Annotated in this window: 42 protein-coding genes and 1 tRNA gene; 24 read left to right on the top strand and 19 right to left on the bottom strand. The window is 64.9% G+C overall.

Going from position 1 to position 50,768, the window contains the following annotated elements:
* Positions 1–53 precede the first annotated feature (53 nt).
* A complete protein-coding gene (locus HMPREF3088_RS03155; RefSeq protein ID WP_070758416.1) occupies positions 54–1,619 on the bottom strand; it encodes an NAD-dependent succinate-semialdehyde dehydrogenase in 1,566 nt (521 codons plus the stop codon).
* A 218-nt stretch (positions 1,620–1,837) separates the two neighbouring features.
* On the opposite strand from HMPREF3088_RS03155, the gene pgi reads away from it, so the two are divergent.
* The 4 genes from pgi (at position 1,838) to HMPREF3088_RS03175 (ending at position 7,668) form a co-directional block, all read left to right on the top strand.
* On the top strand, positions 1,838–3,532 hold the full coding sequence (gene pgi / locus HMPREF3088_RS03160) for a glucose-6-phosphate isomerase (RefSeq protein ID WP_070758417.1): 1,695 nt from the start codon (positions 1,838–1,840) through the stop codon (positions 3,530–3,532).
* A 63-nt stretch (positions 3,533–3,595) separates the two neighbouring features.
* Positions 3,596–4,369, top strand: coding sequence for a glucosamine-6-phosphate deaminase (gene nagB, locus HMPREF3088_RS03165; protein ID WP_070758418.1), 774 nt, complete (start codon positions 3,596–3,598; stop codon positions 4,367–4,369).
* A gap of 257 nt (positions 4,370–4,626) precedes the next feature.
* Positions 4,627–6,177: a Re/Si-specific NAD(P)(+) transhydrogenase subunit alpha gene (locus HMPREF3088_RS03170; RefSeq protein ID WP_070758419.1), complete on the top strand. Its 1,551-nt coding sequence runs from the start codon at positions 4,627–4,629 to the stop codon at positions 6,175–6,177.
* A gap of 3 nt (positions 6,178–6,180) precedes the next feature.
* On the top strand, positions 6,181–7,668 hold the full coding sequence (locus HMPREF3088_RS03175; protein WP_070758420.1) for an NAD(P)(+) transhydrogenase (Re/Si-specific) subunit beta: 1,488 nt from the start codon (positions 6,181–6,183) through the stop codon (positions 7,666–7,668).
* 223 nt (positions 7,669–7,891) lie between these two features.
* On the opposite strand, the gene HMPREF3088_RS10840 is transcribed toward HMPREF3088_RS03175, so the two are convergent.
* The 4 genes from HMPREF3088_RS10840 to HMPREF3088_RS03195 all read right to left on the bottom strand — a co-directional run bounded on the left by HMPREF3088_RS10840 (position 7,892) and on the right by HMPREF3088_RS03195 (position 15,940).
* Complete coding sequence (locus HMPREF3088_RS10840) at positions 7,892–8,515, bottom strand: hypothetical protein (RefSeq protein ID WP_070758421.1); 624 nt, start codon at positions 8,513–8,515, stop codon at positions 7,892–7,894.
* Positions 8,515–9,408, bottom strand: coding sequence for a hypothetical protein (locus tag HMPREF3088_RS10845; protein WP_070758422.1), 894 nt, complete (start codon positions 9,406–9,408; stop codon positions 8,515–8,517). The genes HMPREF3088_RS10840 and HMPREF3088_RS10845 overlap by 1 nt, the downstream gene beginning before the upstream one ends.
* Before the next feature lie 417 nt (positions 9,409–9,825).
* A complete protein-coding gene (locus HMPREF3088_RS03190; protein ID WP_070758423.1) occupies positions 9,826–10,704 on the bottom strand; it encodes a DNA-formamidopyrimidine glycosylase family protein in 879 nt (292 codons plus the stop codon).
* Between the two features lie 127 nt (positions 10,705–10,831).
* On the bottom strand, positions 10,832–15,940 hold the full coding sequence (locus HMPREF3088_RS03195) for a DEAD/DEAH box helicase (protein ID WP_070758424.1): 5,109 nt from the start codon (positions 15,938–15,940) through the stop codon (positions 10,832–10,834).
* Between the two features lie 35 nt (positions 15,941–15,975).
* Between HMPREF3088_RS03195 and HMPREF3088_RS03200 the strand changes: the two genes are divergently transcribed.
* From HMPREF3088_RS03200 to HMPREF3088_RS03240, 8 genes are all read left to right on the top strand, one after another.
* On the top strand, positions 15,976–16,764 hold the full coding sequence (locus tag HMPREF3088_RS03200; protein WP_070758425.1) for a 3'(2'),5'-bisphosphate nucleotidase CysQ: 789 nt from the start codon (positions 15,976–15,978) through the stop codon (positions 16,762–16,764).
* A 59-nt stretch (positions 16,765–16,823) separates the two neighbouring features.
* The gene (locus tag HMPREF3088_RS03205; RefSeq protein WP_070758426.1) at positions 16,824–17,645 is read left to right on the top strand and encodes a thymidylate synthase; all 822 of its coding nucleotides are present in this window, start codon (positions 16,824–16,826) and stop codon (positions 17,643–17,645) included.
* The gene (locus HMPREF3088_RS03210) at positions 17,645–18,334 is read left to right on the top strand and encodes a dihydrofolate reductase (protein ID WP_070758427.1); all 690 of its coding nucleotides are present in this window, start codon (positions 17,645–17,647) and stop codon (positions 18,332–18,334) included. The genes HMPREF3088_RS03205 and HMPREF3088_RS03210 overlap by 1 nt, the downstream gene beginning before the upstream one ends.
* 272 nt (positions 18,335–18,606) lie before the next feature.
* Positions 18,607–18,984: a DUF485 domain-containing protein gene (locus tag HMPREF3088_RS03215; protein ID WP_083317310.1), complete on the top strand. Its 378-nt coding sequence runs from the start codon at positions 18,607–18,609 to the stop codon at positions 18,982–18,984.
* Between the two features lie 51 nt (positions 18,985–19,035).
* Positions 19,036–20,643, top strand: a complete 1,608-nt coding sequence (locus HMPREF3088_RS03220) for a solute symporter family protein (RefSeq protein WP_070758428.1) — start codon at positions 19,036–19,038, stop codon at positions 20,641–20,643.
* Between the two features lie 148 nt (positions 20,644–20,791).
* A tRNA-Arg gene (locus HMPREF3088_RS03225) sits at positions 20,792–20,864 on the top strand.
* A gap of 140 nt (positions 20,865–21,004) precedes the next feature.
* On the top strand, positions 21,005–21,865 hold the full coding sequence (locus HMPREF3088_RS03230; RefSeq protein WP_210401480.1) for a siderophore-interacting protein: 861 nt from the start codon (positions 21,005–21,007) through the stop codon (positions 21,863–21,865).
* A gap of 770 nt (positions 21,866–22,635) precedes the next feature.
* The gene (locus tag HMPREF3088_RS03240) at positions 22,636–23,277 is read left to right on the top strand and encodes an LppP/LprE family lipoprotein (RefSeq protein WP_246818020.1); all 642 of its coding nucleotides are present in this window, start codon (positions 22,636–22,638) and stop codon (positions 23,275–23,277) included.
* Here the strand turns inward: HMPREF3088_RS03240 and HMPREF3088_RS03245 are convergent.
* Together HMPREF3088_RS03245 and HMPREF3088_RS03250 are read right to left on the bottom strand one after the other, a co-directional pair.
* Positions 23,274–23,921, bottom strand: a complete 648-nt coding sequence (locus HMPREF3088_RS03245; protein ID WP_070758431.1) for an FMN reductase — start codon at positions 23,919–23,921, stop codon at positions 23,274–23,276. The two genes, HMPREF3088_RS03240 and HMPREF3088_RS03245, sit on opposite strands and share 4 nt — an antisense overlap.
* Positions 23,922–24,020: 99 nt before the next feature.
* On the bottom strand, positions 24,021–25,139 hold the full coding sequence (locus HMPREF3088_RS03250; protein WP_070758432.1) for a CE1758 family FMN-dependent luciferase-like monooxygenase: 1,119 nt from the start codon (positions 25,137–25,139) through the stop codon (positions 24,021–24,023).
* 76 nt (positions 25,140–25,215) lie between these two features.
* Here HMPREF3088_RS03250 and HMPREF3088_RS03255 point away from each other — a divergent pair, with 76 nt between their 5' ends.
* Positions 25,216–26,100, top strand: coding sequence for a class I SAM-dependent methyltransferase (locus HMPREF3088_RS03255; protein WP_070758433.1), 885 nt, complete (start codon positions 25,216–25,218; stop codon positions 26,098–26,100).
* A gap of 139 nt (positions 26,101–26,239) precedes the next feature.
* Here the strand turns inward: HMPREF3088_RS03255 and HMPREF3088_RS03260 are convergent, their stop codons facing one another.
* Positions 26,240–27,130, bottom strand: a complete 891-nt coding sequence (locus tag HMPREF3088_RS03260; protein WP_070758459.1) for an aldo/keto reductase — start codon at positions 27,128–27,130, stop codon at positions 26,240–26,242.
* Positions 27,131–27,344: 214 nt separating this feature from the next.
* On the opposite strand from HMPREF3088_RS03260, the gene HMPREF3088_RS03265 reads away from it, so the two are divergent.
* The 3 genes from HMPREF3088_RS03265 (at position 27,345) to HMPREF3088_RS03275 (ending at position 30,478) form a co-directional block, all read left to right on the top strand.
* Positions 27,345–28,214, top strand: a complete 870-nt coding sequence (locus HMPREF3088_RS03265) for an ABC transporter ATP-binding protein (RefSeq protein WP_246818021.1) — start codon at positions 27,345–27,347, stop codon at positions 28,212–28,214.
* Positions 28,211–29,395, top strand: a complete 1,185-nt coding sequence (locus HMPREF3088_RS03270) for an ABC transporter permease (RefSeq protein ID WP_070758434.1) — start codon at positions 28,211–28,213, stop codon at positions 29,393–29,395. The genes HMPREF3088_RS03265 and HMPREF3088_RS03270 overlap by 4 nt, the downstream gene beginning before the upstream one ends.
* A gap of 159 nt (positions 29,396–29,554) precedes the next feature.
* Positions 29,555–30,478, top strand: coding sequence for a siderophore-interacting protein (locus HMPREF3088_RS03275; protein WP_070758435.1), 924 nt, complete (start codon positions 29,555–29,557; stop codon positions 30,476–30,478).
* Positions 30,479–30,535: 57 nt separating this feature from the next.
* Here the strand turns inward: HMPREF3088_RS03275 and HMPREF3088_RS03280 are convergent, their stop codons facing one another.
* The 6 genes from HMPREF3088_RS03280 to HMPREF3088_RS03305 all read right to left on the bottom strand — a co-directional run bounded on the left by HMPREF3088_RS03280 (position 30,536) and on the right by HMPREF3088_RS03305 (position 36,631).
* Entirely contained in the window at positions 30,536–31,345 is an 810-nt protein-coding gene (locus tag HMPREF3088_RS03280) for an ABC transporter ATP-binding protein (RefSeq protein WP_070758436.1), read from the bottom strand.
* Positions 31,342–32,385, bottom strand: a complete 1,044-nt coding sequence (locus tag HMPREF3088_RS03285; RefSeq protein WP_070758460.1) for a FecCD family ABC transporter permease — start codon at positions 32,383–32,385, stop codon at positions 31,342–31,344. The genes HMPREF3088_RS03280 and HMPREF3088_RS03285 overlap by 4 nt, the downstream gene beginning before the upstream one ends.
* A 5-nt stretch (positions 32,386–32,390) precedes the next feature.
* The gene (locus HMPREF3088_RS03290; protein WP_246818022.1) at positions 32,391–33,368 is read right to left on the bottom strand and encodes a FecCD family ABC transporter permease; all 978 of its coding nucleotides are present in this window, start codon (positions 33,366–33,368) and stop codon (positions 32,391–32,393) included.
* 136 nt (positions 33,369–33,504) lie between these two features.
* Positions 33,505–34,449, bottom strand: a complete 945-nt coding sequence (locus tag HMPREF3088_RS03295; protein ID WP_070758438.1) for an ABC transporter substrate-binding protein — start codon at positions 34,447–34,449, stop codon at positions 33,505–33,507.
* 373 nt (positions 34,450–34,822) lie between these two features.
* Complete coding sequence (locus HMPREF3088_RS03300; protein ID WP_070758439.1) at positions 34,823–35,182, bottom strand: FKBP-type peptidyl-prolyl cis-trans isomerase; 360 nt, start codon at positions 35,180–35,182, stop codon at positions 34,823–34,825.
* Between the two features lie 165 nt (positions 35,183–35,347).
* Positions 35,348–36,631 carry a citrate synthase gene (locus HMPREF3088_RS03305; protein ID WP_083317311.1) on the bottom strand — a complete coding sequence of 428 codons (1,284 nt, stop codon included), beginning with the start codon at positions 36,629–36,631 and terminating at the stop codon, positions 35,348–35,350.
* 379 nt (positions 36,632–37,010) lie between these two features.
* Here HMPREF3088_RS03305 and serC point away from each other — a divergent pair, with 379 nt between their 5' ends.
* The 3 genes from serC (at position 37,011) to HMPREF3088_RS03320 (ending at position 40,540) form a co-directional block, all read left to right on the top strand.
* The gene (gene serC, locus HMPREF3088_RS03310; RefSeq protein WP_012360794.1) at positions 37,011–38,150 is read left to right on the top strand and encodes a phosphoserine transaminase; all 1,140 of its coding nucleotides are present in this window, start codon (positions 37,011–37,013) and stop codon (positions 38,148–38,150) included.
* A gap of 190 nt (positions 38,151–38,340) precedes the next feature.
* The gene (gene sepH / locus HMPREF3088_RS03315; RefSeq protein WP_070758440.1) at positions 38,341–39,543 is read left to right on the top strand and encodes a septation protein SepH; all 1,203 of its coding nucleotides are present in this window, start codon (positions 38,341–38,343) and stop codon (positions 39,541–39,543) included.
* 25 nt (positions 39,544–39,568) lie between these two features.
* Positions 39,569–40,540, top strand: coding sequence for a DUF6928 family protein (locus tag HMPREF3088_RS03320; protein ID WP_070758441.1), 972 nt, complete (start codon positions 39,569–39,571; stop codon positions 40,538–40,540).
* 39 nt (positions 40,541–40,579) lie between these two features.
* Here the strand turns inward: HMPREF3088_RS03320 and HMPREF3088_RS03325 are convergent, their stop codons facing one another.
* The 3 genes from HMPREF3088_RS03325 to HMPREF3088_RS03335 form a co-directional block, all read right to left on the bottom strand.
* Complete coding sequence (locus HMPREF3088_RS03325) at positions 40,580–41,440, bottom strand: TrmH family RNA methyltransferase (protein WP_070758442.1); 861 nt, start codon at positions 41,438–41,440, stop codon at positions 40,580–40,582.
* On the bottom strand, positions 41,440–42,924 hold the full coding sequence (locus tag HMPREF3088_RS03330) for an NCS2 family permease (RefSeq protein ID WP_070758443.1): 1,485 nt from the start codon (positions 42,922–42,924) through the stop codon (positions 41,440–41,442). Before HMPREF3088_RS03330 ends, HMPREF3088_RS03325 begins: the two co-directional genes overlap by 1 nt.
* Before the next feature lie 207 nt (positions 42,925–43,131).
* Complete coding sequence (locus HMPREF3088_RS03335; protein ID WP_012360800.1) at positions 43,132–43,950, bottom strand: DUF3027 domain-containing protein; 819 nt, start codon at positions 43,948–43,950, stop codon at positions 43,132–43,134.
* On the opposite strand from HMPREF3088_RS03335, the gene HMPREF3088_RS03340 reads away from it, so the two are divergent.
* On the top strand, positions 43,934–44,806 hold the full coding sequence (locus HMPREF3088_RS03340) for a glutaminyl-peptide cyclotransferase (protein WP_012360799.1): 873 nt from the start codon (positions 43,934–43,936) through the stop codon (positions 44,804–44,806). The genes HMPREF3088_RS03335 and HMPREF3088_RS03340 overlap by 17 nt on opposite strands.
* A 116-nt stretch (positions 44,807–44,922) precedes the next feature.
* Complete coding sequence (locus HMPREF3088_RS03345; RefSeq protein WP_012360801.1) at positions 44,923–45,573, top strand: DUF2771 domain-containing protein; 651 nt, start codon at positions 44,923–44,925, stop codon at positions 45,571–45,573.
* A 67-nt stretch (positions 45,574–45,640) separates the two neighbouring features.
* On the opposite strand, the gene HMPREF3088_RS03350 is transcribed toward HMPREF3088_RS03345, so the two are convergent.
* Positions 45,641–46,024 (bottom strand): cold-shock protein, encoded by a 384-nt coding sequence (locus HMPREF3088_RS03350; protein WP_015381883.1) that lies wholly within the window; start codon positions 46,022–46,024, stop codon positions 45,641–45,643.
* 552 nt (positions 46,025–46,576) lie between these two features.
* Here HMPREF3088_RS03350 and HMPREF3088_RS03355 point away from each other — a divergent pair.
* On the top strand, positions 46,577–47,221 hold the full coding sequence (locus HMPREF3088_RS03355; protein ID WP_070758444.1) for a resuscitation-promoting factor Rpf1 domain-containing protein: 645 nt from the start codon (positions 46,577–46,579) through the stop codon (positions 47,219–47,221).
* 174 nt (positions 47,222–47,395) lie between these two features.
* Here HMPREF3088_RS03355 and HMPREF3088_RS03360 read toward each other — a convergent pair whose 3' ends face one another.
* On the bottom strand, positions 47,396–47,587 hold the full coding sequence (locus HMPREF3088_RS03360; protein ID WP_012360804.1) for a hypothetical protein: 192 nt from the start codon (positions 47,585–47,587) through the stop codon (positions 47,396–47,398).
* A gap of 137 nt (positions 47,588–47,724) precedes the next feature.
* Between HMPREF3088_RS03360 and HMPREF3088_RS03365 the strand changes: the two genes are divergently transcribed.
* Positions 47,725–50,151, top strand: coding sequence for a helicase-associated domain-containing protein (locus HMPREF3088_RS03365; protein ID WP_012360805.1), 2,427 nt, complete (start codon positions 47,725–47,727; stop codon positions 50,149–50,151).
* A 124-nt stretch (positions 50,152–50,275) separates the two neighbouring features.
* Positions 50,276–50,768 (top strand): helicase-associated domain-containing protein (locus HMPREF3088_RS10660; protein WP_371441291.1); only part of this gene is annotated, 493 nt, incomplete at its 3' end.

The following is a 50,768-nucleotide window of genomic DNA, read 5'->3' on the forward strand; positions in this document are numbered from 1 at the left end:
TCCCCATTATCGGGGACACTCACAAGGTAACGGGAACTCCCCCGGACCGGCCCCTAGTAGGAGACGGTGATGAACTGGGTTTCGAGGTACTCCTCGATGCCCTCGAAGCCGCCCTCGCGGCCGATGCCGGACTGCTTCACCCCACCGAATGGCGCGGCTGGGTCGGAGAGCAGGCCCTTGTTGACGGCCACCATGCCGACCTCCATCTTCTCGGCGAAGGCCATCGTCTCCTGTAGCTTCTCGCCGACCACGTAGCCGGCCAGGCCGAAGTTCGTGGCATTGGCGTTGGCCAGGGCCTCGTCCTCATCGGCGAAGGTCTGGATGGTCATGACGGGTCCGAAGATCTCCTGGTTGGCGATCTCGAAGTCCTGGGTGACCCCGGAGAGGACGGTCGGGGCGTACCAGAAGCCGTTGGTGTCCAGCTCACCGGTGGTCTTGAGCTCCGGGTGCTTCGCCAGGGAGTCCTCGGTCAGCGTGAAGCCGCCGATCTCCACCTTCGCGCCCTGCTCGACGGCCTTTTCGACCATGTCTGCGACCTTGTCGCGCTGCTCCGCGCTGACCATTGGGCCTGCGGTGGCGCCACTATCGGTTCCCGCGCCGAGCACGAATTCGCCGATCCGCTTGGTGACCGCTGCGGTGAACTCCTCGGCGAGCGACTCGTGCACCAGGATGCGGTTGGCGGCGATGCAGACCTGCCCTGCGCCTCGCATCTTCGCGTCGATGGCGGCGTTCACGGCCTTGTCCATGTCCGCGTGCTCGAGGACGACGAGCGGGGCGTTGCCTCCCAGCTCCAGGGAGGTGCGGATGGTGCCCTCGGCGGCATTCGCCGCGAGCGCCTGGCCCACCTCGGTGGAACCGGTGAAGGTGAACTTGCGCAGGCGGTCGTCGTCCAAAATGGCGGAGACATTCGACGCGGTACTGGTCGGCAGCACCTGGAACACCCCATCCGGCAGGCCCGCCTGGCGGGAAAGCTCGGCCAGGTAGAGCGCGGTCAGCGGGGTCATCTGCGCGGGCTTGACGATCATAGTGCAGCCCGCGGCCAGCGCTGGGGCGAGCTTGCGGGTGATCATCGCCAGCGGGAAGTTCCACGGAGTCACAGCCAGAACCGGGCCGACCGGCTTCGGGTGGGTAATGATGCGACTGCCACCGTCCGGGGACACACGGTACTCCCCCGCGATCGCCTCAGCGCGGGAGGCGTACCAGCGGAAGAATCCCCCACCGTAGCCGACTTCGCCCTGGCTGTCCTTCAACGCGCGGCCGAGCTCCAGGGACTGCAGGTAGGCCAGGTCATCAGCATGATCCTGCACCAGCTGATACAGAGAGCGCAGCAGGTCGGCGCGCTCCTGCGGGCTGGTGTTCTCCCATTCGGGCTGCGCCTTCGCGGCGTGGTCCATCGCCTCGCGGGCATCACCTTCCGTTGCGGACGCCACCCGCACGAACTCCTGGCCGGTCGCGGCGTCGGTAACCCCGAGGGTCTCCCCGTCCGCGCCGTGGCGCCACTGGCCGTTGATAAACAGCCCCGTCGGGACGGTGATCTCCCGCGGGCCGGCGGTGACGGTGGTGAAGAACTCTGAATCGGAGGTGTTCTGTGCTGTGTTGTTTTCTGCCGAAGTAGCCATACCCCCACTGTGCCACTGGGCGTCACCGCCGGCCACCGGGCGTCACCGCCGGCCACTGGCAGCAAACCCCGGCCACTGAGCGTTGCCGCCGGCCACCGGTAGCTATGTCACGGGGCACGCTGTGGCACTACCGTGCGACCGCCACCGAGACGACTAGGCTGGGTGAAGATACGTCCAAGACTTCACCGGCGACGCACCTCCCGAGGAGAACTCAAGCAGTGAGCATCCCACCCAACCCACAGCGGGTGACCAGCACCGCACCGTGGCAGGAACTCCAGGACTATAAGGAGAGCTTCGTCGGCACCACGCTCAGGGAAATCTTCGACCAGGAGGCCACCCGCGTCGAGGACATGACCATCCAGGCAGGTCCCCTGCACATCGACCTGTCGAAGAACCTCGCTGACGCGCGCGTCATGGAGCTGCTGGTTCAGCTGGGCGAAGCGATGGGCCTGCCGGAGTACCGCGACGCGATGATGGCCGGGGCCACAGTCAACACCACCGAGAACCGTGCCGCCCTGCACACCGCGCTGCGCGTCCCGGTGGACCAGGACTTCCAGATCGACGGGGTGGACGTCGCCGCGGACGTCCACGAGGTCCTAGGTCGGATGCGGGACTTCTGCCGTGACCTGCGCAGCGGCCGGTGGCTGGGCGTGACTGGGCGGACCATCAAGCAGGTCGTCAACATCGGCATCGGAGGCTCCGACCTGGGCCCCTCCATGGCGGCGGCCGCGCTGCGCCCCTACCGAACCGCGGGCATCGAGCCCTACTTCGTCTCCAACCTGGACCCGGCGGACCTCAGCGCCACACTGGACGCACTCGACCCGGAGTCCTGCCTCTTCGTCATCAGCTCGAAGACCTTCAGCACCCAGGAGACCCTGGTCAATGCGCGCGCAGCGAAGCAATGGCTCCTCACCGAGCTGGAGCGCCGCGGCGTGCCGGCGGGGACGAGCGCGGAGCGGCAGCCCATCATCGAAAAGCACTTCGTCGCCGTGTCCACCAACCGCGAGGCCGTCACGGAGTTCGGCATCGACCCGGCGAACATGTTCGGCTTCTGGGATTGGGTGGGCGGTCGCTACTCGGTGGATTCCGCCATCGGGCTCACGCTCATGGCTGCGATCGGCCCGCAGGACTTCGACGAGTTCCTGGCCGGGCTGCACGACGTGGACGAGCACTTCCGCACCGCGCCGCTGCATGCGAACGCGCCAGCCCTGATGGGTCTGCTGAGCGTGTGGTACCGCGACTTTCTGGACTCCCAGTCCCACGCGGTGATGCCCTATAGCGAGGACCTCCGCGAATTCCCGGACTACCTGCAGCAGCTGACCATGGAGTCGCTGGGCAAGTCCGTACGCCTGGATGGATCCAAGGTCGGAGTCCCCACGGGCCCGGTCTACTGGGGCGCGCCCGGGACGAATGGCCAGCACGCGTTCTTCCAGCTGCTCCACCAAGGCACGCAGCTCATCCCCTCGGACTTTATCGGCTTCTGCAACCCCCACGGCGAGGTCACCGCCCAACCCGAGGGCACGAAGATGCACGACATGCTGATGGCAAACTTCTTCGCCCAGACCAGGGTGCTGGCCTTCGGTCGCACCGCTGAAGAGCTGCGCGCCGCAGGCACCCCCGAGGAGCTGATCCCCCACAAGGAGATGCCGGGCAACCAGCCCAGCACCACCATCCTGGCGGACATGCTGACCCCGCGTTCCCTGGGCGGGCTGATCGCACTCTACGAGCACATCACCTTCGTGCAATCGGTGATCTGGGGCATCAATGCCTTCGACCAGTGGGGCGTAGAGTTCGGAAAACTCCAGGCCAGCGACCTACTCCCGGCAGTGCGGGGCACCGCTGACGTGGCAGCCGGGGACGGCTCCACCGACGCGCTGATTAGCTTTTACCGGCAGCACCGCAACGAGGGTTAGACTCAATAAACACCATCGGCGCAATGACCTGCGCCGACCGATACTGGAAAGAACCGCCTGCTCATGGACGTTGTGATTCGGCAGACCCCGAAAGAAGTCGCGCAACTCGCGGCCACCATCATGGCCCGGTACGTCTCCGAGGGGAAGAACATCGGGCTGGCCACCGGCTCCACCCCGCTGCTGACCTACCGGGAGCTCATCGCCAAGCACCGCGAGGGCCTGAGCTTCGCGAACACCACGGCCTTCCTGCTGGACGAATACGTGGGCCTGCCGGAGGATCACGAGCAGTCCTATCACTACACGATCTATAACGAGTTCACGCAGTACGTGGACTTCGCCGACGGCGCGGTGCACACCCCGGATGGGATGAACCCGCGCACCGATGAGGCAGGCCGAGAGTACGAGGCGGCCATCGAGGCCTCCGGGGGCATCGACATCCAGCTTCTCGGCGTGGGAACCAACGGGCATGTGGGGTTCAACGAGCCCGGCAGCTCCTTCGACTCCCTGACCCGTCTGAAGACGCTGCACCCGCAGACACGGCGGGATAACGCCCGCTTCTTCGGTTCGCTCGAGGAGGTGCCGATCCACGTGATCACGCAGGGCCTGGGCACGATCCGCCGCGCCGGGCACCTGTTGCTGCTGGCCACGGGGGAAAACAAGGCCGATGCGGTGGCTCGCCTGGTGGAGGGGCCGGTGTCCGCGATGATGCCGGCCTCCGTGCTTCAGCTGCACCGCCACGCGACGGTCATCGTTGACGAGGCAGCGGCCTCCCAGCTGCAGGAAACCGAGTTTTACCGTTTCGTGGATGCCAACCGCCCGGAGTGGCAGGCATACTGACCCCACTTTGGGGGTAAAACGGCAATTTTATCAACGGGGGCACCCGGGGCATCGGGTGCCCCCGTTGGCATTTTTTCTCCTTTAATTCTTCAAAGCGCGCGACAAGCACTCCGAAAAAGGGATAAATATAGACCCAATGTTTTTCGGGTCGCTTGTGAGAATCACCACTTACTCGCACTGGACGATCACAACGCCACCTCTACGTTGCGATCAGTGCCCGGAACTTTCATCCCCCAGAAGACTGCACAGGAGACAAAGTGCGTATCGGTATTCCGGTTGAGCCGGGTGAGAACCAGCCGCTGGTGGCAGCCACACCAGACACGGTCGGCAAGCTCATCAAGCTCGGCTATGACGTTGAAGTACAGGCAGGTGCCGGCGAAGACGCCGCCTACCCTGACGCCCTCTACCGCGAGGCCGGCGCGAGCATCGTAGGCGAGGAGGTCTGGGAGGCGGACATCGTCACGACGCTCGACACCCCACCCAAGGCCAAGCGCGACCTCATGCGCTCCGGGGCAACCCTGATCTGTCGCATGGCTCCCGGCCGCAACGAAGAGCTCATCAACGAGCTCGCCAACCGTGGCATCACCGGGCTCGCGATGGACGCTGTGCCGCGTATTTCCCGCGCACAGTCCATGGACGTGCTCTCCTCCATGGCGAACATCGCCGGCTACCGCGCGGTCATCGAGGCCGCCAACGCATTCGGTCGACTGTTCACCGGACAGGTCACCGCCGCAGGTAAGGTGCCGCCGGCAAAGGTCTACGTCATCGGCGCTGGTGTCGCTGGTCTGGCCGCGATCGGTACCGCCAACTCCATGGGCGCGATCGTCAAGGCCACCGACCTGCGCGTCGAGGCTGGCGAGCAGGTCGAGTCCATGGGTGCGGAGTTTGTCGCCATCCAGGAGGAGACTGAGAAGTCCGAGGACGGCTACGCCAAGGAGATGACCCAGGACCAGGCGGAACTCGCTGCGAAGATCTACTCCCAGCAGTCCGCCGAGGCCGACATCGTCATCACCACCGCAAACATCCCGGGCCGCACCTCCCCGGTGCTGCTCACCGAAGAGGATGTCGCCAACATGCGTCCGGGCAGCGTCGTCGTCGACCTGGCGGCAGCCAACGGCGGTAACTGCGCCCTGACGAAGCCGGGCGAGGTTTTCGTCACCGACAACGGCGTGACCATCATCGGCTACACCGACCTGGCAGGTCGCCTGCCGGGCCAGGCCTCCCAGTTGTTCGGCCAGAACATCGTCAACCTGTTCAAGCTGATCACCCCGGAGAAGGACGGCCAGCGCGTGCTGGATCTGGATGACGAGATCATCCGTACCATCACCGTCACCCTCAACGACGGCCAGGAGACCTCCATCCTCTGGCCGCCACCACCGGTGAGCGTGTCCGTCGCCCCGCAGCAGCCCGCGCAGGAAGCGCAGGCCGCCGAGGAGCCGGAGAAGCAAGCCTTCATGGGCGGCCCGTTCGCCAAGATCGGCCTGGCCATCGCCATCCTGCTGGGTGCAGCGATCGTGCTTGTCAGCCCGCTGGGCATGAGCGGCAACTTTGTCGTCCTGACCCTGGCCATCGTGCTGGGCTTCTACGTGATCTCCGCGGTCACCCCAACCCTGCACACCCCGTTGATGTCCGAGACGAATGCGATTTCAGGAATCGTCCTGGTCGGCGCGATCTTGCAGATCAACAACCCGAATATCATCGTTACGGTCCTCGCGTTCCTGGCAATCGTCGTGTCCTCCGTCAACGTGTTCGGTGGCTTTGCCATCACAGACCGCATGCTCGGCATGTTCGTTAAGGAGGATGCATAAACCATGACTGCCACTCTGATCCTTTCGCAGGCAGCGACCGGCGAGAACGCCACGCTGCTGGACTGGCTGGCCCGGATCTCGAACCTGGCCTACATCGTGGCCGCCGTGCTCTTCCTCATGGCACTGGCCGGCCTGTCCAAGCCAGAGACCGCGAAGCGCGGTAACACGCTGGGCATGAGCGGTATGGCTGTCGCCATCGCCGTGGCCATCTTCCAGGCCGTGGTGCACTCCACCACCGACTCCGACGCACTGGACCCGGTCATCACCGTCGTCCTCATCGCCCTGGCTATGAGCCTCGGTGCCACCTACGGCATCAAGCGCGCGCACTCCGTCGAGATGACTGGCCTGCCGCAGCTGATCGCCCTGTTCAACGGCCTGGTCGGCCTGGGCGCGGTCTTCATCGGCTACAACTCCTTCGTCTCCGAGTCCGCCGACTCGATGGGCGCTGCTGCCTACAACTTCCACCTGGGTGAGGTCTTCCTGGGCATCTTCATCGGTGCCGTGACCTTCACCGGCTCGATCCTGGCTGGTCTGAAGCTCTCCGGCAAGGTCAAGGGCGCTCCGCTGCTGCTGCCGGCCCGTAACCTGCTGAACGTCGCCATCCTGGTGGTCAGCCTCGTGCTCATGGTCGTGTTCATCGTCGCTGGCGAGGGCACCACCGCCTGGATCGCGGTTGGCATCATGACCGCCCTGGCGCTGTTCATGGGCTGGCACCTGGTCGCCGCGATCGGCGGTGGCGACATGCCGGTCGTCGTGTCCATCATGAACTCCTACTCCGGCTGGGCAGCTGCCTTCACCGGTCTGATGCTGCAGAACCCGCTGCTGATCATCACCGGTGCGCTGGTCGGTTCCTCCGGTGCGTTCCTCTCCTACGTGATGTGCCAGGCGATGAACCGCTCCTTCCTGAACGTCCTGCTGGGCGGCTTCGGCACCGACGGTGGCGCGGTCGCGGAGGGTGTCGACGGCACCCACACCGAGATCGACACCGACGAGGCTGTCGCGATGCTCAAGGATGCGAAGAACATCATGATCACCCCGGGTTACGGCATGGCCGTCTCCCAGGCGCAGTACACGGTCGCCGAGCTGACCCGCAAGCTGCGTGACCAGGGCAAGACCGTCCAGTTCGGTATCCACCCGGTCGCCGGCCGCCTGCCGGGCCACATGAACGTCCTGCTGGCCGAGGCCAAGGTCCCTTATGACATCGTCATGGACATGGAGGAGATCAACGACGACTTCGACGAGGTCGACGTCGTCCTGGTCATCGGCGCGAACGATACGGTCAACCCGAGCGCCGAGATGCCGGGCTCCCCGATCGCCGGCATGCCGGTGCTGAAGGTGTGGGAGGCTGAGCGCGTGATCGTGCTGAAGCGTTCCATGGGTGCCGGTTACTCCGGTGCGCAGAACCCGCTGTTCTTCAACGAGAACACCGACATGCTGCTCGGCGATGCGAAGGCATCCATCGAGAAGCTGGCCGCAGGGATCAGCAACTAAGCCCCGAACCCTTGCTGCAACCGCGCCACCCACCCGGGTGGTGCAGTCGAGAAAATCCCCGTCAACGCGAGAAGCGAACTGCTCCCCATTAGTTGGACTGAGAAATCAGTTACCGACTAGTGGGGAGCAGTTCAAAGCGTTGGCGGGGATTTTGACGTCCTAAAAAGGAAAACGCACCGGTGCCGAGGGGTGGTGGATACCACTCCCCCGGTCGGGATGGGTTCTAGAAGAGGCCCTCGTTCTTCTTGCCGGTATCGGTGACCGTGTGCTCGCGGGAGTCGACCTGCTCGTCATTAGAGGTGGCGGTGTCCTCCTTGTGGCGGCCGGTCTGGGTGACCTCAAGGTAGTTGTAGAGGCGGCCTTCCTTGGTCTTGCCGTCACCGAAGTCCAGGGCGGCGACGGTCGCAGTGTCGCCGGCGTTGATCGGGTTGGAGAGGGTGACGGTAAAGCTTCGGGTGGAGGTCTCCGGATCGAAGCCCTCATCGAAGATGTGCGCGCCGTTCATGCCGCGCGGGGTGATCAGGCGGTCGACGCCCTCCGGCCCCTTGTCGGTCTTCACGTCGATGCGGAAGGTCGTCAGCGGATAGTCCTGGTAGTAGCGCTGGCTGCCCACGTTCTTCACTTTCAGGACGACGGTGCCGGCGAAGCCCTTGGCCTTGGCGCCGGAGGTCTGGAAGTACGGCTCGAGGTCGTACTCGGCCTGGGTGGACGCAGCTGTGTGGGAGAAGTCCGGGTCGATTTCTTCCTGCGCGGTGGCGGTACCAACTGCACCGCCAATTCCGCTGAGTGCAGCGACGGTGGCCAGGCCCGCGGTGGCCAGGCGGAGGGAGTTTTTGGTTTTCTGCATTAGGCTTCCTCTTCCTCGAGCGTGGTGGTTTCGGACTTGGCGGCGATCTCTTCAGCCTGGGCTGCCTTTTCTGGCTCCGCTTCCTTGGTCACGGCCTCTGGGGACTCGCCCTGGGTCGGCTGCGCGTCCTCCTGGACCTCCACCGGCTCGCCTTGTGGCTCGGTGCCCTCCTCTACCTTCGCGCCCTCGGCGGCGCCGGCCGGGTTCTCGTAGAGCTTCACGTTGACCTGGTTCTTGATCGGGGTGAGGGCGGTCCAGCTGCGCGGGGTGGACCAGGTGCCGTTCGGCTTGCAGTACTGCTGGGTGCCGGTCATGGTGATGGTGCGGAAGCCGTAGGTGGCCTCGCCGGTCTTTCCTGCTGGCACGTCGTATGGGCCGATGCTCTGGCCGACCTCCCAGCTCAGCGAGTAGGAGGCTTCGAAGCCCAGAGTCTTGGCCAGGGAGTAGGTGATGCCGGTGGAGACGTTGCCCTTGTCCCCGCTGGCGCCACCGCCGAGGTTGGCGGTGGTGGTGGAGGTCCGGTCTCCCTTAACGGAGAGCTGGATGGACTGGGACTTAGACAGGTCCTGGGTCAGCGGGATGGTGTCGGCGGTTCCGTTGGTCGCAGAGATCGTGCCGGCCGGGGTGAAATTATCCTTGACCTTGTAGACGACGGTGCGGAAGTCCTCGCCAGAGTTGCACACTGGGCGCGGATTGAGGATGTTGGCCTTGATGTGGTCGCTACCGTGGTAGGTGTTGACGATCGGCAGGTCAACGTTGGTTTTCGGGGTTTCCGGGTAGTGATCGTTCAGGGTGTCTGCCTGGGCCTGGCCGGCGAAGCCGGTGGCCACGAGGCCGAGGGTTGCTACCGCGGCGGCGCACTTACCGGCCGTCGAGGTTTTGCGGGTGAACACGAAAGAATTCTCCTCCTCGGTTTGAAGCTGACTGAGTGACGCTGACTCGGCGTGAGCGACATCGATAGAATTAACACTTTCGAACACCCGCTTGGTTAATGGAGTAAAACCTAAAAGTTAACTGGAGATCACTCCTGAAAAAGCCCTTAGAGCGCACCACGAACCCCTGGCGCCCACCCTGCCGGAACGTTCGCGCACTTCAGCTTTACAGCTCATATGCACATGCCGATATCAATGAAATCATTCAACAGTCGTCGAACACATGCGTGACATAACACCTTCACAGAAGCATTGAATGCCCCAGTATCGCGTCGCGCAGTACTGAATCGTTCAGATAAAAATTCGCTGAAAATCTTTCCTAAACCGCGAAAACAGCCTGCTCTACCCCAACCTGGGGGAGATGACAGGAATGGAAGACTAAGCCTGCCCGCCCGGCTGGCAGTGCGGGCACCACCAGATGATGCGTTCCAGCTCCCCGGCGTCCAGTTCCGGGTCCCCGCCCGCGAAACACCCACCAAGGATCGACTGTTCGATCGTTTCCCCACAGCGGCGGCAGGGCTTCGCCGCGCGACCGAAGACGAAGGTGCCCATCCCAGGGCGCCGGTCTCCGGTGAACACCCTGTGTGGCTCCAGTCGGTTCTCCCACATCACCCGGCGCGCCAGGTCCAGCGCTTGGGCCACCTTCTGCTGCCCCGCCTGGCCAACGGGCACGGCGGGGTGCAGGCCGATGAGGAACATGACCTCGGCGCGGTACTCATTGCCGATACCGGCGACGTTGCGCTGGTCCAGCAGCGCGGCGCCCAGGCTCCGCTCGGGACGGCGCAGGATCCGCCGCAGGGCCTCGTCTCGCCCCGGCCGCCCGGTGTCCCGGAATTCTTCGCTGGCCCAGCCGGGGTCCAGGATGTCCGGCCCCAGGTGCTGAACCACGGTGGCGTAGTCGCGGGCCGGAAACAGGCGCACGAAGCCCAGCTCGTGGCCGACGACCTCGATGGGTGGCCCGCCTGGGTGCTGGGGGCTTAGGCGCAGCACGACCCGGGCGGTGTAGCCCGGGCGGCGCCACCGGCTGCCCGCGGCGTGGATGGCCCACACACCCTCCATCTTCAGGTGAGTGTGCAGAATCCGCTCCCCAGCCTGAATGAACAGGTGCTTACCATAGGGCCAGACCGCCCGGACCCGCTCGCCGGTGATGGAAGCCGTGGCCAGCGCGGGCACCCGGAAGTCGCTGTGCAGCACTTCGCGGCCAGGCATCCACTTCAGCCTATTGGCCAGCTGCAGGACGGAATCTCCCTCGGGCATTGCCCGCCTCCTTTCGGCTCTTCTTGATCTCACCTGAGCTCGGCCCTGGTTGCCGAGCTGCCACATCTAATTGCCGGAGTACCGCCCCTGTGGTGGGCAGTGCGCTGGCGCGCTACGTCGCACGGCCTCAGCCACGGATGCTCAGGCCCTTCGGGGTGAGCCGCGCCCCGGCGGCAATCCACCCTTGGGTAGGCAGGTCCATCACGGATGCGCCATTGATCCTGTCAATCGTGACCGGGGAGAGCCGCCCGGCGCGAATCGTGCTGCTCAGCGCGGCGATGATGGCGTCAATCGTCGGCTGGCTGATGGCCCCCGGCGGGGTGTCATCGGCCATGCTTGGCGCGTCGAAGGCGGTGAGCGTCCTGCCACCCCGGGTGAAGTGCGCGACCAAGCGGCCACGGTCCACCACCACGAAGGCCCCCGCGCCTCGGGTCAGCCGGGCGGGTTCGTCGTCGAGACTGGGCCACGGCAGGGCCGCGCCGTAAGGGTTTGCCACATCCCCGGCGGCCAGCAGCACCGGCCCGGCTGCGACCCCGCTGGCACCCGCAACATGATCCCCAGCCGCTCCGTGGTCCTCTAGCTGCCGCAGCTGCCGGATCACCGCGTGCGGCGCGAACTGCGCCCCGCCGAGCCCCTCGATGACGTATCCGCGCAGCACCGCGCCTGAATCTTCCCAGGCGCTCAAGGTCCGGTAGGCCTCCGCGAAACCACCGGCGTGGTGCTCCGCCATCACGGCCCCGCGGGTAACCACGCCATAACGGTCGATCCACGCCTCGCTGCGGGCCAGGGCACGCTCCGCGTCGGTCACGTCGATCTCCAGCAGCGGGGCGAGTGCCGCCCAGCGCCCCGGCACCGACTGGTGCGCGTTCATCGCCTGGCGCCGCTGCCGGATCCGGTCCATCGACTCATTGCCGGCCATCTGCGCAAAGCTGCTGCGCCCCATCCGCAGCCGCCGCGCCGATCCCCTCCCGCGGTTGCGGCGGGGTGCCCGGTGGGCGGTGGCACCACCTTGTTTTCCGGACGTCAACCTCGCCCGGAGCGCGGCGAAACCATCGGGAGCGATAAGTCCAACGTCGAAGAGCTCCCACAGTGCGTCGTCGACCTCTTGATAGGCCGCGCCGGTGGCCCGGGTGAGTTCAGCGGCGAGGAAGGCCCCGCCCCCGGCCATGTGCTCCAGCAGCTGGGTGGCGACCATCGAGAGCTGCGAGGCTTCCACTGGCTCGTCGATGAGCAGCGGCGCGATATCTGCGGGCAGGAGGCTGACGAGGGCGTCGTTGCTTCCGGCGGTTCCGGCCCCGCGCAGGATGATCTCCCCGGTGGCCAGCAGGTCGTCGAGATCGCCCGGTTGATAGTCCGGGATCCGGCTGGGCAGCACCAGGGTCTCCCAGGCGCTGGTGGGCAGCGCGACCCCGGCGAGCTGCTCGATGACCTCGCCGAGCTCCTCCCGCTCCGAGCTGCCCACCCCATGCCAGTCCACGAGGAACTCCGCGTAGGTCTGTGGGCTGACTGGTTCCACGGCCCCGCGGGCGGCGGCCAGCGTGGCCGAGCGAAGGCGGCGCAGCATGCCGGTGTCGATATACTCCGTGACCTGCTCGGTAGCGCCCTCATCGCCGCCTGCTGTGAAGTGGCCGGATTCCAGGCGACGCTGCCCGACCCAGCGCTTCAACAGGGATTCGGCGGTGGCCGCACCCAGCCCGAATTCCGCAGCCACGCGGGCAGGGGTCACCGGCCCTTGGTGCCGCATGAAGCGCAGCACCAGCTGGTCGATGGCGTCATCCACCTGCTCAGGATCGGCGGGCACGCCGGGTGGGACGGGAACGCCGAGTCCGTCGCGGAGCACCGGCATGTCCTCCACCACCGCCCAGCGGCTGGCCCCGCCGAAGGTCACCTCGGCGATGCGCTGGGGGATAAGCTCCACCAGCTCCGCTAGAACGGCCTCCCGGTTCTCCGGCACCAGGCGGTCGCCGACCTGCTCCCGGGTCAGGGGCCCCAGGGCCCGGATCATGTCGATGGCCTGCTCAGCGGTGCCGGCCTGGCGGCCATCGGCCAGCCATTGCGCGGCCGACACCACCCGCTCGATCGCCGCGGGGTCCAGCTGCAGGCCTCCGCCGCTCTTACCCAGCAGCTTGGCCAGCAGCGCGGGGTCCACTGCCAGCGCGGCGGCCCGCTCGGCGGAATCGCCTTCGTACATGAACGCGCTGGTGTAGGTGAACAGCAGAGACTCGGCGAAAGCGCTCGGCCCCTCGGTGGTGACCTCCGCGACCCGCACGCCTGAGCTGCCACCCCGTAGCCCAAGCTTCTTCAGCAATTCGGTGAGCGCATCCAGCTGGTAGACATCATGGAGGCATTCGCGCATGCTCTCCACCATGATCGGGAACTCCGGGTGCTCCCGGGCCACGTCCAGCAGCTGGGAGGCCCGCTGCCGCTGCTGCCACAGCGGCTGCCGCTTGCCCGGGTTGCGCCGCGGCAGCAGCAAGGCCCGAGCCGCACACTCCCGGAACCGCCCAGCGAAGAGCGCGGAGCTGCCCACGTTGTCCATCACATCGGCCAGCACGACCTCCGAAAGCTCACCCGGCTGCCCGTCGCCCCGGCCCGCGATATCCTTCCGGCTCCCAGCACCGTCACCACCAGCGCCCTGGCGAACAGCTCCCTCCCCGACTCCAGGCCTGGTCTCCCGGAAGAACTGCCCCAGCAGCAGGTCCGCCCCCGGTGGCTCCTCGGAATACGGCAGGCGCAACACCAGCCCGTCGTCCCCGGCCACGGCCATCGCGTCGATCCCGGTCTCCCGCTGCAGCACCGCGCCCAGCGCCATCGCCCACGGGGCATTGACCCCACGGCCATAGGGCGAGTGGACGATCACCCGCCAGTCCCCGATCTCGTCCCGGAAACGCTCGACCAGCAAGGTGCGCTCGTCCGGCAGGATCCCCGTGGCCTCCTTTTGACCCCGGTAGTAGCCGTCCAGGTTCTCCCGAGTGTTATCGCAGATGAACGGGGCCGCGTGCAGGTCGTCCACGGTGCCGCTGCCCCACTGCCTGCGATGCTCACCGATCGCCGTACCCAGTTCCACCGGCCGGCCGGCGGCGTCGCCGACCCAAAACGGCAACCGCCCCGTGTGCCCCGCCGCTGGCACGACGATGACCTGGTCGCGGTTGATCTCCGTGATCCGCCAGCTGGAGGCCCCGAGCGTGAATACGTCCCCCACCCGGGACTCGTAGACCATCTCCTCGTCGAGCTCCCCGACGCGCCGGGCGCCCTCCTCACCTGCGGCGAGGAAGACTCCGAACATGCCGCGGTCCGGGATCGTCCCGCCGCTGGTGGCCGCCAGCCGCTGGGCGCCGGGGCGGGCTTGTAGCGTTCCCGCCGCCGGGTCGTACACCACCCGAGGTTTCAGGTCCGCGAAGTCGGTGCTGGGATAGTGCCCGCTGATCAGTTCGATCACGCCATCGAAGGCATCCCGTGGCAGTGCTGCATAGGAGTACGCCCGGCGCAGCGCGCGCCACCAACGCTCCACGTCCAGCGTCCCGTGTGGTGTTTGTCCCTCCTCATTTTCCGACGTCAACGCGCCAGCCTCCGCACCCGACGGCGGATTCGTGAAACCCAGTTGGGCCTGCACCGCAGCGGCAATCGTCTGCTGCGCGAGCACGTCCAGCGCATTCGTGATGATCTGCAGCGGTTCCAGCTCGCCCGCGTACAGCCGTTGGGTGATCACCGTGGCCGCCTCGGCGTCCTGCTTGTGCAGCGGGTAGATCGTGGCATGCGAGGTCGCGCCCACAGTGTGCCCGGCGCGGCCGCAGCGCTGCACTGCAGAGGCCACTGAGGGCGGGGCTCCCACCTGCACCACGTGGTCCACCAGGCCCATGTCGATGCCGAGCTCCAGGGAGCTGGTGGCGACCACGCAGCGCAGGGTCCCGGACTTCAGCGCTGCCTCGATGTCGGCGCGCTCTTCCTTGGATACCGAGCCGTGGTGGGCACGAGCGATGACCGCCGGTACGCCGGTAACCTGGGTGGATTGCGCCATGAGCTGCGCGGGGTCGCGACGGGTGGGGGCAGCGATGGACTCCGGATCGTGCTCCTCGGCCCACAGCTCGTTGAGCGCCCCGGTGAGTCGCTCGGCAGCGCGCCGGGAGTTCACGAAGACGAGTGTTGCCCGGTTCTCCATGACTTGCTGGTAGATGGCGTGCTGGACGTGGGGCCAAACGGATTTTTGTTGCGGGAGGGCGGATTCCTTATCTACCCCGCTGGCCACCCGCGCCCCGGAACCCAGGGCGGAGGCACCGCCCAGCCCCTCGCCGATGAGGCTGGGTCCGACGAGGGCCTCGTCGATCAGCGCTTTTTCCGCGACGTCGCCGCCTTCCGCAAGTCCTCCGCCACCGTGTCCGGCGCCGGCTGCACCCTGGTCCCCGTCGGTGCCCGCCTGGGTATCGCCAGTTGGGTCTTCGTAGCGCGCGGCGTCGAGATCTTCGGCAGCCGGCGGATCCTGGAAGTCCGGCACCACGCTGCGAACCTGGACGTCCCAATCCTTCCTGATCGCCGGGTTGACCACCGTGACCGGCCGGTCGCCGCCGAGGAAGCTGGCCACCGCATCCACCGGGTTCACCGTCGCCGACAGGCCGATGCGCTGCACCGCACGGCCGGTGAGCAGCTCCAGGCGCTCCAGGGAAAGAGCCAGGTGGGCGCCACGTTTGGTCCCGGCCACCGCGTGGATCTCGTCCACAATGACGGTGTCCACCCCACGCAGCGTCCCCGCCGCCTTCGAGCTCAGCATGAGGTACAGGGACTCCGGGGTGGTGATGAGGATCTCTGGCGGATTGCGCAGCAACTTTGCCCGCTCCGATTGCGGGGTGTCCCCGCTGCGCACGCCCACCCGAACCGGGGCGACGTCCTCCCCCATCGCCGCGGCGGTGCGCGCGATACCTGCCAGCGGGGCGGCGAGGTTGCGGTCGACGTCCACCCCAAGTGCCTTGAGCGGCGAGATGTACAGCACCCGGGTGGGGGTCTGCGGGTCGGACTGATCTGCCGAAGGGTGGGAAAGTACACCCGTGCGCGTCAGCTCGGAGAGCGACCACAGGAATGCCGCCAGCGTCTTACCGGAGCCGGTGGGGGCGACGACCAACGTGTTCTCCCCCGCGCTGATGGCCCGCCACGCCTGGGACTGGACGACCGTCGGCTCGTGGAACACGTCCCGGAACCATGCTGCTACTGGGGCATGAAATTGATCCAAGTCGGCGGAGGGCATGAGTCCATACAACCAGAAGCGCTAAGGTGTAGACCATGACACAAGGACTAGGCCGAGGCGACGCGCTCGACGATGCCACGCTCTGTGCCCGTTTGGCTCGCAGCACCGGGGACATCCTCACCAGCATTCGCACTGCTGGCGCACCGGATCCCCTTCTGGTGGACTCCGACGGGCTCGGCAAGTCCGGCGATAAGGTCGCCCAGGCCTGGATCGCGCGTGTGCTGAGCCTGCACCGCCCCGACGACGCCATCCTCTCCGAGGAGGCGGAGGACGACCCCTCCCGCCTGGACAAGTCCCGGGTGTGGGTGATCGACCCGCTGGACGGCACCCGTGAATACGCCAGTGCCCGGAATGACTGGGCCGTGCACATTGCCCTGGCGGTCGACGGCGAGATTGTCGAATCCGCGGTTGGCATGCCGGAGATGCACACCGTCTACACCGCGGCGGACTACCGGGAGGGCCGGGCGAAGGCGGACTTCGGTGAGCTGAACAACCGCCTCGTCATCAGCCAAAATTCCACCCCGCAGATCGCGGCCGACGTGGCCGAGGACCTGGGCATGGAGATCACCCGCCTGGGTTCCTGTGGCGCGAAGGCCATGAGCGTAGTGCGTGGGGAAAACGATGCGTACATCCACGCCGGCGGCCAGTACGAGTGGGATAACGCCGCCCCGATCGGCGTCGCCCTGGCGGCAGGACTGCACTGCAGCCGCCTGGACGGCACGCCCGCGACCTATAACGAGCCGGATCCATACCTGCCGGACCTGGTGATCTGCCGCAAGGAGATCGCCGAGGACCTGCTGGCGAGCATCCAGAAGTTTCTCTAGCTCGACCCCTCGCACGGGCGGTCGACTGCGTCGCGGGGCTTTTGCCTAGACTATGAGGCATGTCAGAGGCTCAATCTTCCCCCACCATCGCCACGCCCTACGAGGATCTGCTCGCCAAGATCCTCGCGGAGGGCGCCAAGAAGGACGACCGCACCGGCACCGGTACGACGTCCCTGTTCGGTCAGCAGATCCGCTTCAATCTGGCGGAATCTTTCCCGCTGATTACGACGAAGTCGGTACACGTGAAGTCCGTGGTCGGCGAGCTGCTGTGGTTCCTCTCCGGGGACTCCAACGTCCGGTGGCTGCAGGATAACGGCATCCGCATCTGGAACGAGTGGGCCGATGAGGACGGCGACCTGGGCCCGGTCTACGGCGTGCAGTGGCGCAGCTGGCCCACCCCCGATGGTCGCCACATCGACCAGATCTCCCAGGCTCTGGAGATGCTGAAGCAGAACCCGGATTCCCGCCGGAACATCGTCAGCGCGTGGAATGTCTCGGAGCTGGAGAACATGGCCCTGCCACCCTGCCACCTGCTGTTCCAGCTGTACGTGGCTGATGGGAAGCTCTCCTGCCAGCTTTACCAGCGCAGCGCAGATATGTTCCTGGGCGTGCCTTTCAACATCGCCAGCTACTCGCTGCTGACCCACATGTTTGCCCAGCAGGCGGGCCTGGAGGTCGGCGAGTTCATCTGGACCGGCGGGGACTGTCACATCTACGACAACCACCGCGAGCAGGTGGAGCTGCAGCTTTCCCGCGAGCCACGCCCCTATCCGCAGCTGGAGCTGACCAAGGCTAAGGACATGTTCAGCTATGGCTTCGAGGACGTGAACTTCGTGGGCTACGACCCGCACCCGGTAATTAAGGCAAAGGTGGCTGTGTAATGGGAGCTTCGGAGTTTGACGTCCAGAAGGAACAGCGCCCCAGCGGCTACCGTGAGGGCGACTACCCCGCCCTGACCCGCGCAGACGTCCCGGCGGGGGTGGAGATCGCGATGATCTGGGCGGAGACGACCGCCGGCATCATCGGCGATGGGGCGGAGATGCCCTGGTATCTGCCGGAGGATCTGAAGCACTTCAAGAACTCGACGATGGGTTATCCGGTCGTGATGGGGCGCACGAGCTGGGAGGCGCTGGGCAAGTACCGCCCGCTGCCGGGCCGCGAGAACTTCGTCATCACCCGTTCGGCTGATTATTCAGCCCCCGGTGGTCACGTGGTCGCCTCCATTAAGGACGGCATCGCGGCGGCCGCAAAGTTCGCCCGCGGAGAAGGTTCGGGTGGCGTGGTGCCGGAGACGGCGTCGCAGGCGCTGCAGGACGATGGCCGGGTGACCGTGTGGATCCTGGGTGGTGGCCAGGTGTACGCGCAGTGCATGCCGATCGCGGACCGGGTGGTGATCACGGAGATCGATATGGTGGCTCCGAAGCGCTTCCAGGTCTATGCCCCGGCGATGGACGAGGCGGAGTTCACCGTTGAGCGCTCCGAATGGTTCGCCTCGGAGAAGGGCCACCCGGTCGACGAGGAGCCGAACGGGCTGCGCTACCGCTTCGAGACGTGGCGCCGGAAGGCGTAGGTCTTACACGGGGGACGCAACGGGGGTAGGAATCAACCCGGCCACATGGCCGGGTTTTTCTCTATGATCCGCGTTTTTGCAGGTCGGGCGGAAGTTTTCATGAGGGCTGTCTAAAAAGTCAAAACTTTCTTATCGGAAACTTTGGAAAAAGCTCTAGGTGCCGGTAGATTCTTTCGCAATCGCAAAAGAATTGTGATGCCAATCACAGGAGCTGAGGCCGAACGGCCAGGCGAATGTGAAGATCTGCACAGTCCCAAGGAAGGGAGAAAGAGTTGACCCAGTCGGCCGCCCCCGCGCAACGGCACGTCCCCACGCCCGATGAGTTCGTTGCCGCGCAGCAATCACCCGAGTTCCAGGAGCTTCGCTCAAAAATGCGTGGGTTCACCTTCCCCATGACCGTGTTTTTCATCGTCTGGTTCGTCCTCTACGTCAGCCTGGCGATGTTTGCACCGAACTTCATGGGGATCAAGATCTGGGGAAACATCAATGTCGGCGTGCTCCTTGGCTTCGGCCAGTTCATCACGACCTTCCTGATCACGTACCTCTACGTGAAGTACGCAGACCGCGAAATTGAGCCCCGCGCCCAGCATGTTCGCGAGTCCCTCGAAGGCTCCCCCGCAACCCCAGCCAGCCAGGCTTCCCGGGGCTAGCGGCACCGCGTCCCGCTCACCCCCACGGATTAGAAAAGGAAAGGTCTCACTATGGATCTCATTCTTGCTGCCTCGCAGGAGACAAACCCGATCCTGAACATCAGCGTATTCATCGCCTTCATCGTGGTGACGATGTACATCGTGACGAAGGCTGCCGCCAAGCCGCAGAAGTCCGCGACGGACTTTTACACGGGTGGTGCTTCCTTCACCGGTACCCAGAATGGCCTGGCCATCGCCGGCGACTACCTCTCGGCGGCGTCCTTCCTGGGCATCGTCGGCGCAATTGCGCTTACGGGTTACGACGGCTTCCTGTACTCCATCGGCTTCTTCGTCGCGTGGCTCATCGCCCTGCTGCTGGTCGCCGAGCCGCTGCGTAACACCGGTAAGTTCACCATGGCGGACGTGCTCTCCTTCCGCCTGAAACAGCGACCGGTGCGCGTGGCCGCAGCTTTCGCGACCCTGTTCACCTCGCTGTTCTACCTGATCGCCCAGATGGCCGGTGCTGGCTCCCTGGTCTCCGTGCTGCTGGATCTGCACTCCAAGACCGCCCAGGGTGTCGTCGTCGTGATCGTCGGCCTGGTGATGATGGCCTACGTCCTCATCGGTGGCATGAAGGGCACCACCTACGTGCAGATGATCAAGGCGGTCCTGCTGATCGCCGGTGTTGCTTTCATGTTCCTGATCATCGCCGTGATGTGGAAGGGCAACCTCTCCCAGCTCTTCGCTGACGCTGTGAACTCCCACGGTGACCCGGCGATCCTGCAGCCTGGCCAGAAGTACGGAGCCACGACCGCAACGAAGTTCGACTTCATCTCCCTGGGCGTAGCCCTGGCGCTTGGTGCCGCTGGCCTGCCGCACGTCCTGATGCGCTTCTACACGGTTCCGACCGCGAAGGAAGCACGTAAGTCCGTGACCTGGGCGATCGTCCTGATCGGCTCCTTCTACCTGCTGACCCTGTTCCTGGGCTTCGCAGCTGCCGCTCTGATCTCCCCGGAGGACATCAAGAACGCACCGGGTGGCGCGAACGCCGCGGCACCGTTGCTAGCGATGGAGCTGGCAGGCCCGATCTTCATGGCCCTGATTTCCGCGGTTGCCTTCGCGACGGTGCTGGCCGTGGTCGCTGGTCTGGCGATTACCGCTTCCGCTTCTGTGGCTCACGACTTCTACAACGGCGTGCTGCGCAACGGCCAGGCAACCGAGGAGGAGCAGGTCCGCGTCTCCCGAATCACCGTGGTCGTGATCTCGCTGGTCTCCATCGCGCTGGGCATCCTGGCGATGGACCAGAACGTGGCCTTCCTGGTCTCCCTGGCGTTCTGCATCGCTGCGTCCGCTAACCTGCCGACGATCCTGTACTCCCTGTACTGGAAGAAGTTCAACACCACCGGCGCCGTGGCCTCCCTGTGGGTCGGCCTGGGCGTGGCCCTGGTCCTGATCTTCTTCTCCCCGGCCGTCTCCGGCGCGGAGACCGCGATGTTCCCGAACGTGGACTTCGCTTGGTTCCCGCTGACCAACCCGGGTCTGGTTTCCATCCCAGCTGGCTTCATCGCCGGTATCGTGGGCACCTACATCGGCAAGGGCGACGAGGACCCGAAGCTGCAGTCCGAGATGGAGGTTCGCTCCCTCACCGGTGTTGGCGTGGAGGCTCCGGTCGACCACTAAGCCACCCCCCTAGGCTCCTCTTCTTGGATGAACCCAGCCGCCTGGTCAACGGCGGCTGAGCAACACCCCCGCCGCATCTGGCTAGTTCCAGAAGCTGCGGGGGTACCTTGTATCATGAGTGGTCGTGCCCGCAGGGTGCGGTCGCACAGCCCCAGTAGCTCAGTGGATAGAGCACGGCTCTCCTAAAGCCGGTGTCGGAGGTTCGATTCCTCTCTGGGGCGCTTTTTGTTTTTTAACCCCGCTGGTCATCACGAGCCCCACCAACCCACCACCGTTAATTGTGTTAGCCTTACCTAAGAATAGGGCGTGGGTGCGGGCGTCTCTCCCACAGCACCCCAGTGTTTGAAGGACAGTGATGATCATGGCTGACCAGGCTCGAAGCGCAGCACCGAAGCGCAAACCTCGTAAGGCCAACGAAGCAACCGTGACTGACCGCCGCCAGCTCTCTCCGGATCTCGTTCGTTTGAGCTTGAACTCTCCTGCATTTGTGGGCAAGGAGCTGGAGTTTACTGATCACTACCTCAAGTTGCTCTTCGCGCCAGACGGCGCTGATTACTCGTGGCCATTCGATGTCGAAAAGATTCGCGAGGAGCAGCCCAGGGATAAACAACCCATTACCCGCACCTACACCCTGATTAATCTGGACCCAGAAACCGGGGATTTCGACGTCGATTTTGTCACCCACGGCGATTCCGGACTGGCTGCGCCCTGGGCGCGCGCGGCCGAAATTGGGGCGAAGATCGGCTTCTTCGGCCCGGGTGGAGCGTGGGGCCCCGGCGAAGAATATGAGCACTTTATCTTCGTCGGCGATGAGTCCGCTGCACCAGCCATCGGCGCGGGTCTGAAGCACCTCCCCGAGGGCGCCACGGCGACCGCCTTCATCGAGATCGAGGCAGAGGACCGGAAGTTTGAACTCCCCACCCGCGAGGGCGTGGACGTCAACTGGGTTATCCGCGATGGGGCAACCCACGGCACGGAGCTTTCTCGCGTGGTGCGCTCGGCCGGTGTGCCAACGGGTAAGAAGACCAGCTGGTTTATCCACGGTGTCGCCGAGATGATTAAGGAAATGCGCCGCTTCCTCTTCGTCGACTCGGAGATCCCCCGCGCCGACGTTTCGATTTCTGGTTACTGGCGGATCGGCATGACCGAGGACCAGTGGCAGTCCTCGAAGCGCGAATTCAATGCTGAGATTGAGCAAGAGGAAGCACAAGCCAGAGCCTAACGCTTGCTCGCAAACCTAGCGCTCGCTGGCCTGCCACGCATGGTCAGTATCCTCCGGAACGAACAGGCGCACCTGGCTGGTCAGCCCCTCAGCACGTGCGGTTTCCAGAACGGTTGCCACCTGGTCCGCCGTGCCTATTGACCCCGCTCAGGTTGCAGAAAACACGACACCACACCCGCCACCGATCAGGCTTTTGCGGAGAGAGTCCGGGCGCCCCTTCTCAGGTATGTCACGGCAACGCCGATCGCGACGACGCCGATGAGCGCTCCCACCGGGAGCAGGATCACCGGCAGGGGATTGATCACCACTCCGTCTCCTTGCGAGGGCCTGTACTCGTAGTAGAGCGCTGAGCCCCATGCGACGAGAAAACACGCGGCCCCGACCCCGTTTAGCGCGTTGAGGACCAGAACCCCCGACCTCCACAGAGCCAGAAACAGGAGAAAGGCGGCGAGAACAGTCGCAGCCCAAACCAGGGGCCAGGACACCGACTCGGCAAGAGTAAATGCGACCGCAGAGCACAGGCCGACGAGAACCTGGAAAACAATTGTCGCCAGCAGGTAGGCGCGACGAGAACCCGATTCCACTGGGACAGTAGCCGGAGCGGACACAGGTTTCACTGAACGAGTCATGAGGCGACTTTCTGACGTATTGAGTCCTCTAGCGAGGACTGACAGTGCCTCTATTCTCGTTGCTATTCGACAAAAAATACACCCTTCTAAACGCATAAACGTTTGCTGACAAAGCATTTTTAGGGGCGTAGCGTCGAAACTATGAGGTACCAAAAAGTTGCACTATCCATCGCCCTCTCCTGCACCTTGGTGGGAACGCTGAGCGCGTGCAGCGATGATGGCACCACCGAATCTGCCGGGAGTAGCCCGCCGGCCACCGTCACCCAGACGGTGAAGGAATCGAAGTCCTCGGAGGCGAAGGACCAGCCGAATCCTGAGCCGACGAGGAAGTCCGAGGCGCAGGAGAGCAAGCCAGGCAAGAATCCGGAGAAGCAGTGCGGAGATCTCCCCGCAGAGGAGGCGCTGCGACAAAATGTAGGCAAGCTCGCCTCCCCAAAGGGCACTGACTGGACGTGGAACACCTCTCATGCCGGCACGGATCTCTACGACCCTTGCGCTGCTCTCTCGCCTATCGTCCTCACGATTGATATGGCAACAGCTACCAGTCCGCACCACATCATGCTCTTCCACAAGGACCAGTACCTAGGCACCGCCACGCCTGAGCCCCGCAGCTTCGCCCCCGACATGAAGCTACTCAACACGCAGACGGTCTCCGTGACGTACTACTACGCCAAGCCCGGCGACCCGAAGGATCAACCTTCCGGCCGGGCACACGTGAACTTTATTTGGGATCACGCGAAGAAGAAGGTCATCATGGACGGCAATCTTCCCCCGAGAGGCTAGTTGCCGTCGTGCCCAGAGAGCAGATTCAGAAAATCCGGCACGTCCGCAGCAACGTCGTTGCCGGAGCTGCGCTTGACCTGCGAAGAAGGCCCCAGCCCCTCGACGGCGCCGGAGACCCGCGCGATCTCGTCGGCGAGCTGGCTGGCGGCGCGCTCGATGCGCCGGTCCAGCCCTTCCTCGCCGCCGAAATCATCCGTGGCCGCGAAGACCGCGGTGCTCATCACATCCGCGCGTAGGTAGCTCAGCAGCGGGCGCATCGCGTATTCCAGCATCAGGGAGTGCCGGGGTGTCCCGGCGGTGGCGGCGATGATCACGGGCATGCCGGTGATCGCGTTCGGATCCAGGGCGTCCATGAACATCTTGAACAGACCCGAGTAGCTGGCGGCAAAGACCGGGCTCGCGGCGACCATCGCGTCGGCCGCGGTGATCTTATCCTGAGCCGCCTTGAGCTTCTCCGAGGCGATCCCGGTGGTCATCATCGTGGCCAGATCGGCGGCGTATTCGCGGATGTCGATGTACTCCACGGCCACGGACTCTCCGCGGCGGCCAACCTGGGATTCCACCGCACCGGCGATGCGTTCGGCGAGCTTGCGGGTCGTCGATGGGCTGCCCAAACCTCCGTTGAGAACGATGAGGGAGTTCATGAACTCTTCTGCTCCATCCTTTCCTTGCACTTCCAGCGGTGAACTACCAGGAGCGATACTAGGCCTGCACGCCCCTAAGCAGCTACTGCACCTACCCAGCTACTGAACCTGGGCCGGCTGCACCTGCCGGTGCGGGGAGTCCGGCCCCTCCGCCACCAGCGTGGCGTGGGTCGGCGGGTCGGAGGGTACGTGCGCCGGGCGGCGGCGCTCGAACTCCTCCCGCAGGACCGGCACGATCTCCCTACCGAGGATCTCAATCTGCTCGAGCACCATCTCCTGCGGCAGGCCGGCGTGGTCGATCAGGAAGAGCTGGCGCTGGTAGTCGCCTACGGCGTCAGCGTAACCCAGGTAACGCTCGATGATCTGCTCCGGGGTGCCGACCGTCAGCGGGGTGATGCGCTCGAATTCCTCCAGCGACGGGCCGTGCCCATAGACCGGGGCGTTGTCGAAGAACGGCCGGAAGGTGGCCTTTGCTTCCTTTTCGGTATCGGCAGCGAAGATCTGCCCACCCAGCCCGACGATCGCCTGGTCGGCCGCACCGTGCCCGTAGTGCTCGAAGCGCTGGCGGTACAGGCGCACCAGCTGCTGGGTGTGCTCGATGTTCCAGAAGATGTGGTTATGGAAGAACCCGTCCCCGTAGTACGCGGCCTGCTCGGCGACCTCCGGGGAGCGAATGGAACCGTGCCACACGAAGGGCGGGACGTCGTCCAAAGGACGTGGGGTGGACGTGAACTGTTGCAGTGGGGTGCGGAATTCGCCCTTCCACGTCAGGTCCTCTTCGCGCCACAGGCGACGCAGCAGGTGGTAATTTTCTACGGAAAGGGGAATCGACTTGCGGATGTCCTTGCCGAACCACGGATAGACGGGGCCGGTGTTGCCGCGGCCGAGCATGAGGTCCACACGTCCCTCCGCGAGGTGCTGGACGTAGGCGTAATCCTCCGCGATCCGCACCGGGTCGGTGGTAGTGATCAGCGTGGTCGCGGTGGAGAGCTGGAGGGTCTCGGTCTGCGCGGCGAGGTTGGCCATCAGCACGGGTGGGTTCGCGGGCGCGACGAACGGTGGATTGTGGTGCTGCCCCGTGGCGAAGACGTCCAGCCCCTCGGCCTCTGCCTTCTTCGCGATCTCGACGGTGTTCTTGATGCGCTCGTGCTCGCTGGGCACGTCCCCCGTGACAGGGTTGGGGGTGACATCGCCGATGGTGAAGATTCCGAATTGCATACCCTTAACCTTAACCCAAACGTACGTGACATATCACCTAAGTGCGGTGGGAAGTCCGCTCACCTAGCATGAAGCCATGAATCCCGAAGCCCAGAATCCAACCCCTCCAGCACAAACCGTGCCGCACCCACACGCCTTCCCCGCGCCGCTCGACGTCCCCGAATTCCTGCTACCCCACCTGAGCGCGAACACCCGCCTGCTCGACGCGGGCTGCGGGCAGGGCTCCCTCACAATGAACCTTGCCGAACACATCACCCAACTCGGCGGCGCACCCGCCCAGGTCACCGGGGTCGACCAGTCCGCTGACGCGATCGCGGAGGCCACTGAGCTCGCTGCGGAAAAGTCGCTGGACGTCCCGTTCCAGCAGGCGGATATCCACCAGCTCCCCTTCGCGGACGCCACCTTCGACGTCGTCTTCTGCCACCAGGTCCTCCACCACGTCGCAGACCCGCAGGTCGTACTCCAGGAGTTCCGTCGCGTCACGAAGCCCGGCGGCATCATCGCCGTCCGGGACGCCGACTTCGGCGCGATGACGTGGTTCCCACCCAACCCGGGGCTATCCCGCTGGCGCGCGACCTTCTCCGTCGGGCTGGCAACCCACGACGGCAACCCCGCGATGGGGCGCCAGCTGCCGCATACCTTCTACTCCGCTGGGCTCACCGACCTCAGCGTGTCCGGCAGCCTGACCGCCTACGCCAGCGAGGCCGAGCGCGAAGCGCTGGCCGAGAAGTGGACACGGCGCAGCATGTCACCCCGCTACGCCCGCACCACTGCCGCCGCACTGGGTGAGGACTTCCCCGATACCGCGGTGACGGATGACGGCGAACTCGTGCCCGACCAGCTCGGCACGGTCACCCGCGAGGCGTTGACCCAGATCACGGAAGGCTGGTCCCAATGGGCTGGCACCGGTGGCGCGGCGTTCTTCATCCCGAATACCGAGGTCATCGCGCGCGTGCCCTAGAGCTCGCACCGGGTTAGCGCCCCTGAAACTTCGGCGCCCGGCGCTGAGGTGTGCCCCGCCGAGAAAAATATTGCGCGCCCACGCCCCACCCATAAGCTCACGCCCACCGGCTAGACGGTTTCGGCCGATCGCGGGAGAACTACTGCTTCTGCAGCGAAGTGCCCTCGTAGAAGGTGTGCGGATTCGGGCCACGGCGGCCTGCCTCACCCTCCTCGATCGCGGTGATGCGCTGCATCTGGTCCTCAGTGAGCTGGAAGCCGAACACGTCCGCGTTGCTGCGGATGCGCTCCGGCTTGGAGCTGCGCGGGATCACCACATCGCCGCGCTGAATATGCCAGCGGATGATGACCTGCGCGACGGTCACCCCGTGGGCGTCCGCGATGGCTTGGAAGGCCGGGTTATCCAGGTTCTGCCCCTGCTTCAGCGGGGACCAGGACTCGGTCAAGATGCCGCGCTTGGCGTTCTCAGCACGCAGCTCATCCTGGTTAAAACCGGGGTGCACCTCGATCTGGTTCACAGCTGGGGTATCGCCACTGGCCTCGATCATCTTGTCCAGGACCTCTGGGTAGCTATTGCACACGCCGACGCTGGCGGTCTTGCCCTGCTCCCGCAGGGTCACCATGTCCCGGTAGGCGGTGGCGAACATGCCGATCTTCTCGACCAGCCAGTGAATCAGGTAAAGATCCACATAATCCAGGCCGAGGCGCTCCAGGGATGCGTCCAGGGCACCGGCGACACGGTCGTGGCTATCGTTCCACAGCTTCGTGGTGACGAAGAGCTGATCGCGGGTCACCTCGCCGGCATCGATGGCGTCCTGGATGGCGCGACCGACCTCTTCCTCGTTGCCGTAGACAGCGGCAGTGTCGATGTGGCGGTAGCCCGCGGTGATCGCGGCCCGCACGGCGTTGTAGCAGGTCTCGCCGGACAGCTGGAAGGTACCAAAACCGAGCTGCGGGATCTGCCGCCCATCGTTCATAGTCAGCAGCGGGATGTCGGAATTATTGTCCAGGTTCTGAGTAATAGTTGGCATGCCCCCCTGTTTACCTTTTTCCATCACACCCCGCTGCATCCAGAGCTGATCGGTACAATCCTTAGCACACAGAAACGTCGCAGACATTCGCGCGTTTCTGCCCTCAGAAAGCACCGACCGCGACCGATTTCAGGCAAAGGACCGCATGACAGGAACGGCCCTCCACATCGAGAAATTAAACAAGTCCTAGGGCGACCACCACGTGCTGAAGGACATGAGCTTCTCCGTCCAACCTGGCGAGATCTACGGCTTCGTTGGCTCCAACGGCGCGGGAAAATCCACGACGATGCGCATCGCATTGGGAGTCCTGGCTGCTGACTCAGGCGAGGTCCGCCTTGGCAGCACCCCGATGAACGATGACCTGCGCCGCCGGATCGGCTACATGCCGGAGGAACGCGGGCTCTATAACAAGGAAAAAATCGCAGACCAGCTGAGTTTTTTCGGTCGCCTCCACGGCATGGATAAGTCCGCTGCAGCCACCGCCGCACAAGACCTGCTGGAACGCCTGGATCTCGGGGAACGCGCCCAGGACAAGCTCGAGGAGCTCTCGTTAGGCAATCAGCAGCGCGTCCAGCTGGCGGCTTCCCTCATCCACGACCCGGATGTCCTCATCCTGGACGAGCCCTTCTCTGGGCTGGATCCCGTCGCCGTGCAGGTCATGTCCGACATGCTCGTCGAGCGCGCCCAGCGCGGCGTGCCCGTGCTCTTCAGCTCCCACCAGCTGGACCTGGTCCAGCGGCTCTGCGACCGTGTGGGGATCATCACTGCCGGCCAAATGCAGGCCGAGGGTGGGGTTCAGGAACTGCGTGAGCGCGGCCCGGTCGTCTTCGAGGTCGGCACCCCGGCGCGCGACTGGTACCCGGAGTTCGCCACCGTCGTGGGCGAGGACGACGGCACCGTCCTGCTGGAGGTCGATCGCCAGGACCGCGACCAGGAGCTGCTGCGCGATGCGCTCGCGGCCGGGCCGGTGCACAACTTCCAGCGCCGCATCCCCGACCTGACTGACCTATTCCAGGAGGTCATCCAGGGAGCGAAGCAGCAGGCCACGGAAGAAAGCACGAACCGCGCGGGAGGTACCGCATGAGTTACACCAGTTCCAACACGATCCGCACCGTCGCCACCCGCGAGATCGCCGTCGCGGTGCGGAACAAGGGAATCATCTTCTCCCTGATCATCACGCTCATCCTCGCGATCGGAGGTATCGGAGTAGCCAGCTACTTCAACAACCGGGAGGACGACGCCCCGACGCTCGCGGTGGTGGGAATTTCCGCCGAAGAGTTCCGGCAGGTCCAGGACGCCCTGGGCGAGAATGTCGAGAAGCTCTCCGTCGCCGACGCCACCGGCCGCGATGCCGCGGAAGCCGCGGTAAAGGAAGACATCGACGCAGCCCTGATCAAGACCGACGAGGGCTATGAGCTGCTCAGCGACGGGCAGCCCAAGAGCAGCGTCCAGGCCACCGTCGCGGCCGTGACGGGCACGCTGACCCAGAATGAGGCCCTGGACAAACTCGGCATCAACCCGCAGGAATTCGGCGAGGCGATGGGTGCTGCGGACGTGACAACCACGGATATCAGCGAGGATCCTATCGAAGAGCAGATGGGCGCCATCGTCACCGTCATGCTGGGGATGATGCTGATGACCTTCTTCATCATGCTCTTCGCCGGAAATATCGGCGGGCGCATCACCGAGGAGAAGTCCTCCCGCGTCGTGGAGATCATCCTGGCGAGCGTGCGGCCGCTGGACTTCCTCGCGGGCAAGCTCATCGGAAACACGATCGTGGGCCTGGTAGCCACAGCTGTGATCGTCCTCGCCAGCGTGGCGGCACTGTCGATCTCCGGGCTGGCCGATGGCTTCGAGTTCGACATGTCGGTGCTGCCGATGATCCTGGTCTCCTTCATCCTGGGCATGCTCTTCTTCGGCAGTCTCTACGCCGCCGCGGGGTCGATGGTTAGCCGCACCGAAGACCTACAGTCCACGCAGATGCCGATCCTGCTGTTCGTCTTCGGCATGATCTACGCCCCCGCGTTCGGCTTCAACGCGCTCGACAGCACCATCATGCAGGTGCTCGGCTGGCTTCCGCCGTTCAGCCTGGCCGTCGCCCCGCTGCAGTATGTAGCCGGGCACATGAGCCTGGCTGCGGTGCTCGCGGCCTATGGGCTCTGCGTAATCGTGGTCATCGCTGTGCTGGCACTGGTGGCGCGAATCTACCGCAATGCGATCCTGCATAACGGCAAGAAAATGAGCTGGATCGGCGCACTGAAATAGCCCTTCAGCTACCTCTGGTTTCAGCCACTCGCAGAACAGCCCCCGCTCGGTTCCCTAAGAACCAGGCGGGGGTTGTGTGCGCTCCAGCCCCGGCGCACGATCCTCCCCCTGACCATCCGACCCCGCGCAATCAACACTAAGGGTAGGCTTACCAGCATTATGTCGAAGAGCCAGAACACCATGGATCCCCTCGCGATCAGCGCTACCCGACCCGCTTCATACGTTGATCACCAGCTGCTCGATCCCCCAAGCGAGCGCGGTCATCGCATCATCCGCGCTGAGGTCTGCAGCATCAGTGCTCCGGCAAAGAATTTGCGTCGGATCGCCGTCCAGTCACCCGAACTAATGGGTTGCCAACTCTCTGGTCCTGATGAGTTCTTTGGCCTCCTCATGCCCCCGACCCCCGGCGCGCAGCTGCACCTTCCAGATCACGATGGTGGCATTAACATCCGCGCCAGCGTGGCGGCTATGCCGGAGGGGCGGCGCCCGAGTCTGCGTTGGTATACGGTCCGAACACTTGATTCCGAACGCGGAATCCTCACTTTCGATGTGGTTACGCACGGCATAAACAGCCCTGATGACGAGCACATCGGCCCCGGGCTTTCTTGGGCGTTGAACGCCCACGTCGGCGATGACGTCGCTCTGTGGACATGCCAGGGTCTGTGGCATCGTCAGCAGACTTCCCAGACCTTGATTGCCGACCCCTCTGCAGCGCCTTCCCTCCGCGCCATCCTGGAGTACACGCAGACCTTCGCGCCCGAACAGCTACCCGAGATGCACGTGATTGTGCTTGCCGAAAGCCAGCACGACCTGGAACCGCTGCTACGTGAACACTGGCAGGACAAGGTAGGCAGCTTAAAAGTTATTCTCCGCCCTACGACAGAGTTCAGCGGCGCCACCCTGTCGCACCTTCGCCAACTCGACGAAGCCAAGCACCCCGCCACCCGCGCGTCATATGTCTGGGTCGCGGGCGAAGGAGATCTCTGCAAAGAGGTACGGCGCCACGTCATTGACTCGTGGGGTCTTAAGAGCGACTCCGTGCAATGGTGCCCGTACTGGTTCATCGGCAGGGCTCGCCCTTAGCTCGGGTCAGATGACGCCAACCCCGAGCACCTAGCCACCGCCCTCTGCGGTGTGGCGCTAGGAGGCCTGGGTGGGGTTGTCGACGACTCCTCGTGGCACGATGATCGGCGCTGTGCCACGGGGGTCCTCCCACACCTCAGCGCGCAGGCCATAAGCCTCGTGGAGCACATCCTCCGTTAGCGCTTCCCGCGGTGCGCCCTGCGCGATCTTTTTCCCGCCCTTCATCACGATCATGGTGTCGCTGAAGGCACCAGCCAGGCTGAGGTCATGCAGCACCGTCACGACTGTCTTGCCCTCCCGAGCGAGCTCGCGCACGATCCCCAGGATCTCCATCGCATGCGCTGGGTCTAGGTAAGTTGTCGGCTCATCCAGCAACACGACCGGCGTATCCTGCGCCAGCACCATCGCCATCCAGACGCGCTGCCTCTGGCCACCAGAGAGCGCCGCCACATCACGAGCGGCAAGGTGGTCAGTCGCTGTTTTCTCCAACGCCTCCCGCACCTTCTTCCGGTCCTCGGAGGGCGATTCGCTCCCACCCCACAGCGCGCGCCGGTAGGGGTGCCTCCCACGCTCCACCAGCTCCCCTACCGTCAGCCCCGGCGGGCAGATCGGATGTTGTGGCAAGAGCGCGATGAGACGAGCTGCCTCGCGGGCGGCCAAGCTGTGGACGTCCTTATCCGCGACGAGCACCCGCCCCTGGCTGGGAACGAGAAGCCTGGACAGGGCCTTGAGCAGGGTGGACTTGCCACAGCCATTGGGGCCAAGCAGCGTCGTAACCTGCCCCGGCTGCGCTTCAAAAGAGACATCCTTAACGATGCTCCGGTCCTCGCTGTAGCCGACCGTCACGTGCTCGACTCGCATACTCATTGGGTCATTCCTTTCACAGTTCCGCCACGCGCGGCCGACCACACCAGCCAAATCAGCGCAGGTCCGCCGATAATCGCGGTCACCAACCCCACAGGAGCAGTAAAGGGCAACGCACCTGCCACCACCGCGCACACGGCCATGAGCGCGGATCCCGCAACAGCCGAACACAACGGATGAGGCGTAGGGGTACCGGCCACCAACTTGGCCAACTGAGGAGCCAGCAACGCGATAAAACCGATGGGCCCAACAAAGGAAACCACGACCGCAACGATGCCGGTCGCTGCGATAAGCAAGATCGAGCGCACCCCGGTGACATTCACGCCAAGGGTGGAAGCGGTGGCGTCGTCATGAGCAAAAAGTGGAAGATCGACCGCGACGACGAGACCCAAGACCACAAAAGGCAGCATGCCCAACACCATGGGCAACAACGCTTCGGTGCGTACGAAGCCGGTGGAACCAGCAAGCCACGTTTGAGCATCGGCAGCACGGGTCAGCTCTGCTTTGAGCAAAAGATACTGCACCAAGGCCTGCGTAAGAAAAGAAAGCGCCAGGCCAATGAGCACCACGCGCTGAGAGGTACCAAAGCCACCGAGCAGCATAAGCAACGCGACAATCACCAGGGAGCCGATGAGCGCGAGACCCGCACGCCACCAAAACGTCGGGATACCCTCGCTCCATGCCGGTCGGGCAAGCACTGTGCCCGCAACGACAAGCACTGCTGCGCCCCCGGAAACGCCGAGGATATCGGGGCTGGCTAGCGGATTGCGGGCCATGGCTTGAGTCCATGATCCGGCGAGCCCCAGGGCCGCGCCAACCACGACGGTGGCGATGGCCACGGGAAGGCGCAGATCCCACACAACGTTGATCGCCTGGCGCGTACCGCCACCGGTGAGAACATCAAGCACCTCAGCCGGGCTGAGCTTCACAGCCCCCTGCCCAAGAATGAGGAAATAACCGAGCACCGTGGCGGCGGCGAAGCCTAATGTCGCCAGGAAGATACGCCTGGTGCGAGCGCGCTTGACTGCGTGCAATGCCGTCATCCCGCTCACACTGCCACCTCCGCGTCTTTCGAGCCCGAAATGCCTCGCCGACGACGAACCGCCGCGACCATAATGGGCGCACAGCCGATAGCCAGAACAATCGACATCTCGAGTTCATTCGGCTGCAGCACGAAACGACCAACAATGTCTGCCAACAACGTGGCAGCGCCGCCAACCACCGCGGTGGGCACCAGCAAGCGCGTAAGCCCAGGGCCGGTGACAGGCCGCAGCAAATGCGGTACGGCAAAGCCCACAAAAGTAACAAGCCCCACGGTGGCGGTCGCCGAACCGGCAAGAATAACCACCGCAGCGGCGGCGAGCAGACGTGCTCGGGCGGGCGAGCCACCCAGGGAACGAGCCGCATCCTCACCCATGGCCAGAAGGTCCAGTGGCCGTGCCGCTAACGCCGCGCACAGCGCCCCGAGGGCTAGGCCGACAGCAGCCATCAGCACGTCATCCATACCGCGCCCTGCGGTAGAGCCGACGGTCCAGCGGCGCAGCCCCTCCAGGGTGTCGGAGGAATAGAGGCTCAGCATATTCGTGGCTGCTTGCAGGGTGAAGGTGACGCCGACGCCTACTAGCACCAGCGTCAATGGGTCGCGGGAGACCCGGGAGATAAGCAGGACGACCAGCGCGGCAATGGCCGCACCGATAAGCCCTGCCACTGCCCGGTGCCCGACCGTCGTCGCCCACCCCACGGTGAGTGAGACGGCGACCGCGAATCCCGCGCCGGCGTTGACACCAATGATGCCGGGGTCCGCCAAGGGGTTGCGTGTCCAGCTCTGCGCGATCGCTCCCGCCATGGCGAGGGCTGCGCCCGCGAACACAGCCAAGAGAGTGCGGGGCACGCGCAGGTCCCAAATAATCCCTGCCTGCTCTGCCCCGGCGGTGGAATGTGGCGCGTGGTGCGGCCCGTGCAGGAGGATGCTGGTCACCTCCCCCATCGACAGACTGCGGGCCCCTAGGTACAGGGAGGCGATCATCAAAAGCACCAGAAAAACCAGTGCGCCAAGCGTAACCGCGACAACGCACAGGGTACGCCTAGCTCCCGCACCGCCACGTAGGCGTTGTGCGGGAGAGGCGAGCGGTGAGAGCGCTTTGATCACAGAGCTTCTGCAGCTAGACCGCGTCGGAGAACTTCTCGACGGCCCACGGGATGGTCAGGGGGTTGGGCATGCTCATCGCGTTACCGACGTTTTCCTCCATCCAGTACACCTTGCCCTCGCGAACCACCTCGAGCTTGCTGAAGGTTGGATCCTTCTTCAGAGTCCCCTGGTAATCGAGCACAAAGAGGTAATCCACGTTGTTGAGCTCGTTGTAATTCTCGGGAGCGATCTCGCGGTAGAACTCACCGCCGTTGCCTTCCAGCTCCCTTGGAATGTCGAAGCCCAAGTTCTCGATGAACTGTCCTCGACCATCGCCGGAAGTGTATAGGCCAATCTTGCCCTCGTAGGGCTTGACGATAGCTGCGCGCTTGCCCTTGAGCTCGGGGTGCTGCTTTTGGAAGTCCTCGAAAGCCTTCTGCGTCTCCTCGACGAGCTTGTCACCCTCCTCCTTCTTATCCACTGCCCCCGCGATCTGGGTTACCTGGTCTCGCCACGGGATCTGCCAGTCCGTTGTCCCCTCTGGCTTGACAGTGGTTGGGGCAATGTCGTTGAGAGCCTTCTTCGCCTGCTCATCCACGGCGTTGTTCACAGCGATGATCTTGTCGGGATCGGCAGCCGAAATCTTTTCCAGTACTTCAGCAGTGAAGCCTCTACCGGTGCCGTAGACAGTTTCTGGCTTCTCGTCCCCAAGCTTGTCGGTTGCCCATGGGCCAACGCCCGAGGCATCCACATCGCCCTCCGCACCCCACGGCGCTACCAGGACAGGCTGGATTCCGAGAGCGAGCAGTGTATCGGCGTCCCCGAGCCCAACTGCCGCGATCCGCTCATTGCCTGCCCCTTCCCCTCCTGAGGCCTGCTCCTCCCCTCGCGCGCAACCGGTGAGAACGAGGGCGGATACAGCCAGAGCTGCTGTGGTCTTGATAGCCGCGCGGCGGCTCAGAGTCTTCTTCAGGAACATGTCGGGCCTTAAAGTGTGAGAGTTTTGGGTGCTTCGGCTGCAGTAAGACATCGCGGTACAAGCGACCCAAAATATCCAGAAAGATTACACCGGCAGGTCACGGGCACAGCATGACGCGCAACGCTCTCAAAACAATACCAAGGGTAGCCTAAACATACAAAGCCTCGGCTTACCCGCTGGTAGCGATACCCAAAAAACTAGGACCCCCCAAGCACCACCAACAAGCCCCACCGTGTTCCACACACAGCACAACCCCCGCGCGGTTCCTCAGAAACCCGGCGGGGGTTGTGTGCGTTCGATCTAGCCTGCGCCGCCCGGAAGGACGACGCCTGCCAGCTACTTCGCGTCGATCAAGTCGATCACGCTGTGCCAGTTACTTCGCATCGATGAGATCGATAACGAAGACCAACGTGCGGCCCGCGAGGGGGTGCGGGGTGCCAGCCGGACCATAAGCCAGCGCCGGCGGGATCGTCAGCTTCCGGCGGCCACCCGTCTTCATACCCGGGATACCCTCCTGCCAACCAGCGATCAGGCCCGAGAGCGGGAACTGGATCGACTCACCGCGGTCCCAGGAGGAATCGAACTCCTGGCCGGTCTCGAAGTCCACGCCCACGTAGTGCACCTCAACCATGCCGCCAGGCACGGCCTCAGCACCATCGCCGACCACCAGGTCCTCGATCACGAGCTCTTCAGGCGCCGGACCAGCCCCAGCGTCAATCTGCGGCTTCGACATTCTTTGCCACTCTCCTCACGCCAGCCTTCACAGGCCGGCAAGTTTCCTTCTCAAAGAACAGCCCCGCCCCTGCCCTATGCAGGAGGCGGGGTGTCACAGCACCGACTGTACGTAGCCGGTAATGCCCACGCGAACCACGTTCTCACGCAGCTCGGCTAGCAGCAATTAGCGGTCGAGCTTGCGCTCGCTCTGGCCGGTGTAGATCTGACGCGGGCGGTTGATGCGCGCGGTCGGGTCGTTGACCTGCTCCAGGTAGTGAGCGATCCAGCCCGGCAGACGGCCGATGGCGAACAGAACCGTGAAGAAGTCGGTCGGGAAGCCCATCGCGCGGTAGATCAGGCCGGTGTAGAAGTCGACGTTCGGGTACAGCTTGCGCTCGATGAAGTAGTCATCGTTCAGCGCGATGTCCTCGAGCTTCATAGCCAGGTCCAGGAGGTGGTCGCCGCCCAGGTGATCCAGGATCTGGTGAGCGGACTCCTTCACGATTGCCGCGCGCGGGTCGTAGTTCTTGTAGACGCGGTGGCCGAAGCCCATCAGCTTCACGCCGTCTTCCTTGTTCTTGACCTTGGTCATGAACTCGTCGGCGTTGTCGCCGTTCGCGTGGATGTCCTCGAGCATCTCCAGAACGGCCTGGTTAGCGCCACCGTGCAGCGGGCCGGAGAGTGCGTTGATGCCACCGGCGACGGAAGCGAACATGTTGGCGTCGGAGGAGCCAACCATGCGAACCGTGGAGGTGGAGCAGTTCTGCTCGTGGTCAGCGTGCAGGATCAGCAGCTTGTCGAGCGCGTCGACGACGACCGGGTCGACCTCGTAAGGCTCGGTCGGGTAGCCGAACATGCTGCGCAGGAAGTTCTCGCGAGCATTCAGGGAGTTGTCCGGGTACATGTACGGCTTACCCTGGGATGCGCGGTAAGCGTAGGCAGCCAGCATCGGAACCTTCGCCATGAGGCGGTAGGTGTTCAGCTGCTGCTTCTCCGGGTCACGCGGGTCCAGGTCATCCTGGTAGTAGGTGGACAGAATGTTCACGGAGGAAGCCAGGACGCTCATCGGGTGAGCATCACGCGGGAAGACGCGGAATGCAGCCTTGAAGTCCTCATCCAGGAGGGTGTGGCGGCGGATGCGCTCGGAGAACTCCTTGAGCTCATCCTGGTTCGGCAGCTCGCCGTTGATCAGCAGGTAGGAGACCTCGTTGAAGGTGGCATTGTTAGCCAGGTCAGCGATGTCGTAACCGCGGTAACGCAGAATGCCGTTTGCGCCGTCGATGTAGGTGATCTCGGACTTGGTGGAGCCCGTGTTCACGTAGCCAGGGTCCAGGGTGGTCAGGCCGGTTTCAGCCAGCATCTTGCCAAGCGCGACACCGTCGTTACCCTCGGTCGCCCTGACGATGTCCATTTCGTACTCTCCACCTGGGTAGTGGAGAACGGCCTTGTCCTGATTATCGGTAGCCAATTGCCATCCCTTTCTAAAAGTTCACGTGCGATATCTCCACACGCGGAGTACGTCCGTAGCTAACAGTGTATAGCGCTTGTGGCTCGTCGCGCGGCGTACGCCTTGAAACTTTGCGTGCTGCCCCGCATGAGCGGGCACCGAGCCGCCAGGCGGCTCTAGTGAAGTTCCCTGCCGCTGCCGTTCCACAGCGCCGTGGGATACCCCAGCATTCTACGTCATATGTGAGCTACGCGACATTCTTGGGGTACGCCGCCTCTACCCCCAGCGGGTGGCGGCCCCCAGAATGCCGCCCGCTAAAATGAGAACTGAACCACAAAGCCCACCGCCTCACGCGGCCACGCAGTGAGGACAGTTAGGACAGCAAGGAAGGTCCGAATCTATGGCAACCCCAAACAACGAACTGCCAACTCTGCCCCAGGAACTCATCCCCGGCGACGGCCGCTTCGGCTGCGGCCCGTCCAAGGTTCGCCCAGCTCAGCTGCAGGCCATCTCCGATAGCGCAGCCATCATGGGCACCTCCCACCGCCAGGCTGGAGTCAAGGACGTCGTCGGTAGCGTCCGCGAGGGCCTGAGCGAACTGTTCAGCCTCCCGGAAGGTCACGAGATCGTCCTCTCCCTCGGTGGCGCGACCGCATTCTGGGACGCCGCGAGCTTCGGCCTGATCCGCAACAAGTCCGCCCACCTCACCTACGGCGAGTTCTCCGGCAAGTTCGCCACCGTCTCCAAGAAGGCGCCGTGGCTCGACGCCCCGGAGATCGTCGAGGCGGAGCCAGGCACCGCACCGTCCCCGTCCCAGCTGGATAACGCGGACGCCGACGTCGTCGCATGGGCCCACAACGAGACCTCCACCGGCGCGATGGTGGACGTCACCCGCCCGGCTGGCGACGCGCTCGTCCTGATCGACGCCACCTCCGGCGCTGGTGGTCTTCCGGTGGACATCGCCCAGACGGATGCCTACTACTTCTCCCCGCAGAAGTGCTTCGCCTCCGACGGTGGCCTGTGGCTCGCCGCCTTCTCCCCTGCCGCGATCGAGCGCGTCGAGGAGATCGCCGCAACCGACCGCTACATCCCGGCCTTCCTGGACCTGAAGACCGCCGTCGATAACTCCCGTAAGAACCAGACCTACAACACCCCGGCCGTCGGCACCCTGGTGATGCTCGACAACCAGGTGCAGTGGATGAATGAGAACGGCGGCCTGGACGGCATGGTCAAGCGCACCACCGAGTCCTCCAGCCACCTGTACTCCTGGGCTGAGGGCCGCGACGGCGCCAACCCGTTCGTCACCCCGGCGTCCGCCCGCTCCCTGGTCGTGGGCACGATCGACTTCGACGAGTCCATCGACGCCGCGCAGATCGCCAAGATCCTGCGCGCCAACGGCATCCTGGACACCGAGCCGTACCGCAAGCTGGGCCGCAACCAGCTGCGCATCGGCATGTTCCCGGCCATCGACCCGGAGGATGTCAAGAAGCTGACCGCCGCGATCGACTGGATCCTCGATAACGGCCACGCCGCGAAGTAACTGATCCAGCGGGGCTGGTTTTCTAGCCCCTCCCCTGCGCCGGCCGCGCGCCCGAGAATCACCCGGGCCCGGCCGGCGCCGACGTACCTGCCTGGGATTCGTTGCCCAACAAGCACTGTGACTGCGACACACCGGCAGGCAATCTTCGTTAAAGTTGTTAAGAGTGATTTTTAGGCGTGAGGAGACCCCAATGAGGGAACTGAAACTGGTAACGACTGACAGCGATGCTCAGTCGCTGGTTTTCGTACCCGCCGAGGCACCGGCGGGGGCTGAACCTGCCGAAGAGTTCTTCCTCGCGGTCACCGACGAACTCCGCGAGCTGCTGGGCGCGGCCGAGGGCAGCGAGTCGGGCTCCGAGCACGGCTCCGAGCAGGCTGCGGACGCGGCCGGGGTTCCGGCGGCAGACACCGAGGACCCGGGCGCCGAAGCGAAGGATGCTTCGGAGGACGACGCCGGTTCCGGCACTTCTGGTGACGGGCTGGCCGCCGCGTTCTCCGAGCTGCGGGAAAACGAGTCCCGGGCCCGTGCCGAGCGCGAACGCGCCCGCCAAACCGAGCAGGAGTCCGCAGACGAGGAGCGCGTCCGCAAGGGCTTCGGGACCAAGGCGGGCAGCGGGCGACCGCACCGCACCCGCATCGCGCTGAGCCCCCGCATCATCCAGGATCGGGTCCGCCACGGCGCCAGCATCGCGGAGCTCGCCGAGGAAGCAGACACGGACGAGTCCCGCATCGAGCCTTATGCGTGGCCCATCCTGCAGGAGCGCTCCCGCATTGCGGAGCTGGCCCGCTCGGCTCGCCCGGCCACGAGCGAGGGAACGTCCGAGCACACGCTGTGGGAGGCGCTGGCCACTGCCTTCGCTGCGCGCGAGGAGAACGTCGCCGACACCCAGTGGGATGCCCACCAGGATCAGTCCCGGCAGTGGGTCGTGACCGTCAGCTGGGCGAAGGCCGCGGCGGGGCAGACCAACACGCACTCCGCTGAGTTCCTCTTCGAGCCCTCCGCCACCGGTGGTCACAACCTGGTCCACCCGCTGGACTCCGTGGCACGCGACCTCGTGGATCCTCGTTTCTCCCAACCGGTGCGCAGCGTGACCCCGCTGCACCCGGTGGACAATGCGGAGAGCGGTGGTGGTCACCCGGCCGCTGGCGCCCACGACCTGTTCGCCAACACCCAGGGAGGCACGACCCCCGAGCGCCGCGAGGATCAGCGTGCACCGGAGCACGGCAATGCGCCGGCCAGCGGCGAGGCCGCTGAATCGGGCGCCGAGCAGGGCGAGGATTTCCTCCTGCATCCGACCGAGGAGCAGGGCAAGAAGCGCCGCCGCAAGGCCGTTACCCCGCACTGGGAGGACGTCCTGCTGGGCGTGCGCACCAATCCGAAGAAGAAGCGCTAAAGCACACCGTCGATAGGGTTAAGCCATGGCCGAAGAGACCGCGAACCCCAACCAGGGTGGCGTCATCACCCAGCCGCACACGCTGGTCACCTTGTGGTTCGTTAACGCGGCGGATCCCCGCAGCGTGTTGGACGCCGAACCCGCCCCCGACCGTGGCTTCGCGCGCAAGTACCTCGCGCAGGTCAACCCGGCCTGGCCGCTGACGCACATCGGGGACTTCGACATGACGCGCAGCACCTCACCCGATGTCCATGAGTTCTACATCGGCGCATTTCCTGAGGTCTCGGTCGTGCAGACGATCATGCCGGGCCTACTGCGCCTCTCCGAGATCCCGGAGAGCTACCGCAACCTCGTCGCTGCCGCGGACGTGTATGCCACGGCCTACGTGCCCGAGGACGCCGGCGAATCCGAGGACTCCCAGACCTACGCTGGTCTGGGCGGATTCGCCCACTGGTCCGGCGGCACCCTCAAACGGGCGTTCAGCGCCACCCGGGAGAACATCCTGGAAGACGTGGGCCTTCCGATGCCCTTCGAGATGCCCTTCTGGGAGGGCAACGCCGAGGCCACAGGCATCCAGCTGCCGTTTATCCCCCACGAGATCGCCGCGGCCGCCGCCGAGGAGTGGCTGGGATTCCGCACCGACGGCTCGGGCCCCAGCATCCACATCAGCGCCTTCGCTACCGACGGTCGGCCAGAGACGAAGTCGCGGGCCACCGATCCTGCCCGCCTTAGCGGAGCGCGTTCGCAGTCCGCCGAGGACTCCGGACTGTCCGGCACAGACGACGGCGCCAGCTACGACGACTACACCCCGGGTGGCACATCGAACACTGAGGTCAAGCCAGCAGCCGAGCTCGCGAAGGACGTCGCCGCCGCCACCGGTAGGCTCGCCGTGCGCGGCGCCAAGCAGGCCTGGGGCGGCCGCTACGGGATCAAGAACATGGGCCGCAAGCTCCGCGACGAGGCCCAGCGCCTGGCGCGCAATAGCGGGCGGAACTAACGCACGCGTCGGCCTGCCCCAGGCACCGCCGCCGTCCCCCTAGTAGCGGCTGGCGTAGAAGCCGATAGCGGCGGCCGTCGCCACGTTCAGCGAGTCCGTCCCCGGCATCATCGGAATTTTCGCCCGCATATCGGCCGCGCGCATCGCGTGCTCCGTCAAACCCGGACCTTCGGCACCAACCATGATCGCGATGCGCGCCCCCTCCCCCTGCTCACGGCGCACCGCGTGCACCGCGTCCGCCAAACTCAGCTCCGTGTCCGGGGTCATCGCGATGATCTGAAAGCCTGCCTCCCGGACCGCGTCCAGGCCGTGCTGCCAGTTCGTCGTCTTGCCCGAAAAACGCGCCCACGGCACGCGCAACACGTGCCCCATGCTCACGCGTACCGCGCGACGATACAGCGGGTCAGCCGTTGCCGCACCAAAGAGCACCGCATCGACCCCCAGGCCCGCGGCGTTGCGGAAGAGCGCACCAATATTCTCGTGGTCCCCCACGCCCTCCAGGATGGCGATCACGCTCGGCCCAGCGGGAATATCCGCCAGGACCTCCGGAACCGTGCGTTCCGGGATGCGGTCCGCCGCGGCTACGAGTCCGCGGTGCATGTCGAAGCCCGCAACCTCCCGCAGCACCTCGCGGGAGACCTGGTAGACCACTGGTCCACCGGCCGGCTGAGCGGCCGAGCAGGTGACGTCCTGAAGAACGGAGAGCTTGCCCTCGAAACCGACCACCGACCGCGCCGGGTACCCCGAGGCCAACAGCCGGGGCACGACCAGCGAACCCTCCGCGATGACCAGCCCCTTGCCGCCCGGCAGATCGGGCCGGGAATCCGAGGAATTGAGATTCCGGAAATCGTCCAGCCGCGGGTCTGCCGGGTCGGTGATGGCGATCGGGACCAGGTGCACTATTTAATCGCCCCCAGGATCGGATCCACCGCGAAGTACACGACGAACAGGGCCGCCACGACGTACAGCAGCGGGTGGACCTTCTTCGCGCGGCCCGCGATCACGGACATCACCACGTAGGTCACGAAGCCCACGCCGATGCCGTTAGCGATGGAGTAGGTAAACGGCATGACGACGATCGTCAGGAACGCCGGGAGCGCGATAGAGAAATCACCGAAGTCGATGTCCTTGACCTGCGACATCATCATCGCACCAACGATCACCAGCACGGGTGCCGCGGCCTCGATCGGGACGATCTCGTACAGCGGGGTGAGGAACATCGCGGCGAGGAACAGCAAGCCGGTGACGACGTTTGCCAGGCCGGTGCGGGCGCCGTCGGCGATACCGGAGGCGGAGTCCACGAAGACGGTGTTGGAGGAGGCAGATGCCGCGCCACCGACGACCGCACCTGCGCCCTCGACGACCAGGGCGGTCTTCAGGTTCGGCAGGCGGTCCTCATCATCCATGAGATTGGCCTGCTTACCGAGCGCGGTCATGGTGCCCATGGCGTCGAAGAAGTTCGCGAGCACCAGGGTGAACACCAGCAGGGAGGCTGCGAGCACGCCCACGCGGGAGAAAGCACCAAGCAGGTCGACCGCACCCAGCAGGGAGAGGTCCGGCAGGCCGCCCACAGAATCCGGCAGGGTAGGCACGGACAGGGACCAGCCCTTCGGGTTCGGCTCACCGTTCTCGAAAGACGCGCCCGACGGTGCGAGTGCCTCGATGACGACCGCAATGATGGTGTTGATGACGATGCCAATGAACAGGCCACCACGGACCTTGCGGACCACGAGCCCGCCACAGATCAGCAAACCGAGGACGAAGACGAGGGTCGGCCAGGTAGCGATCGAGCCGTTGATGCCCAGGCCGACCGGGACAGTGGTGCCAGCGGCATCCGGGACGCGTCGGACGAAGCCGGAGTCCACCAGGCCGATCATGGCGATGAACAGGCCGATACCCACGCCGATCGCAGCCTTCAGGCTGGCCGGGATCGAGTTGAAGACCGCCTCGCGGAAGCCCGTGACGGCCAGGAGGACGATGATGATGCCGTCGATGACCACCAGGCCCATGGCCTCTGGCCAGGTCAGCCCCTCGGTAGCAACGAAAGTCACCGCGACCAGGGTGTTGATGCCCAGGCCGGCGGCGATACCGAACGGGTACTTGGCAATGACACCAAAAGCAATGGTCATCACGCCGGCAGCGAAGGCCGTCACCGCGGCGACGCGGGAGGTGCCGAGGACGTCGCCGTTGACGTCCGCGCCCGTTCCCAGGATCAGCGGGTTCAGAATGATGATGTAGGCCATCGCGAAAAACGTGACCACGCCACCGCGAATCTCGTCGGGGATGGTGGAGCCACGCTCCGTGATGTGGAAGAAGCGATCCAACCCGCTACGGGCGGGCTGTTGCGATGGAGCCGAATCTGGTGAGGCGGCGGAGGTGGACATGGACGTGCAAAATCCCTTCGGACGCAGTGTTATTTCGCCTAAGAGATTCTCACTTCGGCCCAAGATTCTGCAACCAACAGCCTCGTTGGCTCGGGGGTGGCCGGGGCTGGTCGCGGGGCTGCGGTCAGAACTTGCGCGGAGCCCTACCTACGGGTGGCCGGGGATGCGGCAACAACCGCGCCAGACGCTGCGCCGACCGTGGTGGCTTTAGATCCCGTCGTCGAAGGCGCCGTACTCGCGGCCACCGGTGGAGTCGAACTCCTCCTTCGTCTCCGAATGCGCGCCGCAGCCGTAGGTCGCGTGCACTACGCGCCCATCGGCGGAATACTCATTAGTGCACATGCCGAACTGGGTATCGGGGTTATTGATCGGCAGGTAGAAAGCGCAGGTCTTGCAGCTCATCGCCGCCTTCTCCGCGAACTCGGAGTTCGGGCCGAAGTTGCCCTTCCGCCACCGCTGCAGGGTGTCGGCCAGTCCCTTCGCGCTCAGCGCCTGTGGTGCCTTCTGGTTGCGGGGGAAGTTCTCCAGTTCAGCGCGCCGGTCCTTCGCCAGCTCGTCCCAGGACGCCAGGCGCTCGTCGTCTTCCCGTGGCGGGAGGGTGTCGCCGGGGCCCAGGTCCCCCGGGCGCACGCGATCTTCGTAGGGAACCCACTCGGGCGCGAGTTCGGCCTTCGCCCCTGCTTGGAGGGCGACCTCGTTGACGGTGATCTCCTGGCTGCCCGGCACCGCGGCGAGCACTGCGATCCATTCCCAGTCCTTATATCCGGGGGTGAGGCTCGCGAAGCGGTGAATGGCCACGTGCCCGGAGTCCTGCCCCTGGCGCGGCGGAACCTTCACCCCGAGGTGCTCGCCCACCTCCCCCTCGGCTGCCTCGGTGATTACCTCCCGGGCAATCTCACGGGCCTCGGCGCTGAAGAGCAGCTGGTCGCGCTGTTTCTTGTGCTTAGTCATCTCCCCCATTATGCCCTGCACGCCACCGAGCGGGGCACAGCCGAGCGCCTGGGGCACAATGGAGGCCATGACCATTGCAGCTTTTGCCCGTTCTGCGCGCCGGCCTGTCCGGCTGATGATCGGTGCGGTACTCGCCGCTGGCCTGCTGACCGGCTGCGGCTCCGCCGACGACGAGGCCACCCAGGCCGCCGGGCCCGCCACGGCAGCGGAAGATGCCCGCCAGCCAGAGCAGCTCAAGGCCACCGTGATCGCCGAGCACCCGTGGGACGCCACCAGCTTCACCCAGGGCGTGGAGGTCGTGGACGAAGGAAAACTCCTGGTGGGGACGGGCCGCAACGGCGAATCCCGGATTTACCACAGCACCATCGACGGTGAGCAGTCCGATAGCCACGACCTCGACCGCCGCTACTTCGGCGAAGGGGTCACCCGCCACGTCGATAAGGACGGCCACGCCACCGTCTGGCAACTGACCTGGAAGGAAAACACCGCATTCCGGCGGGACGCCGACACCCTAAAGGAACTGGACCAAGTCCGCTACGAGGGCGAGGGCTGGGGAATCTGCTCCACCGGGGAGCAGCTGGTGATGAGTGACGGCTCCGGCACGCTGACCTTCCGCGATCCGGAGAGTTTCGCCGCCACGGGCAGCGTGGATGTCACGCGCGGCGGCGAGCCCACCACCATGCTCAACGAGCTCGACTGCCGGGGTGACGAGGTCTGGGCCAATGTGTGGCAAAGCGACGAGATCTACCGCATCGACCCCGCCACCGGGGAGGTCACCGGGGTCGTGGACATGACGGGGCTGGTGCCCACCGCTCGGCAGGCCGGGGTCGACGTCCTCAACGGCATCGCCCACGTGCCGGGAACCGACCGGTTCTACCTGACCGGGAAGCTGTGGGACACGATGTACGAGGTCACCTTCGAGCCCGCGTAGGAGCTACGGGCCGCCACTCCCCTCCTCAAGGTATTCTCCGATCGCACGCTGCGGGGGTGCGCCCGGCAGGGGCAGCCACTGCGACTTTGCGTCGGCGCAAGTTAGCATGAGTAGCCGTGAACTCTTCTAACTCTCAACCGCGTCCCGAGGACACCGAGCAGTTCCTCAAGCGAGCCAACGCAAGCAAGCCGACCCCGGCGGAGGGCGCACCGCAGCGCTCCCGCCCCAGCGCGAAGCAGCGCCGCAAAGCAGAGCAGCGCAAGCAGCTGATCACCATGCTGAGCATTCTCGCGCTCGTCGTGGTGATCGTCGGCGCCGTACTAGCGGTGAACTGGTGGCAGAACAACCGCGAGGGAACCCTGCCGGAAAACCAGCGCGTCGTCGCCGTCGTCGGGGACGAAGAGGTAGAAATCCCACCGTATTCGGCCTGCGAGATCGACGACCCCGATTGCGAGCCAGGAAAGCCCTTCGAGCTGGACTTCAAGGGCCAGGAGGAGATCACCCTCCGCATCCCGGAGGATGTCTACGACCACGACTGGGCAATGCTCAGCATCTTCGACGACCCGGGCGCGAACGACGAGCAGTACCACAAGGCCAACGAGACGACCGAGACCACGGTGCGGCTGAAGTCGGAGAAGAAGAAGTCCGACGGATCCAACCCCGAGCTCACCGTGGTGGAAATCCACTCCCTGCTCGTCGGTCGCGACGCTGACGGCGAGGAGACCCCCGTGGCCACGGTATGGGCCATCTCCCCGGCCGGAAAATAACAGCCAGAGCAAAAGGAACGCCCCGGCATTGCCGGGGCGCAAGGGTGTTATTAGGGGCTAACGGGGGTTAGGAATCGAGCTCGCGCGCGATAGTGCGAAGAATCTCTACGATCTGGCGAGAGTCACGGCGATCCGGTCGGCGCCCCGCCTGCAGGACCGGAACAACCTCGGAGTCCAACAGGTTGATGGTGTCCTGCACCATGCCAGCCAGCTGCTCTGGCTTAAAGCGGTGCTGGGCGCGGCGGGGACCGGCGTCCAGAATGGTCAAGCTGAGCGCCTGTGGTCCGCGACGGGCAGCCACAAACTCATATTCCACGCGCTGACCTGGGACGAGTTCCGTGACCCCCTCGGGCAGAACCTGGCGGCCGACGTAGACGTCCTCCTCACCAGGATTGGATACAAAGCCGAAGCCCTTGTCGGCGTCGAACCAACGAACTTTACCGACTGGCATGTTGCCTCACCTTTCTTCTCTTCCTTACCTTGGCGCGCTGTGCGGTCTTTCCCGCGAGGCTTCACGCGCCGTGGGGCGGATGCCGCAAGCAACGTCCGCACGGTGAATGTGCGATCCCGCCCAGTGTTAAGCCTCCAGGATACCCGCTTCGGCGCGCACCCCTGGGCTACTGAAGAAGCTGAAATTAGCAGGCCGCCCCAGCGAGTGCACAATCCATGACGCAGGCCACTGCGTGGCACATCAATGCGCCGAAACCCCGCCCCGATCGGTGAAACACGTCACAATCCAGGAAAAAATTACGATTCGTTATTTTTCATTAACGGCCAGGTCAAATGCCTTTTATAAGGGCCTCCCACCGAACGCGCGGCGGGTTTTCTTCCCGAAGAACGTGACTATTTCGTTATAAACGGCTAGCGTATGTTCTCAGCACAGAGCAGAACGCTCACAGCGTCGCGCACATCAGCACGGCGCACCATTGAAGCAAGAGAACACGAAACGAACGGTTTTCGGCCGGTCACAGCACCGGCCACCGGAAGGGAAACTCAAGAAAAAATGGGACGCCACTCGAAGCGCAACTCCATCTCCACCGTCGGCCGCATCGCCGTCGCAGGTGCCGCACTCTCCGCAGGTGCCGCCGCTTTCGCACCGGCAGCCTCCGCTGCACCGGACTCTGACTGGGACCGCCTGGCTCAGTGTGAGGCCGGCGGCAACTGGCAGATCAACACCGGCAACGGCTACCACGGTGGCCTGCAGTTCTCCCCGTCCACCTGGAACGCATACGGTGGCCAGAAGTACGCACCGTACGCATACCAGGCAAGCCGTGAGCAGCAGATCGCCGTCGCCGAGAAGGTCCTGGCAGGCCAGGGCTGGGGCGCATGGCCGTCCTGCTCCGCACAGCTGGGCCTGAACTCTGCCCCGACTCCGCGCAACGTCTCCGCGAAGCCAGCCCCGAAGAAGGCCGCACCGCAGGCCGAGGCTAAGAAGGCTGTCTCCCAGCTCGCCCAGCAGAAGGACGTCCTGGCGATCGATAAGGTCTACCAGCAGATCGTCGAGCGCTTCGAGGCTGCAGGCCTGGCAGTCCCGGCACCGGTCGAGGAGTTCTACAAGGCTCACCGCGTGAACCTCAACAACCACCTCAACGCGCACAACGCCCGCGTTGCTCAGGCACAGCAGATCCTGAACCAGTTCGGCCTCTAAGCTCAACGCTTAAGCACGCATCGCAAAACAGCCCCGGCTAGCGAGGAAAACTCGCCGACCGGGGCTGTTGTAATTGCTAGCCGCTCCTGCCCGTGGCAGCTATCGCTTAACGCTGGCGGTTAGAAACGCGAAATCCGCCGTGGGGAGCTTGAACCCCACGGCGTGAAAACGCTATTAGCGGTTGATCACCGTGTCTGGGTGGACGTACGGGAGAGTGGAGGAGTCCACCGGCCACTCGATCTCGCCGTAAGGGGAAAGAGCGCCTGCCGAGAACGCCACCAGCTCGGTGACAGCGTGCTGACCCTCTGGAATATCAGTCGGCCACGCCGGGTCTACATAGCCTTTTTTCTTTTCAACGTTCGCCATAGTTTGAGTTTCTCACATCACACCGAAAATCGCACCATAGGAGGCGAAAAACAGCTGACCGGTCCACCCGTTTGGGAAAGCCCGCGCTTCGCTGCCGACGGACGCAGGCGGGGCCAGTCCATTAGAATGGTTTGCCTATGACTGCCCCCGACTCTCCCCGTGACGATGCATCGAACCCTCCCCTCAGCTATCCCGCATGGCTGCTGGGGCAGGATTACGCGTCGCTAGCCGGGCTCCTGGGCAGGCTCCACAGCCGCGGGGCGATTGACCTGCTCGCCCCCACTCCCCTCTCCGAGCTTGGATCCACCGCCCGCGGGGCGTCCTATTACGCAGGTTCCGACACGCTGGCTGGTGCGGCGGGCGCGTTGGACGACACGCTGCTCGACAGCGCCAGCATTCGCTTCCTCTCCGCCATCGAGCTGCTGGTACTGCACGCCGGCTTCGAACTAGACGCAACTCACGACTGGATCAGCGCCAGCGACATCATTGCGACCGCCACAGAACTACTGGACATCGCTGGAACGCCGGCCGAGCGCCGCCCCAGCCAGGCGGATCTGCTGGCAGCCATGCGCTCCTGCGCGTCATGGGGCCTGATCTACGGCCCCCGGTGGTCGCTATCCCTCGACTCGGAGCACCCGTCCGATTCCGAGCACCTGGACGAACTTCTACTCAAACTACCCGGACCCCTCACTACCATGTTCCACCCCTCGGTCCGGGAACTGTGGCGGCTTGCTGACTGCAACCGCTGCCCCATCCCCACGGCGGAGCTACCCGACACGGTGGAGGCCCTCCCCGACCGCCAGCGTCGCCTGCTCAGCACCCTCAACAACGCGGGCGGGGTGGGCCATTCCGAATCCCTGCGGCCGGGCGCAGACCCCGACCAGCCACTGCCCACCTTGGTGCGCACCGGGATCTTGGACCAAATCGATGAGAACACCGCCCGGTTAAGCGGCCGAGTCGCCCAGTACCTACGGGGCACCCTGATCGCCGAACCCGGCGGAGACTTCCGCCCGGCGCGCCCTGTCAACCGTTCGACCGGCGAGGCCGGCCCCCATGACCCGGCAGCTGTCGAGGATTCGGCGTCCGAGCCTTCGACCACCGACCCGAATAGTCAGGCCTCGGCCACGGCGGTCGCGAATGTCATCCAGACGATTCAGGACTTAACCGAACTACTGGAGGAACTGGGGTCCGAGCCCATTCAGCCGCTGATGTCCGGCGGCATTGGGGTCCGTGAAATGAACCGCATCGCTCGCCGCTGGGGCACCGACTCCGATGAGGTGGCCCGCCGCCTCACGCTGGCTTACGAGGCAGGCCTGGTGGACCTTGGTTTTGCACACCCACCCGCCGGAGACGGCCCAGTCTGGGCTCCGACCGAGCCAGCCATGGACTTCCTTGAAGCCTCCCTAGCTACCCAGTGGGCGATGCTGCTGCTCGGTTGGCACGCTAGCCCCTACGCCCCCTGGCATGCTGAGGCGCTGGATGTCCGCGCCTTCCAGGAGGAGTTGCTGGACCCGAATGCGGCTCACCTCCGCCAGTTGTTTCCCTTCCTTTTTAGGACGCCAACGGGCGCGACGACAACCACCGCGCAACTCGCTGATCAGCTGTGGCGTGTGCAGCCTTTCCAGGCCTGGGGCACGACCGCGGAGGGGCTGGAGGCGATCGTCGCGGAGTCGGTGGACCTGGGGCTCACCGCGTTGGGAGAACCCACGGCAGCGCTGTCGGCTTTGAAGCTAGCCCGCGAGGCCGCTGAGGCTCGTGCCGCCCGATCCGCAGCCGCGGCTGCCCACGCCCCAGATGACGTCAGCGCGGCGGAGGATGACAACGATGACGACGACCCCGTCGTCGCGCTGGCAGCAAGCCTGGACGAGCTGCTGCCTTCCCCTGTCAAGTACCTCATCATCCAGGGCGATCACACCGTCATGGCCCCGGGCCTGCTGGCTTCGGCAGACGCGGCGATGCTGCGAGCCATGGCAGTGCAGGAATCCTCCGGCATCGCCTCGGTCTGGCGGATCACGAAGGCGAGCCTGCAGTCCGCGTTCCGTACCGGGCATCGCAGCGAGGAGGTCTCAGAGTTCCTCTCAACCATGACCCCGGGCGGGCTGCCGGCGGTGCCGCAGTCCATCCGGTACCTCATCGAGGATGCCGAGCGAGGCCTTGAGCTCTCGGGCAGCACCCCGGAGGATGCCTCGGCCAGCGGCCGCAGCTCCGTGCCGCACCGCCTGCAAGGAAGGTCAGGCCGGCATTCCGACTCGCAGCTGCGGGAGGCCATCGCAGCCGAGATCGAAAGCTACCGACGGGCCGCGAGCGTCGAGAGCGAGGCCCACGAGGGCGACGAAGTCACGCTGACCGAGCCCCGCGCCGCGCTGTCCGCGCTGCGTCAGGCCTATGCCGCGGGCCACCAGGTGCGCCTGAGCTACGCAGAGGCGGATGGTTCTACGGTGAGCGCGTGGATCTCGGTGGTGATGGTCACTGCCTCGCAGATCACCGCAGTGACCGAGCCGGATGGCGAGACCTTCACGGTGCACCCGCACCGAGTGGTCGCAGTCTCCGTCCCTTCGCGCTAGCCTGAAGTTTTGACGCTTTTCGGGTCGGCTCAAGCAGCAGACCCGGAATACAAGTGTTTCTGCCCCGGCGCGACCGTTTTCCGCACCGCCGGGTCACACGTCTTCCAAGGAAAGGACAACGGCTTTGCCCATCGGCGACGGCCCCTTGATCGTGCAGTCGGATAAGACCGTGCTGCTCGAGATCGACCACCCGAAGGCGCAGGAGGCACGCAACGCGCTGGCCCCGTTCGCGGAACTGGAGCGCGCCCCAGAGCACGTGCACACCTACCGCATCACCCCGCTGGCTCTGTGGAACGCCCGCGCGGCAGGGCACGACGCGGAGCAGATCATGGACGTGCTGGAAACCTACTCGCGGTTCCCCGCCCCGCAGCCGCTGCTCATCGACATTGCCGACACGATGGATCGCTACGGGCGGCTGAAGCTCATCAAGCACCCAGCGCACGGGCTCGTGCTAGAGACGACGGACAGGGCTGTGCTGACGGAGATCCGGCGTCACAAAAAGATCAAGCCCATGTTGGGCGCAGAGATCGACGAGGACTCGATCGTTGTGCACCCTTCCGAGCGCGGCAGGCTCAAGCAGGAGCTGCTGAAGGTTGGCTGGCCGGCAGAGGACGAGG

The organism is Corynebacterium sp. HMSC22B11 (assembly GCF_001815965.1).
GTDB lineage: Bacteria > Actinomycetota > Actinomycetes > Mycobacteriales > Mycobacteriaceae > Corynebacterium.

Coding starts and splice junctions, on each gene's coding strand:
- HMPREF3088_RS03155 (WP_070758416.1), bottom strand. CDS start 1,619: ATGGCTACTTCGGCAGAAAACAACACAGCACAGAACACCTCCGATTCA.
- nagB (WP_070758418.1), top strand. CDS start 3,596: ATGGACGTTGTGATTCGGCAGACCCCGAAAGAAGTCGCGCAACTCGCG.
- HMPREF3088_RS03175 (WP_070758420.1), top strand. CDS start 6,181: ATGACTGCCACTCTGATCCTTTCGCAGGCAGCGACCGGCGAGAACGCC.
- HMPREF3088_RS10840 (WP_070758421.1), bottom strand. CDS start 8,515: ATGCAGAAAACCAAAAACTCCCTCCGCCTGGCCACCGCGGGCCTGGCC.
- HMPREF3088_RS03190 (WP_070758423.1), bottom strand. CDS start 10,704: ATGCCCGAGGGAGATTCCGTCCTGCAGCTGGCCAATAGGCTGAAGTGG.
- HMPREF3088_RS03195 (WP_070758424.1), bottom strand. CDS start 15,940: ATGCCCTCCGCCGACTTGGATCAATTTCATGCCCCAGTAGCAGCATGG.
- HMPREF3088_RS03200 (WP_070758425.1), top strand. CDS start 15,976: ATGACACAAGGACTAGGCCGAGGCGACGCGCTCGACGATGCCACGCTC.
- HMPREF3088_RS03205 (WP_070758426.1), top strand. CDS start 16,824: ATGTCAGAGGCTCAATCTTCCCCCACCATCGCCACGCCCTACGAGGAT.
- HMPREF3088_RS03210 (WP_070758427.1), top strand. CDS start 17,645: ATGGGAGCTTCGGAGTTTGACGTCCAGAAGGAACAGCGCCCCAGCGGC.
- HMPREF3088_RS03220 (WP_070758428.1), top strand. CDS start 19,036: ATGGATCTCATTCTTGCTGCCTCGCAGGAGACAAACCCGATCCTGAAC.
- HMPREF3088_RS03230 (WP_210401480.1), top strand. CDS start 21,005: ATGGCTGACCAGGCTCGAAGCGCAGCACCGAAGCGCAAACCTCGTAAG.
- HMPREF3088_RS03240 (WP_246818020.1), top strand. CDS start 22,636: ATGAGGTACCAAAAAGTTGCACTATCCATCGCCCTCTCCTGCACCTTG.
- HMPREF3088_RS03245 (WP_070758431.1), bottom strand. CDS start 23,921: ATGAACTCCCTCATCGTTCTCAACGGAGGTTTGGGCAGCCCATCGACG.
- HMPREF3088_RS03250 (WP_070758432.1), bottom strand. CDS start 25,139: ATGCAATTCGGAATCTTCACCATCGGCGATGTCACCCCCAACCCTGTC.
- HMPREF3088_RS03255 (WP_070758433.1), top strand. CDS start 25,216: ATGAATCCCGAAGCCCAGAATCCAACCCCTCCAGCACAAACCGTGCCG.
- HMPREF3088_RS03260 (WP_070758459.1), bottom strand. CDS start 27,130: ATGCCAACTATTACTCAGAACCTGGACAATAATTCCGACATCCCGCTG.
- HMPREF3088_RS03265 (WP_246818021.1), top strand. CDS start 27,345: ATGAGCTTCTCCGTCCAACCTGGCGAGATCTACGGCTTCGTTGGCTCC.
- HMPREF3088_RS03270 (WP_070758434.1), top strand. CDS start 28,211: ATGAGTTACACCAGTTCCAACACGATCCGCACCGTCGCCACCCGCGAG.
- HMPREF3088_RS03275 (WP_070758435.1), top strand. CDS start 29,555: ATGTCGAAGAGCCAGAACACCATGGATCCCCTCGCGATCAGCGCTACC.
- HMPREF3088_RS03280 (WP_070758436.1), bottom strand. CDS start 31,345: ATGAGTATGCGAGTCGAGCACGTGACGGTCGGCTACAGCGAGGACCGG.
- HMPREF3088_RS03285 (WP_070758460.1), bottom strand. CDS start 32,385: ATGACGGCATTGCACGCAGTCAAGCGCGCTCGCACCAGGCGTATCTTC.
- HMPREF3088_RS03290 (WP_246818022.1), bottom strand. CDS start 33,368: ATGATCGCCTCCCTGTACCTAGGGGCCCGCAGTCTGTCGATGGGGGAG.
- HMPREF3088_RS03295 (WP_070758438.1), bottom strand. CDS start 34,449: ATGTTCCTGAAGAAGACTCTGAGCCGCCGCGCGGCTATCAAGACCACA.
- HMPREF3088_RS03300 (WP_070758439.1), bottom strand. CDS start 35,182: ATGTCGAAGCCGCAGATTGACGCTGGGGCTGGTCCGGCGCCTGAAGAG.
- serC (WP_012360794.1), top strand. CDS start 37,011: ATGGCAACCCCAAACAACGAACTGCCAACTCTGCCCCAGGAACTCATC.
- sepH (WP_070758440.1), top strand. CDS start 38,341: ATGAGGGAACTGAAACTGGTAACGACTGACAGCGATGCTCAGTCGCTG.
- HMPREF3088_RS03320 (WP_070758441.1), top strand. CDS start 39,569: ATGGCCGAAGAGACCGCGAACCCCAACCAGGGTGGCGTCATCACCCAG.
- HMPREF3088_RS03330 (WP_070758443.1), bottom strand. CDS start 42,924: ATGTCCACCTCCGCCGCCTCACCAGATTCGGCTCCATCGCAACAGCCC.
- HMPREF3088_RS03340 (WP_012360799.1), top strand. CDS start 43,934: ATGGAGGCCATGACCATTGCAGCTTTTGCCCGTTCTGCGCGCCGGCCT.
- HMPREF3088_RS03335 (WP_012360800.1), bottom strand. CDS start 43,950: ATGGTCATGGCCTCCATTGTGCCCCAGGCGCTCGGCTGTGCCCCGCTC.
- HMPREF3088_RS03350 (WP_015381883.1), bottom strand. CDS start 46,024: ATGCCAGTCGGTAAAGTTCGTTGGTTCGACGCCGACAAGGGCTTCGGC.
- HMPREF3088_RS03355 (WP_070758444.1), top strand. CDS start 46,577: ATGGGACGCCACTCGAAGCGCAACTCCATCTCCACCGTCGGCCGCATC.
- HMPREF3088_RS03360 (WP_012360804.1), bottom strand. CDS start 47,587: ATGGCGAACGTTGAAAAGAAAAAAGGCTATGTAGACCCGGCGTGGCCG.
- HMPREF3088_RS03365 (WP_012360805.1), top strand. CDS start 47,725: ATGACTGCCCCCGACTCTCCCCGTGACGATGCATCGAACCCTCCCCTC.